Origin of the sequence: Buchananella hordeovulneris (assembly GCF_001907235.1) — a bacterium.
Classification (GTDB): domain Bacteria; phylum Actinomycetota; class Actinomycetes; order Actinomycetales; family Actinomycetaceae; genus Buchananella; species Buchananella hordeovulneris.
Genome location: NZ_MQVS01000012.1, coordinates 1 through 56,822 on the forward strand (window position 1 = coordinate 1; position 56,822 = coordinate 56,822).

Annotated in this window: 48 protein-coding genes and 1 tRNA gene (1 of these 49 running past the window's edge); 38 read left to right on the forward strand and 11 right to left on the reverse strand. The window is 67.4% G+C overall.

Annotated elements, in window-relative coordinates; genetic code table 11:
• Window positions 1–336: 336 nt before the first annotated feature.
• The 4 genes from BSZ40_RS09795 (at window position 337) to obgE (ending at window position 5,295) form a co-directional block, all read left to right on the forward strand.
• On the forward strand, window positions 337–2,931 hold the full coding sequence (locus tag BSZ40_RS09795; RefSeq protein WP_245794014.1) for an Rne/Rng family ribonuclease: 2,595 nt from the start codon (window positions 337–339) through the stop codon (window positions 2,929–2,931).
• Window positions 2,932–3,084: 153 nt separating this feature from the next.
• Window positions 3,085–3,405 (forward strand): 50S ribosomal protein L21, encoded by a 321-nt coding sequence (rplU, locus tag BSZ40_RS09800; RefSeq protein WP_073825856.1) that lies wholly within the window; start codon window positions 3,085–3,087, stop codon window positions 3,403–3,405.
• 32 nt (window positions 3,406–3,437) lie between these two features.
• The gene (gene rpmA, locus BSZ40_RS09805) at window positions 3,438–3,695 is read left to right on the forward strand and encodes a 50S ribosomal protein L27 (protein WP_073825859.1); all 258 of its coding nucleotides are present in this window, start codon (window positions 3,438–3,440) and stop codon (window positions 3,693–3,695) included.
• A gap of 76 nt (window positions 3,696–3,771) precedes the next feature.
• The gene (gene obgE / locus BSZ40_RS09810; protein WP_073825862.1) at window positions 3,772–5,295 is read left to right on the forward strand and encodes a GTPase ObgE; all 1,524 of its coding nucleotides are present in this window, start codon (window positions 3,772–3,774) and stop codon (window positions 5,293–5,295) included.
• A gap of 64 nt (window positions 5,296–5,359) precedes the next feature.
• Here obgE and BSZ40_RS09815 read toward each other — a convergent pair whose 3' ends face one another.
• Window positions 5,360–6,178, reverse strand: a complete 819-nt coding sequence (locus tag BSZ40_RS09815) for a hypothetical protein (RefSeq protein WP_073825865.1) — start codon at window positions 6,176–6,178, stop codon at window positions 5,360–5,362.
• A 447-nt stretch (window positions 6,179–6,625) separates the two neighbouring features.
• Here BSZ40_RS09815 and BSZ40_RS09820 point away from each other — a divergent pair, with 447 nt between their 5' ends.
• Entirely contained in the window at window positions 6,626–6,964 is a 339-nt protein-coding gene (locus BSZ40_RS09820) for a VOC family protein (RefSeq protein WP_073825868.1), read from the forward strand.
• Window positions 6,965–7,077: 113 nt separating this feature from the next.
• Here the strand turns inward: BSZ40_RS09820 and BSZ40_RS09825 are convergent, their stop codons facing one another.
• On the reverse strand, window positions 7,078–8,364 hold the full coding sequence (locus BSZ40_RS09825; RefSeq protein ID WP_073825871.1) for a D-tagatose-bisphosphate aldolase, class II, non-catalytic subunit: 1,287 nt from the start codon (window positions 8,362–8,364) through the stop codon (window positions 7,078–7,080).
• 138 nt (window positions 8,365–8,502) lie between these two features.
• Between BSZ40_RS09825 and proB the strand changes: the two genes are divergently transcribed.
• Genes proB through BSZ40_RS09840 form a run of 3 tightly spaced genes read left to right on the forward strand, consistent with a single transcriptional unit; the run spans window position 8,503 to window position 11,907 of the window.
• On the forward strand, window positions 8,503–9,597 hold the full coding sequence (proB, locus tag BSZ40_RS09830; protein WP_245794007.1) for a glutamate 5-kinase: 1,095 nt from the start codon (window positions 8,503–8,505) through the stop codon (window positions 9,595–9,597).
• A 60-nt stretch (window positions 9,598–9,657) separates the two neighbouring features.
• Window positions 9,658–10,932: a glutamate-5-semialdehyde dehydrogenase gene (locus BSZ40_RS09835; RefSeq protein ID WP_073825874.1), complete on the forward strand. Its 1,275-nt coding sequence runs from the start codon at window positions 9,658–9,660 to the stop codon at window positions 10,930–10,932.
• 45 nt (window positions 10,933–10,977) lie between these two features.
• Window positions 10,978–11,907: an NAD(P)-dependent oxidoreductase gene (locus BSZ40_RS09840; RefSeq protein ID WP_073825877.1), complete on the forward strand. Its 930-nt coding sequence runs from the start codon at window positions 10,978–10,980 to the stop codon at window positions 11,905–11,907.
• Window positions 11,908–12,023: 116 nt separating this feature from the next.
• On the opposite strand, the gene pulA is transcribed toward BSZ40_RS09840, so the two are convergent.
• On the reverse strand, window positions 12,024–18,713 hold the full coding sequence (gene pulA / locus BSZ40_RS09845) for a pullulanase-type alpha-1,6-glucosidase (protein WP_073825879.1): 6,690 nt from the start codon (window positions 18,711–18,713) through the stop codon (window positions 12,024–12,026).
• Between the two features lie 279 nt (window positions 18,714–18,992).
• Between pulA and BSZ40_RS09850 the strand changes: the two genes are divergently transcribed.
• The 4 genes from BSZ40_RS09850 (at window position 18,993) to BSZ40_RS09865 (ending at window position 23,223) form a co-directional block, all read left to right on the forward strand.
• Window positions 18,993–20,273: an extracellular solute-binding protein gene (locus tag BSZ40_RS09850; RefSeq protein ID WP_073825881.1), complete on the forward strand. Its 1,281-nt coding sequence runs from the start codon at window positions 18,993–18,995 to the stop codon at window positions 20,271–20,273.
• 75 nt (window positions 20,274–20,348) lie between these two features.
• Window positions 20,349–21,338: a carbohydrate ABC transporter permease gene (locus BSZ40_RS09855; RefSeq protein ID WP_084542788.1), complete on the forward strand. Its 990-nt coding sequence runs from the start codon at window positions 20,349–20,351 to the stop codon at window positions 21,336–21,338.
• Window positions 21,338–22,192 carry a carbohydrate ABC transporter permease gene (locus BSZ40_RS09860; protein WP_073825884.1) on the forward strand — a complete coding sequence of 285 codons (855 nt, stop codon included), beginning with the start codon at window positions 21,338–21,340 and terminating at the stop codon, window positions 22,190–22,192. The genes BSZ40_RS09855 and BSZ40_RS09860 overlap by 1 nt, the downstream gene beginning before the upstream one ends.
• Window positions 22,193–22,302: 110 nt before the next feature.
• Window positions 22,303–23,223 (forward strand): aminoglycoside phosphotransferase family protein, encoded by a 921-nt coding sequence (locus tag BSZ40_RS09865; protein ID WP_158020895.1) that lies wholly within the window; start codon window positions 22,303–22,305, stop codon window positions 23,221–23,223.
• 74 nt (window positions 23,224–23,297) lie between these two features.
• Here BSZ40_RS09865 and gnpA read toward each other — a convergent pair whose 3' ends face one another.
• On the reverse strand, window positions 23,298–25,469 hold the full coding sequence (gene gnpA / locus BSZ40_RS09870; RefSeq protein WP_073825890.1) for a 1,3-beta-galactosyl-N-acetylhexosamine phosphorylase: 2,172 nt from the start codon (window positions 25,467–25,469) through the stop codon (window positions 23,298–23,300).
• A 38-nt stretch (window positions 25,470–25,507) separates the two neighbouring features.
• Window positions 25,508–26,293: a DeoR/GlpR family DNA-binding transcription regulator gene (locus BSZ40_RS09875; protein ID WP_073825892.1), complete on the reverse strand. Its 786-nt coding sequence runs from the start codon at window positions 26,291–26,293 to the stop codon at window positions 25,508–25,510.
• Window positions 26,294–26,499: 206 nt separating this feature from the next.
• Between BSZ40_RS09875 and BSZ40_RS09880 the strand changes: the two genes are divergently transcribed.
• From BSZ40_RS09880 to BSZ40_RS09930, 10 genes are all read left to right on the forward strand, one after another.
• Window positions 26,500–27,390 (forward strand): SIS domain-containing protein, encoded by an 891-nt coding sequence (locus BSZ40_RS09880; protein WP_073825894.1) that lies wholly within the window; start codon window positions 26,500–26,502, stop codon window positions 27,388–27,390.
• A gap of 28 nt (window positions 27,391–27,418) precedes the next feature.
• On the forward strand, window positions 27,419–28,405 hold the full coding sequence (locus BSZ40_RS09885; RefSeq protein ID WP_073825896.1) for an ROK family protein: 987 nt from the start codon (window positions 27,419–27,421) through the stop codon (window positions 28,403–28,405).
• 80 nt (window positions 28,406–28,485) lie between these two features.
• Entirely contained in the window at window positions 28,486–29,328 is an 843-nt protein-coding gene (locus BSZ40_RS09890; protein WP_073825898.1) for a class II fructose-bisphosphate aldolase, read from the forward strand.
• A gap of 95 nt (window positions 29,329–29,423) precedes the next feature.
• Window positions 29,424–30,056 (forward strand): nicotinate-nucleotide adenylyltransferase, encoded by a 633-nt coding sequence (gene nadD, locus BSZ40_RS09895; protein ID WP_073825901.1) that lies wholly within the window; start codon window positions 29,424–29,426, stop codon window positions 30,054–30,056.
• Window positions 30,057–30,068: 12 nt separating this feature from the next.
• Complete coding sequence (locus BSZ40_RS09900) at window positions 30,069–31,763, forward strand: hypothetical protein (RefSeq protein WP_073825903.1); 1,695 nt, start codon at window positions 30,069–30,071, stop codon at window positions 31,761–31,763.
• Window positions 31,753–32,175 (forward strand): ribosome silencing factor, encoded by a 423-nt coding sequence (gene rsfS / locus BSZ40_RS09905; RefSeq protein WP_073825991.1) that lies wholly within the window; start codon window positions 31,753–31,755, stop codon window positions 32,173–32,175. The genes BSZ40_RS09900 and rsfS overlap by 11 nt, the downstream gene beginning before the upstream one ends.
• A gap of 136 nt (window positions 32,176–32,311) precedes the next feature.
• Window positions 32,312–32,384: transfer RNA gene (locus BSZ40_RS09910), tRNA-Ala, on the forward strand.
• Window positions 32,385–33,352: 968 nt separating this feature from the next.
• A complete protein-coding gene (locus BSZ40_RS09915; protein WP_073825905.1) occupies window positions 33,353–34,258 on the forward strand; it encodes a GIY-YIG nuclease family protein in 906 nt (301 codons plus the stop codon).
• Between the two features lie 270 nt (window positions 34,259–34,528).
• Window positions 34,529–35,068: a GNAT family N-acetyltransferase gene (locus BSZ40_RS09920; RefSeq protein WP_073825907.1), complete on the forward strand. Its 540-nt coding sequence runs from the start codon at window positions 34,529–34,531 to the stop codon at window positions 35,066–35,068.
• A gap of 1,041 nt (window positions 35,069–36,109) precedes the next feature.
• Window positions 36,110–38,071 (forward strand): hypothetical protein, encoded by a 1,962-nt coding sequence (locus tag BSZ40_RS09930; RefSeq protein WP_143180943.1) that lies wholly within the window; start codon window positions 36,110–36,112, stop codon window positions 38,069–38,071.
• A gap of 6 nt (window positions 38,072–38,077) precedes the next feature.
• Here BSZ40_RS09930 and BSZ40_RS09935 read toward each other — a convergent pair whose 3' ends face one another.
• A complete protein-coding gene (locus BSZ40_RS09935) occupies window positions 38,078–39,517 on the reverse strand; it encodes a M81 family metallopeptidase (protein ID WP_073825914.1) in 1,440 nt (479 codons plus the stop codon).
• 103 nt (window positions 39,518–39,620) lie between these two features.
• On the opposite strand from BSZ40_RS09935, the gene BSZ40_RS09940 reads away from it, so the two are divergent.
• The 6 genes from BSZ40_RS09940 (at window position 39,621) to BSZ40_RS09965 (ending at window position 45,125) form a co-directional block, all read left to right on the forward strand.
• Window positions 39,621–40,919, forward strand: a complete 1,299-nt coding sequence (locus BSZ40_RS09940; RefSeq protein ID WP_073825917.1) for an NAD(P)/FAD-dependent oxidoreductase — start codon at window positions 39,621–39,623, stop codon at window positions 40,917–40,919.
• 84 nt (window positions 40,920–41,003) lie between these two features.
• Window positions 41,004–41,900 (forward strand): ABC transporter ATP-binding protein, encoded by an 897-nt coding sequence (locus tag BSZ40_RS09945; protein ID WP_073825919.1) that lies wholly within the window; start codon window positions 41,004–41,006, stop codon window positions 41,898–41,900.
• Complete coding sequence (locus BSZ40_RS09950; RefSeq protein ID WP_073825922.1) at window positions 41,897–42,676, forward strand: ABC transporter permease; 780 nt, start codon at window positions 41,897–41,899, stop codon at window positions 42,674–42,676. The genes BSZ40_RS09945 and BSZ40_RS09950 overlap by 4 nt, the downstream gene beginning before the upstream one ends.
• The gene (locus tag BSZ40_RS09955) at window positions 42,673–43,812 is read left to right on the forward strand and encodes a sensor histidine kinase (protein WP_073825923.1); all 1,140 of its coding nucleotides are present in this window, start codon (window positions 42,673–42,675) and stop codon (window positions 43,810–43,812) included. Before BSZ40_RS09950 ends, BSZ40_RS09955 begins: the two co-directional genes overlap by 4 nt.
• A complete protein-coding gene (locus tag BSZ40_RS09960; protein ID WP_073825926.1) occupies window positions 43,809–44,429 on the forward strand; it encodes a response regulator transcription factor in 621 nt (206 codons plus the stop codon). Before BSZ40_RS09955 ends, BSZ40_RS09960 begins: the two co-directional genes overlap by 4 nt.
• 51 nt (window positions 44,430–44,480) lie before the next feature.
• Complete coding sequence (locus BSZ40_RS09965; RefSeq protein WP_073825928.1) at window positions 44,481–45,125, forward strand: PQ-loop repeat-containing protein; 645 nt, start codon at window positions 44,481–44,483, stop codon at window positions 45,123–45,125.
• A 26-nt stretch (window positions 45,126–45,151) separates the two neighbouring features.
• Here BSZ40_RS09965 and deoD read toward each other — a convergent pair whose 3' ends face one another.
• Complete coding sequence (deoD, locus tag BSZ40_RS09970; protein ID WP_073825930.1) at window positions 45,152–45,877, reverse strand: purine-nucleoside phosphorylase; 726 nt, start codon at window positions 45,875–45,877, stop codon at window positions 45,152–45,154.
• A gap of 167 nt (window positions 45,878–46,044) precedes the next feature.
• On the opposite strand from deoD, the gene BSZ40_RS09975 reads away from it, so the two are divergent.
• The 3 genes from BSZ40_RS09975 to BSZ40_RS09980 all read left to right on the forward strand — a co-directional run bounded on the left by BSZ40_RS09975 (window position 46,045) and on the right by BSZ40_RS09980 (window position 48,619).
• Window positions 46,045–47,607, forward strand: coding sequence for a sodium-dependent transporter (locus tag BSZ40_RS09975; protein WP_073825933.1), 1,563 nt, complete (start codon window positions 46,045–46,047; stop codon window positions 47,605–47,607).
• A 1-nt stretch (window position 47,608) separates the two neighbouring features.
• Window positions 47,609–47,782, forward strand: a complete 174-nt coding sequence (locus tag BSZ40_RS11685; protein WP_124852680.1) for a MetS family NSS transporter small subunit — start codon at window positions 47,609–47,611, stop codon at window positions 47,780–47,782.
• Between the two features lie 84 nt (window positions 47,783–47,866).
• A complete protein-coding gene (locus BSZ40_RS09980; protein ID WP_073825934.1) occupies window positions 47,867–48,619 on the forward strand; it encodes an HAD-IIB family hydrolase in 753 nt (250 codons plus the stop codon).
• 22 nt (window positions 48,620–48,641) lie between these two features.
• On the opposite strand, the gene BSZ40_RS09985 is transcribed toward BSZ40_RS09980, so the two are convergent.
• Together BSZ40_RS09985 and BSZ40_RS09990 are read right to left on the reverse strand one after the other, a co-directional pair.
• Complete coding sequence (locus BSZ40_RS09985) at window positions 48,642–49,268, reverse strand: DM13 domain-containing protein (protein ID WP_245794010.1); 627 nt, start codon at window positions 49,266–49,268, stop codon at window positions 48,642–48,644.
• Between the two features lie 55 nt (window positions 49,269–49,323).
• The gene (locus tag BSZ40_RS09990) at window positions 49,324–49,665 is read right to left on the reverse strand and encodes a thioredoxin family protein (RefSeq protein ID WP_158020896.1); all 342 of its coding nucleotides are present in this window, start codon (window positions 49,663–49,665) and stop codon (window positions 49,324–49,326) included.
• Between the two features lie 54 nt (window positions 49,666–49,719).
• On the opposite strand from BSZ40_RS09990, the gene BSZ40_RS09995 reads away from it, so the two are divergent.
• The 3 genes from BSZ40_RS09995 to BSZ40_RS10005 all read left to right on the forward strand — a co-directional run bounded on the left by BSZ40_RS09995 (window position 49,720) and on the right by BSZ40_RS10005 (window position 52,382).
• A complete protein-coding gene (locus tag BSZ40_RS09995) occupies window positions 49,720–50,574 on the forward strand; it encodes a TrmH family RNA methyltransferase (protein WP_073825940.1) in 855 nt (284 codons plus the stop codon).
• A 114-nt stretch (window positions 50,575–50,688) separates the two neighbouring features.
• On the forward strand, window positions 50,689–51,279 hold the full coding sequence (locus BSZ40_RS10000) for a hypothetical protein (protein WP_073825942.1): 591 nt from the start codon (window positions 50,689–50,691) through the stop codon (window positions 51,277–51,279).
• A gap of 41 nt (window positions 51,280–51,320) precedes the next feature.
• Window positions 51,321–52,382, forward strand: a complete 1,062-nt coding sequence (locus BSZ40_RS10005) for a quinone-dependent dihydroorotate dehydrogenase (RefSeq protein ID WP_073825945.1) — start codon at window positions 51,321–51,323, stop codon at window positions 52,380–52,382.
• Window positions 52,383–52,417: 35 nt separating this feature from the next.
• Here BSZ40_RS10005 and BSZ40_RS10010 read toward each other — a convergent pair whose 3' ends face one another.
• Window positions 52,418–53,425, reverse strand: a complete 1,008-nt coding sequence (locus BSZ40_RS10010) for an aldo/keto reductase family protein (protein WP_073825947.1) — start codon at window positions 53,423–53,425, stop codon at window positions 52,418–52,420.
• 77 nt (window positions 53,426–53,502) lie between these two features.
• A complete protein-coding gene (locus tag BSZ40_RS10015; RefSeq protein WP_073825949.1) occupies window positions 53,503–54,108 on the reverse strand; it encodes a DUF3043 domain-containing protein in 606 nt (201 codons plus the stop codon).
• A gap of 77 nt (window positions 54,109–54,185) precedes the next feature.
• Here BSZ40_RS10015 and BSZ40_RS10020 point away from each other — a divergent pair, with 77 nt between their 5' ends.
• The 4 genes from BSZ40_RS10020 to BSZ40_RS10035 all read left to right on the forward strand — a co-directional run.
• Complete coding sequence (locus tag BSZ40_RS10020; RefSeq protein WP_073825951.1) at window positions 54,186–55,568, forward strand: dipeptidase; 1,383 nt, start codon at window positions 54,186–54,188, stop codon at window positions 55,566–55,568.
• Window positions 55,568–56,059 carry a hypothetical protein gene (locus tag BSZ40_RS10025; RefSeq protein WP_073825953.1) on the forward strand — a complete coding sequence of 164 codons (492 nt, stop codon included), beginning with the start codon at window positions 55,568–55,570 and terminating at the stop codon, window positions 56,057–56,059. The genes BSZ40_RS10020 and BSZ40_RS10025 overlap by 1 nt, the downstream gene beginning before the upstream one ends.
• 69 nt (window positions 56,060–56,128) lie before the next feature.
• Complete coding sequence (gene erpA, locus BSZ40_RS10030) at window positions 56,129–56,473, forward strand: iron-sulfur cluster insertion protein ErpA (protein ID WP_073825955.1); 345 nt, start codon at window positions 56,129–56,131, stop codon at window positions 56,471–56,473.
• Between the two features lie 46 nt (window positions 56,474–56,519).
• A protein-coding gene (locus tag BSZ40_RS10035) for an FKBP-type peptidyl-prolyl cis-trans isomerase (protein ID WP_084542792.1) crosses the window boundary here: on the forward strand, window positions 56,520–56,822 show its beginning. It continues 768 nt past the right edge of the window; the window shows 303 of its 1,071 coding nt (coding positions 1–303); it begins with the start codon at window positions 56,520–56,522; the stop codon falls past the right edge of the window.

Consider the following 56,822-nt stretch of genomic DNA (forward strand, 5'->3'; position numbering starts at 1 on the left):
AAGGCAGCTACCCCGGTGGCTGAGCCGGAAGCCCCGGTCGAGGCGCAGCCGGTGACGGCAGGCGAGGGGCAGGTCGAGGAGGCTGCGCCGGTTAAGGCCAAGCGCACCCGGCGCAAGGCCGCCACCCCGGTGGCTGAGCCGGAAGCCCCGGTCGAGGCGCAGCCGGTGACGGTAGGCGAGGGGCAGGTCGAGGAGGCTGCGCCGGTTAAGGCCAAGCGCACCCGACGCAAGGCCGCCACCCCGGTGGCCGAGCCGGAAGCCCCGGTCGAGGCGCAAGCGCAGACAGCTGCCGCGGAGGAGGGCAACGAGGAGACCCAGGACGGGCCCACTCTGGCTTTGCCTGCTGCCACGCTGCTGTTCCAAGCTCCTGACCTATCCGTCACCCGGCGGCGGGTTCCGCGCCCCGCTCCGGCAGCGGAACCCGCGGCCACGGAAGCAGACAGCCAGACGGAGACCGCGGGATCGACCCGCACTCGGCGTCGGCGGCGGGCAGTCAGCGATGAGGAACCGACCACCGCGCCGCAGGACGCGGCGAAAGAAGAAAACGAAGAAGCAGCCGCTGCGGGCGGCGAGGATGACGGTGACGAGGCAGCCACCAGCCGCACGCGGCGGCGGCGTGGTTCGCGCGGGCGGCGCGGACGGAATCGCGGCGAAGGGGAGGAGGAGGTCTTAGAGGAGACGAGCGAGCCCACCCCGGAGGAGGAACCCAGTGAAGCCGCGGAGGAGGCTGAGGGGTCGTCACGGCGTCGGCGGCGGCGTCGGTCCCGCGAGGAGGGCTCCCGCGACGAGGTCACCGCACTCAAAGGCTCCACCCGCCTAGAGGCGAAAAGGCAACGACGGCGGGAGGGCCGTGCCGCTGGTCGCCGTCGGCAACTGGTGACCGAGTCCGAGTTTTTGGCCCGGCGCGAGTCGGTTGAGCGACACATGATCGTGCGGGAGCGGGACGGCCTGGACCAGATTGCGGTCCTGGAAGACGGCCTGCTGGTCGAGCACTACGTCGCGCGCCGCACCCAGGAAACCTGGGTGGGTTCGGTGGTGCTGGGCCGGGTGCAAAACGTGCTGCCCTCCATGGAAGCGGCCTTCATCGACATTGGCCAGGGCCGCAACGCCGTGCTCTACGCCGGGGAGGTCAACTGGGACCTAGTGGACCAGTCAGGCAAGCCCCGCAAGATTGAAGAGGCGATGAAGTCCGGCGATCAGGTGCTGGTGCAGGTCACCAAGGACCCAATCGGCCACAAGGGTGCCCGCCTCACCTCCCAGATCTCCCTGGCGGGCCGCTTCCTCGTGCTGGTTCCCGGCGGCACCATGACCGGTATCTCCCGCAAACTGCCTGTCGGGGAACGGAACCGGTTGAAGAAGCTGCTAAAGGAGATCGTGCCGGCAGGAGCGGGGGTCATTGTGCGGACCGCCGCCGAGGGCGCTAGCGATGAGCAGCTGCGGCAGGATGTCGAACGGTTAAAGACCCAGTGGGCCGAGATTGAAGCCAAGCGCGCCAAGGCCAAGAGCGCCCCGGTGGTGCTGCGTGGCGAACCAGAGCTGGCCCTGCGGGTGGTGCGCGATATCTTCAACGAAGACTTCTCCCGCCTGACGATTGCGGGGGAGCAGGCCTGGCAGACCATCTCGGCCTACGTGGAGGAAATGTCGCCGGAGCTGGCCGATCGCCTCGTCCACTACACCGAGGACACCGACGTGTTCGCTGCCCACCGGGTCGACGAGCAGTTGGCCAAGGGCATGGACCGCAAGGTGTGGTTGCCGTCGGGCGGTTCCCTGGTTATCGACCGCACGGAAGCGATGACGGTGGTGGACGTCAACACCGGGCGGTACACCGGCACGGGCGGCACCCTGGAAGAGACGGTGACCCGTAACAACCTGGAGGCCGCGGAAGAGATCGTGCGCCAGCTGCGCCTACGGGACATCGGCGGCATCATCGTCATCGACTTTGTGGACATGGTGCTGTCCCAGAACCGTGACCTGGTGCTGCGGCGCCTAGTGGAGTGCCTGGGGCGGGACCGCACCCGCCATCAGGTGACCGAAATCACCGCCCTCGGGCTGGTGCAGATGACCCGCAAGCGGGTTGGCCAAGGCTTGGTGGAGGCCTTTTCCACCCAGTGCAGCTGCTGCCACGGGCGGGGCTTCATCGTGCACGACGCCCCGGTTGAGCAGAGCGGCGAGCCCAGCGAACGCGCGGCGCGGCGGCGCGGGAGCGACGAGCCGCGCCGCGCCAAGGCCAAGGCGGCTGCCAAGGACGCGGCCCCCACGGAGGTCTCGCCTCGAACCCGGCGGGCCCGGCAAGAAGAGATTCACGTCGTGCCTGCGGACCGGACCGACGCCCGCGAGAAGCTGGCGATGATCGCCCGGGCCGCGGCGGTTGCCCACGAGGAAGAAGAGGCCCAAGCTAACGCGGCGGCGGTCGACAGTGGCCGCCCGGAGCCTGCCGAGACGGCACAGACCCCGGCGCCTGTTAAGCGCCCCGGCCGCCCCCGCACGCGGCGCGTGGCTCGCGTGGACGTAGCTGCTCCCGCCCCCGGTGGTGCGCCTGAACCGGTGGCGCCGGAGGCGGCCGCGGCTCCCCAGGCGGGAGAAACCGTGGCCTCGGGCGAGCCGAGCGTTGGCAGCGAATTGAGTGTGGTGCCCCCGGTTAGTGGGGAACTGACTGCCCCCAAGCGGACTCGGCGTGCCCGCCGGGCCGCCACGGTCGGCCCTTCCGATCCGCTGGCGCTGTCGGCCCCGGCCCCCACCCCGCTGCTGGAGGCCCCGGCCCCCACCCCGCTGTTGGAGCTGCCGCCCAAGAAAGAGGCGGCGGCGCGGGCGAGCGAGCAACCGCCGCAGGTTGACATCGTGCTGCCGGAGCGGTCAGTGCCCGCTGCGCCGAAGCGGCGGCGCCGCCGGGTGGCGACGGCGGAGCCGACCAGTCCACCCAGCGAAAGCTAGCCGCCACCCCGCGGGGGCGACGGGACAAGAGTCACACTCGCCGTCCGCCCCCGCGACTTGGCCAAAGTGGCGCCATTGCCGTAATCTAGGACGTCGGCGCGCGCAGGCGCGCACTTAAGCAATTGCCCCACCTGGGGTACCCGTACTACAGGAATGAGCAGACAAGTGGTTTACGCGATCGTCAAGGCCGGCGGCCGTCAGGAGAAGGTTTCCGTCGGCGATGTCGTCGTCGTGGACAAGGTGGAAGGTGAGATCGGCGCGGCCGTCGAGCTCACCCCGCTGATGCTCGTGGACGGGGACAAGGTCACCACCGAAGCCGCCCAGCTGGGCAAGGTGAAGGTGACGGGCGAGATCGTTGGCGAGCGCCGCGGTCCGAAGATCACCATCCTGCGCTACAAGAACAAGACTGGCTACCGGCGTCGCCAGGGCCACCGCTCGAAGCTGACGGCCGTCAAGGTCACCGGCATCAAGTAAGCGCGATCTCGAGCTAGAAGGAGAGAACAGACATGGCACACAAGAAGGGCCTCGGCTCCTCCCGCAACGGTCGCGACTCGAACGCGCAGCGCCTGGGCGTGAAGCGTTTCGGCGGCCAGGTCGTGGCGGCCGGGGAGATTTTGGTGCGGCAGCGCGGCACCCACTTCCACCCGGGCGTGGCCGTGGGCCGCGGCAAGGACGACACCCTGTTCGCCCTGGCGGCGGGCACCGTGGAGTTTGGTGTCAAGCGTGGCCGCAAGGTTGTCAACGTCGTCGCGGCTGAGGCCTGAGACGCGTTAAACGAAGAGGGGCGGGTGACCGGTCGGGTCGCTCGCCCCTTTCGGCTTGGAGACGGTAAGGAGAGACATGGCCACGTTTGTGGATCGGGTGGTGGTGCACGCCACCGGGGGCAACGGCGGTAACGGGTGCGCCTCCATTCGGCGCGAGAAGTTCAAGCCGTTGGCTGGTCCGGACGGGGCCGACGGCGGTGACGGCGGGTCGGTCATCTTTGAGGTCGACCCGCAGACGACGACGCTGCTGGCCTTTCACCGTTCTCCGCACCGGCGCGCCGAGTCCGGCACCGCGGGCGCGGGCGACATGCGGCAGGGCAAGAACGGCGCGGATCTGGTGCTGCCGGTGCCGTCGGGCACGGTGATTAAGTCCAAGGATGGCGAGGTTTTGGCTGACCTGGTGGGCGCCGGGGCGCGTTTCGTGGCGGCGGCCGGGGGACAGGGCGGCCTGGGCAACGCGGCGCTCGCCTCCAAGACCCGCAAGGCGCCAGGTTTTGCCTTACTGGGCGAGCCCGGGGAGGAAATCTCCGTCGTGCTGGAGTTGAAGTCGGTGGCCGACGTCGCTTTGGTCGGCTTCCCGAGTGCGGGCAAGTCGTCGCTGATCGCGGCCGTCTCGGCGGCGCGCCCCAAGATTGCGGACTACCCGTTCACCACTTTGGTGCCGAACCTCGGGGTAGTCAGCGCCGGGGAGACGCGGTACACGATCGCCGACGTCCCGGGGCTCATTCCGGGCGCCGCCCAAGGCAAGGGTCTGGGCCTGGAGTTTTTGCGGCACATCGAGCGGTGCGCGGTCATCGTGCACGTGGTGGACTGCGCGACGTTGGACCCGCACCGGGATCCGCTGTCCGACCTGGAGATGCTGGAGGCGGAGCTGGCGCAATACGCGGCCGACCTGGACGCCACCCACGGGCATCGGCCCTTAATGGAGCGGCCCCGCTTAGTGGTGCTCAACAAGGTTGACGTGCCGGAGGCGGCCGAGTTGGCGGAGTTCGTGCGCGCCGACATTGAGGCGCGCGGCTTGCCGGTCTTCCCGGTCTCGGCTGTCAGCCACAGTGGCCTGAAGGAACTGACGTTCGCGCTGGCCCGCATGGTGCAGCGGGAGCGGGCGGCCGCCCCGGCGGTGGAGGAGAGGGCGGTGCTGCGGCCGACGCCGGTCGGGCGGCGGCCAGGTAGCGAGTTCACGGTTACTGCGGTGACCACGCCCGACGGCCCAGCTTTCCAGGTGCGGGGCCGCAAACCGGAGCGGTGGGTGACGCAAACCGATTTCACCAACGACGAGGCCGTGGGCTACCTCGCCGATCGACTCAACAAGCTCGGGGTCGAGGAGGGGTTGCTGCGGGCCGGAGCCAACGCGGGTGACACCGTCATCGTCGGCGACCTCGCCGACGGCGTCATCTTCGACTGGCAACCGACCCTGACCACGGGCGCCGAGCTGCTTGGGGCCCGCGGGAGCGACGCTCGCCTCGGCCAGAGTGAGCGTCGCACCAACGTTGAGCGACGGCGCGAATACAAGGACCGCATGGATGCCAAGGCCGCGGCCCGCGCCGAGCTGCGGGCCGACCGCGAGCATGGGGTGTGGACTGACCCGGAGCGCGACTAGGGGCCGGGCCGCGCCAGGTTGACCGCGCTGCCCGCCCGGACTCGGGGCGGGCAGCGCGGCGTGGTTAGGGCGTGGAGTGGTCGCGGATGAGGGCAAGCAGGCGTTGCTCTCGGGCTTCTATTTCGTCGAGCACGGCTCGCAGCTCCTCGGCGTGACTGGTCACGAAGTCCGCGTGCAGGGCCCACTGCTGGTCGTACAGTGTCTGCTGCCAACCCGAAGAAGTGCGACACTGGGCGTCATGCAGAGCCACCTCAATCTCTGCCGCTGACGCGGTGCTGGTGGTTTCCCAGTTCCACGCCGTGCGCAGCGAGGCCGGAATACGCGGCCAGGACATGGGCCAGGGCCGCTCCGGCAGATCCGCAATACCCAGCGGGGCCATGCATTCCCGCCAGGCGGCGGCCGCGGCCTGCAAGTCGGCAGCGGTCAGGTCTACGGCGAGTTTGTCTAACTCGGAGATGGTCTTTTGGGTGGGGGTGGTCGGGGCATCCTCCCACTGGTCGATATCGGGATGAATAATGCGAGTGGCTTCGTCCTCGCAGACTAACAACTGGTCGGCGTAAATCTGCCCGTATTGCGCGTCCGGATCTTCGCCCTGGCTACGGGCCTGCCGTTCGGCCCACACCAAGTCCCCTGGTTCTTCCCCCAGCCGGTAACCGTATTGGGCGGCGGTGCGCTCATTAAAGAGCTGTTGCCCGCTGGGGGAGAGGAAATCAGCGCGCGGGGCGAAGGCATCCCACCCTCGCTGGTATTGCGGGAAATTGTGCCGCTCCATGCACTGATCGACCAAGAGTCCGTAGGCATGAGTCTCCAGGATTCCCTCCCGCCAGCCGATATATGGGTCGGTCGGCAGCGCCCAGATATCCAGGTTCTTTTCCGTTATCATCTCCGTCGGCGGCAAACCAACCGGGACCTGTGAAGCGGTTGTTTTCGCGCTCGGCGGGGCGGAAGTGCTGGCTATGCTCGACGCTGCCGATCCGTCCTCGGTTTGCGCTCCCGCGATCGCACTGCACCCCGCGGCAGGGATCATTAGCGCTACCGCTAAGGCCCCTTCCCCCAGGCGTCGAATAAGTGTTTGTTGCACCAGAAGCATCCAATCTTTCCCGTTACATCCCTTTACTTAGCCTCCCGGGCGGGGTGAGCTCCAGACACGTCGTCTACCTTGATGCCGTGTTGCTGGGGGACACTAGCCCCGATCCTAGCCTCTAGGTGGTGGCCTGTTTCGAGAGTGCTGGGTAGAAGGGAGGGCAGGAAGCCGCAAAATCTCCCGGGCACTTGCCTCGAGAAGCCGCTGTCCTGTTACGCTGCGAGTCAGGCAAGAGAGAGGAAAACCATGCGCCTGCTTGCGTTGCGATACACCGATTCCCCGGCCACCCGCGCCTTTTACGAGGCCCTCGGTCTGCAGTTCGATGCGCAGGCATCGGCACCGGATTGGCAGGTGCTGACGGCCGGGCAGGGCGCGGTGGCCCTGCACCCGGCCCCGGCGGACCAGCCCGAAAAGGGCCCGGTGGAGTTCTGCTTCGAGGCCGACGAGCCGCTGAGCGCGGTGCAGGAGCGCCTCGTGGCGGCGGGGCTGCCCGGTGGGGAGATCACCGAGGAGGACTTCGGCTTCGCGCTGCGCTTGGTCGACCCCGACGGTTTCGCCTTCCAGGTCAACGGTTACGCCCGCTGAGTCTGCATCCAGTCGCGGTCTCGCCCGCGGAAGGGCCGCGGCCACGCTGCCGGGAAGTAGACAGTTGGGGCCCGGCCTGCACGGCCGGGCCCCAACACTATGCAGGCGGGGACCTACTGGGCGGGGAAGCAGGCCGCGGCGTAGGGGCGCATGGCGTCGCGCACCTTGTCCAGCAGCAGCGCCTTGGCGGTCAGCTCCAACTGCCCGGCCCGCACGCGGGCGTACTGCAGGGGCAGGAACTGGCTGACCAGCGGCTCGGGGATACCCACCTGGTCCAGGTTGGCCAGCAGCGTTTCGACGGCGGCGGAGATCTGCTCGTTGGGCCAGTAGTAGCGCATCCGGTCCGAGTAGGAGAAGCGGCGCGCGAGCCGCAGCGCGGCCGCATCGCCCTCGTAGTACTTCTGCCAGTAACCCGGCTCGGCCACCATCACCTCTTCGATCACGTCGATCAGGCGCGAGCGCTGGTCCGGCGCGACCAGCTCGTCCTCGATCTTGGCCAGCGCGAACAGGCCCTCGCGTAGGTTGAAGGTCAGGCCCGGGCCGACCTTCAGGATCGCCCAATGATCCCGCACCAGCTGGGCGAGGTTCTCCGGCGTCTGGTAGTCGGTGGAGTGGGCCTCGAAGACGAGGGTGGGCTCGTCGTCCAGTACCGTGCGCAGCTGCGCGGTGCCCGCCGAGACGTAGTCGATGACCTTCAGGTGGTCGAACTCGACGGCCGGCTGGACGACGAGCGCGGCGATGCGCGGCCAAATGTCGGTCAGGCCCACCCGTTCGAAGGCCGCCCGGTGGGCGGCCAGGGTGGCGGCCGCCGCCTCCTTCGAGGTGGGCGTGATGACCCCCAGTTCCTCGGCGTGCCCGCCGGGCACGGGCACCTCGGTCCCAATGACGTAGCGGACCTGCCCGGCCGTGCCCGCCCGCGCCGCGGCCTCCTCGGCGACCTTTAGCAGGCGGGCGGCCCGCTCGGCGGCGATCTCGTCGGTGATCGGGAACGGGTCCCCGGCGCAGGAGAAGGAGCAATCCAGGTGGATCTTCGTGTAGCCGGCCTCCACGTAGGCGGCCACGAGATCGTCGGCCTTGGCCATCGCGGACTCCGGCTCCTCGCCCTGCCAGCGGTTGGGGCCGAGGTGGTCGCCGCCCAGCACGATACGGTCGCGGGCCAGCCCGGCCTCGTCGGCGATGGAGTGCACCAGGTCGCGGAAGTCGGCTGGCTGCATCCCGGTGTAGCCGCCGAACTGGTCCACCTGGTTGGAGGTGGCCTCGATGAGGACGTAGGCGTCGTCGGCCAAAGCCTGGTCGATGGCCGCGCGCAGCACCAGCGGGTGGGCCGAGCACACGGAGTAGATGCCGACGGGCGCACCGGCCTTGTGGGCCGCGATCGTCTCGCCGAATGGGTTGGTCATTGAGTCCTCCTCGTTGAAGCCATTTGCTCGTTACCTATCTTATACGAGCAGAAAGTGGCAAAGCCAGGCGGGCGTGGGCACCGTTGACCCCCACCGCCGCCACCTCGCTAGCATGGGAGCAAAACCAGGGAGGACACCGTGGAGACCATCAGCCGCCCGGCCGTGCCCAACGCGGCCCGCATCGTCGTCAAGATCGGCTCCTCCTCCCTCACGCGCCCCGACGGCCGCCTCGACCTCAACCGGCTAGATGACATCGCCACGGCCGTCAGCCGCGCCCGCCGGGCCGGGCAGGCCCCGGTCATCATCTCCTCCGGGGCGATGGCCGCCGGGCGCGGCCGCCTGGCCCTGCCGACCCGCCCCAAAGACCTCGCCACGGCCCAAGCGGTGGCCTCCGTCGGGCAGAGTGTGCTCATGGCCCACTGGCGCGACGCCTTCGCCTCCCACGGCCTACAGGTCGCCCAGGTGTTGCTGACCGCCCACGACCTGCACGTGCGCAGCCACTACACCAACGCCACCCAGGCCCTAGAAAAGCTCCTGGCCCTCGGCGTGGTGCCGATCGTCAACGAGAACGACGCCGTGGCCACCGAGGAAATCCGCTTCGGTGACAACGACCGCCTGTCCATGCTGGTGGCCCAGCTGCTGCACGCCGACGTGCTGCTCCTGCTGACCGACGTCGACGGGCTCTACGATCGGCCCCCCTCCCGCCCCGGGGCCCGCCGCATTGAGGTAGTGCGCGGCCCAGCCGACCTTGCGGAGCTAGACGTCACCGGCCGCGGCTCGGACCTGGGCACGGGCGGCATGGTCTCCAAGACGGCGGCCGCCAGCGCCGCCGCGGCCGCCGGCATCGCCGTGGTGCTCACCAGCGCCGATCAGCTGGCTGCCGCCCTGGCGGGGCACAGCGTCGGCACTTGGTTCGAGCCGACCGGGCGGCACGGCGGCAACCGGCGAGCCTGGGTGGCCCACGCCGCCCCGTCGGCGGGCACCGTGTGGCTCGATGCCGGGGCCACCCGCGCCGTGGTGGGCGACCACCGGTCCCTCCTGGCCCCCGGCATCACCCAGGTCGATGGCCGGTTTGCCGCCGGGGACGTCGTCGAGCTCGCGGCGCCCGACGGCACCGTCGTGGGGCGCGGCATCAGCGCCTACGGCGCCGACGACGTGCGGGCCCTGCTGTCCACGGGCCCCGGGGAGGCGGCGCGTCCCGTGGTCCACCGCGACGACCTGGCCCTGTTCTGAGGCCGGTCGCTAACTGGACGGCGCTGTCTGCCCGCGGCGGCCGTGCCCTAAGTTAGGGCTATGGCTGAACAGAGACCCGTCCACCCTGGTGTCACCGCGCTGGCGCGCGCGGCGCGCACCGCGGCCCGCACCCTGGCTACCGCCACCTCCGCGGAGAAGAACGCCGCCCTGGAGGCGATCGCCGCCCAGCTGGCGGCCCACACCCCGCAAATCCTGGCCGCCAACGCTACCGACCTGGCGGCGGCTGAAGCCGCAGGCATGGCCCCTAGCCTGCGCGACCGCCTGGCCCTGACCGACGAGCGCCTGACGGCAATCGCGCAGGCGGTGCGGGAGGTGGCCGCCCTGCCCGACCCGGTGGGGCAGGTGGTGGCCGGGCAGCGCCTGCCGAACGGCCTGCGGGTGCGCCAGCTGCGCGTGCCGCTGGGGGTGGTCGGCATGATCTACGAGGCCCGCCCCAACGTGACCGTTGACGCCGCCGCCCTGGCTTTGAAGGCCGGCAACGCGGCGCTCCTGCGCGGCGGTAGCGCGGCCGCCCATTCCAATCAGGCCCTCGTCGCCGCCATCGGGGCGGGGCTGGAAGCGGTGGGCCTGCCGGGCGCCCTGGTGGCCAGCGTCGACCAATGGGGGCGGGCGGGGGCGGCGGCCCTCATGCAGGCCCGGGGCCTGATCGACGTGCTCATTCCCCGCGGCGGTGCTGGGCTCATCCAGGCCGTCATCGCGGAGGCCACGGTGCCGGTCATTGAGACGGGGGTGGGCAACTGCCACCTCTACGTCGACGCGGCGGCCGACCTCACCTGGGCCCACGCGATCACCCTGAACGCCAAGACGCAGCGGGTCGGGGTGTGCAACGCGGCGGAGACGCTGCTGGTGCACGCAGCGGTGGCCGAGCGCTTCCTGCCGGGCGCGCTGGCGGACCTGGCGGCCGCCGGGGTGCGGCTGCACGGCTGCCCGCGCACCGTCGCCCTGGCCGGAGCCGTGCCGGTGGAACCCGCCACCGAGGCCGACTGGGCCACCGAATACCTCGACTACGAACTGGCTGTGGCCGTGGTAGACGACCTGGCGGCGGCCCTGGAGCACATCCGCACCTACTCCTCGGGCCACACCGAGGCCATCGTCAGCACCGACATCCGTGCGGTGGAGCGCTTCACCACCGAGGTCGACGCGGCGGCCGTGGCGGTCAACGCCTCCACCCGCTTCACTGACGGCGGTCAGCTCGGCCTGGGGGCGGAGATTGGCATCTCCACCCAGAAGCTGCACGCCCGCGGCCCGATGGGACTTGCGGCCCTGACCACCACCAAGTGGCTGATTGAGGGCGACGGGCACGTGCGGGCCTGAGACCGCCCGCGGGGTGGGCAGGTGGGGCCGCCGTAGAGTGGGGTAATGCTTATCACCCTGCCTGACCCTGACCTGGTGGCGGCACTGCACGCCCGCCTTGAGGCGGCCGCGCTCGGCCTGACCCTGGCCGTGTGGGACTGGAACGAACCGGTCCGCACGGTGCTGGGTGCGGCCGCGGACGACGTCGTGTGCACCGTGCTGCCCTACTTCCGGCCCGCCCCGCAGTGGCGCACCCTGACGGACCTGCCCAACCTGCGGCTGGTGCAGGCCCAATCCGCGGGCTACGACAACCTGCTGCACATCCTGCCCGCCGGAGTGGCGTTGGCCAACGCCCGCGGCGTGCACGATGCCTCGACCGCCGAGCTGGCCCTGGCCCTCATCCTGGCCGCCCAACGTGATCTGCCGCGCCTGGCGCGCGCCCGGAGCTGGCAGCCCGCGCCCACCAGAGCACTCGCCGACAGCCGGGTGCTGCTGGTCGGGGTGGGGGCGATCGGGGAAGCCATCCGGCGGCGCCTGGCCCCCTTCGAGGTGAATCTCACCCGGGTGGGGCGCCGGGCCCGCAGCGACGAACACGGCCCCATCCACGCCGTCAGCGAGCTGCCCCAACTATTGCCGCACGCAGACATTGTGGTGCTGATCGTGCCGCTCACCACCCAGACCCGCGGTCTGCTCGGTGCTGCGGAGTTGGCGCTGCTGCCCGACGATGCGCTCGTGGTCAACGTTGCCCGCGGCCCCGTGGTTGACACTGCGGCTCTGACCGCCCAGGTGCTGGCGGGCCGCCTGCGCCTGGCCGCCGACGTCTTCGACCCCGAGCCGCTGCCCGCCGACCACCCGCTGTGGCAGGCGGATGGCGCCCTGCTCACTCCCCACATCGGTGGCCACTCGGCGGCCATGCGGCCCCGGATCGTGGCGCTGCTGGCCGCTCAACTCCAGCGGTTGGCCGCCGGGGCCAGGCCGCTAAACATCGTCGCTTAAGCGGTCCGGGCCGCGCCCCCGCTGCCACGCGGCGGCCGAAGCGCGTGGGGCAGGGGAGAAGCACGCATACGCCGAGCGGCGGCAACCTGTCGGTCACCGCCGCTCGGGTGGGCTTGCTAGCGCAGCAGTTGGTTGATCTGCGGCACCAGGTCAGGCGATAGGGAAGCCTGCCCGCCCACCAGGGTCACCAGCCGCGGGTTGCGGCGCTGCAGCTCGGCGCGCACCGCCTGCGGCAGGCTGGCGGGCGGGTTGAACAGCAACACCCCGCCGCGTCCGGCCGCAAACGCCCCCGCGCTGAGGGCATCCGGGCCGTTGGCCAGCATCACCTCGGTGGCCGCCGGGGCCAGGCGCTCGGCCAGCAGGGCGGCGGTGGCGTACCGGTTGGGTCCCTGCACGAGCTGTACCCGCTCACCGGTGATACCGGCGCGGTCCAGGGCGCGGGCGGCGTTGCCACCGACCGCGGTGATGGGCGCCGTCGGGTCAGCCTGCAACTGCTTGACCACCTCGGGCGGCAGTGCTCCGCCGTTCGACGGGAGCAGGACCGCCTGCGCGCGCGGCGCCAGCGCCCCCGCCGGCAGCGCATCGACCAGCTGTGCCCCGTCGGCCACCAGGTAGCCGCGCAGCTGCGGGTCAAGCTGGCGCATGTGCTGCGCCACTGCCAGGGCCGTGGTGTAGCGGTTGGTACCCGCCAGGCGCGTCACTGCCAGCCCTTGCTGTTGTAGCTCGGCGGCGATGGCCTCCGAGACGGTGGCCTGCCCGCCAACGATGAACACCCGGCGCTTGCCGCTGTCGGCCAGGGCCGCCCGGACGGCGGGCTCTAGCTGCTTGCCGCCCGTGAGCAGCACCGGTGCGTCCAGCAGGTCGGCCAGCGGCGTGGCGCCGAAGGCGTCGGCCGGGTTAGTGCCGGAGATCAGCACCACGGCGTCGCCGGACCAGTTGCCCGCCTGGAAGGCCGCCAGTGCCGTGGAAATCCGCGACGGGCCTGCCACCCGGGTCACCCGGTCGCCCGGGGTGGGCGTCGGGGTCGGGGTGGGAGTGGGCGAAGCTGTCGGCGTGGCAGATTGCGTCGGCGTCGGCGTGGGCGTCGGTTCCGCCGTGCGCGGCGCGAGCAGCACCGCCGCCGTGCGGGCCGGAATGGTCAGCTGACCGTCGGCGAACTTGGTGCCCTTGACGACCTCGTCCGCCCCGCCCGCCAGAGCCGGGTGCAGTTGCAACGCCTTGCCCGCCAGCGAATCCACCTTGAGCGACTGCGCCTGCGGCGAGGCGTTGATCGCCACCAGCACCGTGTCGGTGCGCGGGTCGAGGTCGGTGGCGAACTGACCGGGCGCGTCGTCGATCTGCATCAGCAGCACCCCGGCGGGGGCTTGCGGGCCCGACAACGGGAACGTCACGCGCTCGCGGATGAGGTCGGCCGTGCCGAGCGACAGTAGCGGCGTCGTCGAACGCACCCGCAGCAGGTCCAGGGCGGCAGCGCGCGCGGCCTGCAGGTCCTGCGGGGTTGGCACGAGGGCCTTGTTGGCCAGCAGCGGGCCTTGAATCGGCCACTTCTCCTGGTTCTTGCCCGCCACCGGCAGACCCACCCCGAAGTTGGAGCGTTGGGCCGTCCAGTCGATGGCGTTGAAGTGGTCACCGGAGTTGAAGGAGTCGCGATCCAGGGACTTGGAGCGCAGCAGCTCGGTCCCGGCGTGCCAGAACGACGGCGACTGCCCCCAGGTGACGGTGGCCAGCGACACGGTGTTCATGCGCACCCGGTCGGCCATCGACGTGGCCACGGGCAGTTTGTAGACCCCGAGGTCGAACAGGGTCTCGTTGTCGTGGGCGTCGACATAGTTGACCGACTCCTGCGGTTGGCTGGCATACCCACCGGGGGCGCCGTTGTAATCCAGTTCCCGCCCGGCCTTGCGCTTGCCGTCGAAGGCCACGAACTCGTAGTCCTTCAGGTTCCCGGCCATGCCGAGCCGCACCAGGTCGGTCAGGTGTCCCAGACGGGTGCGTTGCTCGGCCGCGGACAGACCTGACAGACCATTGGGGTCGGTGGCCAGCCCGGTGCCAAATCCCTGGTGGGTGCGTTTGTCCTCGTCGAAGGGACCGCCGCCGTGCACGGCGTCGCGCAGCCGGTCGTTGAAGGAGCCAATGCCGGTGCCGTCCAGCTGGCCTTGGGTGGCCTGCACGAAGCGCTTGTTGTTGGCAACTTCACCGAAGTTCCAGCCCTCGCCGTACAGGTAGATGGCCTTGCCGTCCACGCCGTCGCGCTCGACGGTCAGCTCGTCCAGGGCGGCGCGTACGGCCTCCATGTTGGGCCGTGAGTGGTGCCCCATCAGGTCGAAACGGAAGCCGTCGACCTTGTAGTGCTTGGCCCAGGTGACCACTGAGTCCACCATGAGCTTTTGGCCCATGACGTTTTCGGTGGCGATGTTTTGGCAGCAGGTGGAGGTTTCGATACTGCCGGTGGGGGAGAGCCGGTGGTAGTAGCCGGGCACGACTTGATCGAGCACCGACTTGGCGTCCTGTCCGGCGGCGGCGGTGTGGTTGAAGACCTGGTCGAGCACCACCTGCACCCCGGCGGCGTGCAGGGCACCGACCATCTCCCGGAACTCGTAGGTGCGCATGCCGCCGGACTGGTTGGCGTCGGTGGCGTAGGAGCCTTCGGGCACCGAGTAGTGGAACGGGTCATAGCCCCAGTTGAAACCGTCCTGGTCCGCCACCGCGCTCACCGCGGCCTGCTGCGCCTGGCTGTCGGGGCCGGCGTCGCCGGGGATCTGCGGGTGGACCTGCTTGCTGCGCTCCTCCTCAATGGTGGCAATATCAAACGTGGGCAGCAGGTGCACCGTGTTGATGCCCGCATCGGCCAGCTGGCGCAGGTGGCGCATCCCGTGGGACTGACTGCGCGTGAAGGCCTTGTAGGTTCCCCGTTCGGCCTCGGGCACCGAGGTGTCGGTGATCGAGAAGTCCCGGACGTGCAGCTCCCAGATGGAGCGGGCGGCGTCGTTGCGGACCGTTGGGGCAGCGGCCTGTTGCCATTGGGCGGGGGCTAGCTCCGGGTCGGCTAGGTCGACGACGACCGAGCGCTGCGAGTTCACCGTCAGGGCCAGCGACGCCGGGTCGGTGACCTCGTTGACGGTGACCTTATCGAGGCTGGGGACGTAGACCTCGACCAGCCAGCGGTACTGGCGGCCCAGCCAGCTGCGATCCCCGGACACGGTCCACGAACCGTCGGCCGCTCGCGTGGCGGGCAGGGTTTCCTCGCCGCTGCCGTCGGCCTGCCAGGTCTTTAGCTGCACCGAGCGTGCGGTGGGTGCCCACAGGCGCAGGGTCAGGGCATCTTCCTGCCAGCTCGGACCGTAGGTCTGCTGGGCGGCAGCCCCGTAGAGCGAGTCGATGACGCCGGCCAGTTGCAACCCGGTGGCCGCCACCGGCTGGTCGCCTTGGCGGGCACGCACCGCGAGCTCGCCCTGCAGGAGGTTGGAGACGTCGGCCTCCGGCACCTGCAGTACCCGATAGCCCGCCAGGTGGGGGTAGGCGGCGAGTAGCTCGCCGTCGAGGGTCCCGCCGAGGGTCAGCTCCAGGGTAGTGGCTGCCCCCTGCCCGTTGGCTTGCATGGCCCCGTCGGGGGAGGCCACCAGCTCGAACTGGGTGCCGTCGGCCACGCCCAGCTGGGCGGGCCAGGCCACGGTGGTGGGGGTCAACCAGTACGCCTGGGCCTGCCCGGCGCCGGGCAGCGGCGGGTTGGCCACATCGAAGGTAAGCTTGTGGGTCTTTTCGTCGTAGCGCACCTGCAGCCTTTCGCCCGCGTTGGTGGACAGGGTGTAGTTGGGGCCGCCCGGTGCACCATCCACTCCGTAGTTTTCCTCCCAGCTGCCGCCGACGGCCACCTTCAACTCCCAGTTGCCTGCCGGGAGCTTGTCCGTCTCGAAGAGCCACGTTCCGTCTCCCTGCGGCACCATGGCGGTGGCCAGGCAGTCGGGTTGCCAGTTACCACCGTTGGCGCCCCCGGTGCAGCCGAGGGCAGCCTGCCACGATCCGGGCAAGGTCACGACCTGGCGGGTGGGGACCGCGAAGGGTACGTGGGTGGTCGGGTTGTAGATGAAGGTGAACTCTTGCTCGGTGGAGGTCAGTTGCAGGTTGCTGCCGTTTGGGGTGCCGCCTGCGCCGTAGTTTTCATCCCAGCTGCCGCCGACGGCCACCTTCCACTCGAACGTGCCCGCGGGCAGCTGGAAGCGGCCGACGTACAGGCCGGAGGCCGCGTCCTTGGTCAGCGCGATGTTTGCGCACTCGGGCATCCAGTCCTTGGCGCAGCCGAGCGCGGCGTTAAAGGAGCCGGGCACCGTGATCAGATCACCGGCGGGCGGCGGGGTGGTGTCGGCGGCCAGGGACAGATCCTGGCCGACGACGAGGAGGGCCGAGTCGCCGCTGACCTGCCCGGCCGCGTCGGTGGTTACTGCCCGGGCCTCCAGCACGGTCCCGGGCTGCCAGGCGCGGGTGTCGGCGAAGACGCGCGGGGTGTCGTCTTCGGCCACGCCGACCACCTGCCAGTCGCTGGTGCCCAGGGGGCGCAGCGCGAACGTTGTCTCGGCCCAGCGGTGGGCGCCGGTGGTGGCCGGGAGGGCCGCGGTGGCCCCACTCAGGTTTGCACCGTCGGCGAGCGCCACTTGCACGGGCCCGGCCCCGCCCGCCACTTGGCGATCGGCCCGGTAGACCACCGCCGACAGCGCCGGTACCTCCAGGGTGACTTCCCCGGTCTGCGAGGCCTGCACGCCCTGCTCGGTGCCGTAGAGCGGCGCGTAGGCGGCGCCGGGGGTCAGGGTGGTTACCGTGAGCGAGGAGGGCGTGGGGGCGTTGTTGAGCGCCACCAGGTATTCGGTTTTCTGCTCCCGGTCCACGCGAGCCAGGGCGTAGATGCCCGCCCCGTCGGCGCGTCCGAGCTCCAGCTGCGCGCCGCTGGCCAGTGCCGGGTGTGCGGCCCGCAGCGCCGCCAGTTCCTTGATCGTGGTGTAGAGGCGGGTGTCGGTGGCGTAGCGGTCGGTCGCCCCCAGCTGTTGGCCGTTGGCGAGCGGCTGGTCGACGTACTCGGCTACCTGGGAGGCAAAGAGGGACTGGCGGGCGTGCTTGTCCTTGCCGTCGCCTATCCCCACAAACCCTTGTTCATCGCCGTAGTAGACGACCGGTTGGCCGCGCGTGAGATACAGCAGTTGGTGGGCCAGAACGCTGCGGTCTTCGCGCTGATTTTCCCCCACCAGGAAAGCCACCCGGCCCATGTCGTGGTTGCCGAGGAATGTCGGCAGGGTAGCGGCCGAGGTGGTTGCCGTGGCGTACAGGTCGTCCGCGGCGAAGGTGGACGACAGTCCCGCCGTGGGGTAGCCCTTGGCGAAGTTAACTGCGGCGGCCTGGAAAGCGAAGTCCAGGGTGGCGTCCATGTCGGTATCCCGCACGTAGGGAGCTAGCAAGGCCGGATCAGCGTCGTAGACCTCCCCGAAGGTGAAAAAGTCGGGGTTGTGTTTCGCGGCGTGGGCCTTGATGGCGGCACTCCACCGCTGCCAGAACTCGAAGTTGACGTGCTTGACGGTGTCGATGCGGTAGCCGTCGATCCCCATGTCGATCCAGCTTTGGTACACGTCGATAAAGCCGTTCACCACCTGCGGGTGCTCGGTCATGAGGTCGTCCAGACCCACGAAGTCGCCCAGGGTGACGCTCTCACCACTCCAGGTGGAGTCGCCGCGGTTGTGGTACAAGGTCACGTCGTTAAGCCATTCGGGATGCTTGACGACATCGGGACGGGCGACCGGGCGGTAGGGGAAGGACGACTCAGCTGACAGTTTGGGGGCGGCGGCGGTCTCGGTCAGCTGGGCGAGAGACGACAGGTTCAGCACGGTCCCTTCGGCGTCAGTGTAGGGACGCTGGTCGGTGGGCACGTAGTCAGTGGACTGCTCCTGATAGGCAATGCCATCCGCCGTGTGATTGGTGATGATGTCGAAGTAGACCTTGATACCGCGCGCGTGAGCCGCCTGGGTGAGCCGTTTGAGGGCCTCATTACCACCCAGGTGCGGGTCGATTTGCGTGAAGTCGGTGACCCAGTAGCCGTGGTAGCCGGCGGAGGCGTGCTCACCGGTGCCCTGCACCGGCAAATTGACGAATGACGGGGTCAGCCAAATGGCCGTGGTGCCGAGGGACTCGATGTAGTCCAGCTTGGCGATGAGGCCGTCTATGTCGCCGCCGTGGAAGAAGCCTGAGTTGCTGGGGTCAAAGCCGGTGGTCAACCGATCGCCCTCCAGCAGCCCCTGGTCATTGGTCGTATCGCCGTTGTGGAAGCGGTCGGTGAGGACGAAGTAGAAGTTCTCCACTTTGCCCTGCCGCACGGCGGGACGCGCCAGTTCAGCGTCCCCGGGGACCGCGGTGCCGGAGGCCGTGAGGGCGGGGGAGGTAAGGCCCACGCGGTTGGCCTTGGTGTCGAAGGCGAAGGTCAAGCGGGTGGGGGCGGCCAGGGACAGTTTGGCGTTCTCGCCGGGGTTGTCATTGGCGCCGAAGGCCTGTGACCAGTCACCTTTCGTCGCGACCTTAAACTCCCATTGCCCGGCCGGTACGGTGAAATCACCGGTGAAGACCCCATCCTGGTCGGGGTCAGCCAGGGCGGTGTGGGGGCAGGCGGGTTGCCAGTCCTCGGGGCAACCTAGTTCGCTTTGGAAGCTGCCCGCCACGGTTGGTACCGGGTCTTGGGCGGCCGCCGGCGGGGCCAGCAGGGGGGTTAATGCCCCAGCGGCAAGCGTGGCGGTGAGGGCCACCGCTAGGGGGCGGCACCGTCGTCTAGCCATGGGAACTCCTTCGTTCGAGAGTGGTTCCCCTGACTGTAATTCACCGCCTGCAATAAAATCATGTCTTGCTGCAAACGTTACACCTCATTGCAGGATTTTGTTTGTTTTCGGGGAAAAAGAGCTGAAAAGTGCAGTCCAGCACCAGGGTGGGATATGGGATATCTCACATCCTTCGCCGCAAGAAGCGCGCGGCGACCACAAAACCGGTTCTGCGAATGTGTCTACGATCACTCATACCGGCCACCCGGCCCCGTCCCCTCCATCGGAAGGACTCACGTAATGAAGCGTGGAAAACAGCTCACCGCCCTCGCGGCGGGCCTCGCCCTGACCCTGACGGCCTGCGGCACCGACACCGAAAGCAAAGATGCCCAACCCACCGGAGGCGAGGCCCCCGCCGCCTCCGCGGACCTGAACACCACCATCAAGATCCTCGCCCCGTCCTACTCCGAATCCTCGAAGTCCGACTGGGAGACCATCATCAAGAAGTTCAACGAGACCTACCCCAACGTCAAGGTCGAACTACAGATCGAAGGCTGGGAAGACTTCGCCGCCAAAGTCCAAGCCCGCATCCAGTCCGGTGACCTGCCCGACATCCTTAACGACAACACCTTCGCGCTCGCGGCCTCCGAGGGTCTGCTCTACCCAATCACCGAGGTCATGAGCCCCGAGACCCTGGCCGCCATCGAACCCGCGCTGCTGGAGAACGGCAAGGGCACCGACGGCACCCAGTGGGCCGCCCCCGACGTCGCCTCCTCCCGCCTATTGGCCTACAACACCAAGCTCTTCGAGCAGGCCGGTATCACCGAGGCCCCCAAGACGTGGGCCGAGCTGGAGGCCGCTGCGCAAAAGATCAAGGGCCTGGGTGGGGACGTCTCGGCATACGGCATGCCGCTGGGCAAGGAAGAGGCCCAAAACGAGACCTCGCTCTGGTTGTGGGGTAACGGCGCCAACTGGCCACAGGGCGACAAGCTGGTGGCCGACCAGCCCGCCGCCGCCGAGGCGCTAACGCAGATGAAATCCTTCATCGACGCAGGGCTGACCCAGCCAAACCCCGGCACCTCTAACCGGCAGGACGCTGTCAACCTGTTCAATAACGGCAAGCTCGCCATGCTGCTGATGCACACCGGGTTGTTGAAGGAAGTCGACGAGAAGTACCCGGACATCAAGTACGGGATCGGGCCGGTGCCGACCAAGGACGGTCAGCCCATCGCCTTCGGGGTGACCGACTTTGTGGTGGCCTTCGACAACGGCGATGCGGACCGCAAGGCTGCCACCAAGGCCTTCCTCGACCTCATGTACTCCGACGAGATGTACGAGTCCTGGTACCAGGGCACCGGTCTGATGCCGGTGACCAAGACCATGATCGAAAAGGCCACCGCGGAGGCCGGGCACTTCGCCCCGTTCTATGCGGCCCTGAAGGACGTGAAGTTCCTCCCGGTTGGCGACCCCAAGTGGGACGCGCTGCAGGGCGCCCTGCAAGGCACCATGGGCAAGCTGGAAAAGGAGACGCCGGACACGGTCCTAAAGGAAATCCAGGCGCAGCTTGACGCCCAAGGCTAGGCCAGCCGCTTAACACTCGGGCGCGGGGCCACCACGGCGCTTGCGGCCCCGCGCCCCCGGTTAGGGAGACTTCTCATGTCGCAAACTCATCCGGGTTCGCTGCTCGCTCCCGCGGGCTTGACCGAGTCCGAACACGCAGAAATCACCCGTGTCGCTGCTGCCAAGCGCAAAGCGCAGGCGCGGCGGGAATCCCTGCGGGCCATCCCCTGGCTGGCCCCCGCCGGGTTACTCATCGCCGCGGTCGTGCTGTACCCGGCCGGGTTGCTCATCTACAACTCCTTCTTCACTTTCAATCGCATCGGGCGGGTGAAGGGATTTGCCGGGCTAGACAACTACGTGGGCAAGGCCGGGGCGCTTACCTACCCCTCCGTGCCCATCGGGCGCATCTTCCTCAACACCGCCCTGTGGGTTGTGGTCGTGGTGGTCGTCACCCTGCTGCTGTCGCTGGCACTCGCCTCGTTCCTAAACCTGAAGTTCCGGTTCCGCAAAGTGGTGCGCCTGTTCATCATCCTGCCGTGGGCCTGCTCGGTGGTCATGACCACCACCGTCTTCAACTTCGGCCTACAGCCCGACGTCGGGCTTTTCAACCGGCTCCTGGTGGACACCGGCATCCTGCAGACCGCCTACGGCTTCACCAAGAATCCCACCGCCGCGTTTTGGACGGCCGTCTTCGTAGCCGTCTACGTCTCCCTGCCGTTCACCACCTACACGATCTTGGCCGGTCTGCAGGCCGTGCCCGTGGACGTGCGCGAGGCGGCCCACATGGACGGGGCCTCCGCGTGGCAGCGCTACACCAAAATCGTGCTGCCGATCCTGCGGCCCGCCATCGCCGTGGCCACCCTGATCAACATCATCAACGTCTTCAACTCCCTGCCGATCTTGAAAATCCTCAACGACACCGCCGGCTACCACACCGGACACACCACCACCACGCTGATCTTCCAGTACAAAGAACAGCTCGGCCCCGGGGTGGCCAGCGCCCTGTCCGTGCTGAACTTCGTGTTCTGCTGCGTCGTCATTGCGATCTACCTGGCGGTAGCCAAGCCCACCAAGGAGGTCGACTGATGTCCCACCGTCGTTACCGGGGCGGCATCGACACCCCACCCAACCGTGTTCTAACCGTGCTCGGCGCGCTGGCCGTCATGCTGTTCTTCTCCTTCCCCTACCTGCTGATGCTCACCAGCTCGCTGAAATCGCAGGCCGACGTGCGCAGCATTCCCCCTCGGTATCTGCCGTCCCGCCCCCAGTGGTCCAACTACCTGGAGGTGTGGAACTCCAACGTCGATCCCGGCAGCTCACTGCTGGCCACCACCGTCATCGCGGTCGGGGCCACCATCATGGTGCTGCTGGTGGCCACCCCGGCGGCCTACTACATCGCCCGCTTCCGCTTCCGCGGCCGCCTGGCGTTCCTGCTGCTCGTGCTCATCACTCAGATGCTGCAACCCACCGTGCTGGCCATCGGTCTGTACCAGGAGTTCAAAGGGTGGACCGGCTACGCCGTGTGGGGGGCGCTGATCCTCATCAACGCCGCCTTCAACATGAGCTTCGCCATCTGGATCATGCAGGCATTCTTCGCGGCCGTGCCCAAGGAAGTCGACGAGGCGGCGCTCATCGACGGGCTCGGACGCATGCAGACCATGTTCCGCATCTCGCTGCCGCTGGTGTGGCCGGGCATCGTTACCGCTATCATCTTCGTCTTCGTCAACACCTGGAACGAGTACGCGGCCGCGTTCGTGCTGGTCCAGCAGCCCGAGTTGCAGCCCATCACGGTCTCCATGCCGCGCTTCCTGGGGCTGTACATTGAGGACTGGCAGTACCTCTTCACCACCGCCATCGTGGCCATCGTGCCCGTGGTCATCCTCTTCAGCTTTATCGAAAAGCGCCTCATCGGGGGACTGACCGCCGGGTCGGTGAAGTAACGCTCGCGAGTTAGGAGGGGGGAAGCGACAGCGTCGCTCGCCCCTCCTCCTGCTGCCCGAGATTTCCGCCTGCCGGGGCCACCGCCCTCACCGTCCCCATCTGCCCGAATGTGAGAACCGAATTGCTGCCGATCCCAGCCGACTTCGCCGCCCTAATCCGCGCCCGAGAGGGGGAGGTGGCCTGCGGCTGGCTGGTGGAGTTGCCTCGCACTATCGCGGATTTGCTCAGCAGATGGAACCTGCGGCAGGACGGATCGTTGTTGCACGGGGTCTGTGCTGTGGTGCTACCTGTCCGGTGCCAGGATGGGCAAGCCGCGGCATTGAAAATAAGTTGGCTCGACGACGAGACTCGGTTCGAGCCCGCGGCCTTACGCGCGTGGGGCGGCCACGGGGCAGTTAAGGTACTGCGCACTGCTGAGACGGTCGGCGCTATGTTGCTGGAGCGACTAGATGAGCGGCGGGTTTTGCAGGAGGTCCCGATTCAGGAGGCGCTCGACACAGCCGCCTACCTCCTGCGCGAGCTGCGTGTGCCCGCGCCCGCCGGGCTGCGCGAGGTCGGGGGACTGGCCGCACGGTGGGCAGCCGAGTTCCGCGCAGAATGGCGACGGCTAGGTGAGCCTTGTGCGGAAGGGCTCATTGACACCGCGACAGAGGTGTGTGCCGAGTTAGCCGTCCAGCCCGCGGATCCTTGGCTACTGCACGGCGATTTCCATTACGGCAATATCCTCGGGCGTGGCTCGCAGGGGTGGGCCGCCATCGACCCGAAGCCACTGGCGGGCGATCCCGCCTTCGAGGTGGTTCCGTTACTGCGTAATCGGTGGGGCGAAGTCAGAGGTGGCGACGAGAAGAGTGACACCCTCCAGCGGCGCCTGGCCCGGTTCGCGGAAATGGCTGAGCTGGTGCCGACCACCATGCGCCGGTGGTGCCTGGTGCGCAGCGTGGACGATGCGCTGTGGTTCCAGGCACAGGCAGACACGCTGCGGGCGGAGATATCCTGGGATATTGCCCGGGAGATGACTGTGGATTTGTGAGCCGAAGACGAACGGACACGACAGTGGGGGAGGGGGGCCGCGCCACCCTCCCCCAAACCTGGAACGCTAGAAACCTAGATGTCCAGCCACTGGTAACCCATCGGGGCCAGCTCCACCTGCCAGGTGCGGCCGAGCCCACGCACGGTGGTGGACACGGCGTCGGCCGAGTTGTTGAGCACCACGATGCGGGAGGTGTTGGGGTAGTACGCCACCTCGGTGCGCACGTCGTCCGTCAACCAGGCGGTGCCGTTTTCCAGCTCCTCCTCGCGCCCCGCCGCCCAGTAGATGGCCCGGTAGAGCAGGCGGGCGTTCTCGAACGAGTACGGCAGTCCGCCCAGGTAGATGCCGCGGCCCTTGCCGTACTGGTTGAGCGAGGCCCGCACCGAGTCGTCCACGTACGCCAACACCTCGACGTTGCGGTCCAGGTTGACGATGTCGCCGCCGCCCTCGCCGATGTCGAAGGTGCCCGCCACGTCGGCCAGCAGCGGGTGGTTGTCCACGATGCGCGGGTAGCGGTCGGTCGACAGGGACAGGCTCTGCTCGCGATCCACTCCCAGCACATCGGACAGCTGGATGAAAGACCCGCCGTGGGACACGGCCGCCGGTTCGCCCACCCCGATGAAGCCGCCGCCGCGGGCCACGAAGGCGCGCACGGCAGTAGTTAGCTCAGCATCCAGCCAGGCCTGGCCTCCGGAGAAGGCCGTGCCCGCCACACCGCCATTAATGAGGACGTCCACCTCGGCCAGCGCCCCGGCCTTGACGTCGTCGAAGCTGAGGAACTGCACCGCAAACGGCAGCCCGGACAGGGCCTCGACGATGCCGAGGTAGGTGTAGATCTGCTTGTACCACAGGGCATGCGCCACCATATAGGTCTGCCAGGTGCGCAGCTTGCCCCAGGCGTTGACAATGGCCACCCGGATCGGGGCGTTTTGCGGATGCTGCCCGCCGCCCAGCTCGTGGATCTCCCGAAACTCGTTGCAGATCTCCTCCATGCGGTCCACGAACGCCGGATACTTCAATGCCAGCGACGGGTAGCCGCCGTAGCCCATCCGATCCAGCGGGAAACGCACGATGGCCCGCCGGGCCTGCAGCCACGAGCTATTGGCCTCGCCCACCGGGTCGCCCTCGTCGTTGAAGACGTCCGGGAAGAAGTAGGGCAGGAAGCGGCCCTCGGTGTACTTCACCCCCGGAATGTCAGAGATCATGCGGCAGGTCGCGCCGGAACCCACCGAGCCGACCACCGCGTCCATCCCGATGCGCGGGAAGTACTTGCCGTAGGGCTCCATCCCCATCCAGTTGTCGCCGAGGAACATCATGGCCTCGCGGCCCTCGGCGTGGGCGATGTCCACCAGCCCCTTGGCCCGCTCGGCCACGAAACGCGACTGGAAATCGATCCACTGCAGGTAGCGCTCGCTGGGGGAGCGGAAAGCGTTGTTGTAGTAGCCCTCGTCAACGAAGTCCTCGGCGGTCAGGGCGACGCCGTACTCCGCCTCGAAGGCCTCCATCGCCTCGATAGACACCGAGGCCGAGTAGCCGAACCAATCAACGTACTTTTCTTTGGCCTCGTCGTTAAACACCAGGGTGAAGTGGTAGAAGAACGTGGTGAAGCGCACCACGTCCACCTCGGGGTTTTCCCGCAGCCACTTCTTCAGGGCGTCCTGGGCGTACTCCCACACCCCGGCCTTGCGCACGTCGTAGGGGCGCTCCTTGACCCGCCACGGCTCCAGGTGCCAGTCGTTGGTGATGTAGTTGTACATCTGCGTGGAGTCCCACAGCTGGTCGGCCAGGAAGCCGACCGTGTAGACGTGGAACGGCTGCGGGTTGCGGATGGTAACCACACCCTCCGGGGTGGTGTCCCACTGGTCCGCGGCGACCTCCTGGCCGGTGGTGCGGTCGATTACCTGCCACCAGCGCTTAACGTCACAGTCGGTCTTGGGGGCGAACTGGGTGCGGAAGTAGCCCTCCATGACGTCGATGACCAGGTCCCCGGTGGCGGGCGCGGTGCTGCGGGGCGAACACAGGTATTGGTTGACCAACGTGTGGGGGTTGGCGAGGGCAAAGTCTTGGTCGCCGCGGGCAGGGAAGTAGGTCGAGTAAACCTTGTCCACAAGTTGGTGCGCGATTTCGGGCAGCTCGGTGCCATCGGAGTTGCGCACTGCGTCTGCGCCAAGTCGACGAGCAAGCTCAGTGATCTCGTCGTCGATGCCCACCTGGATGGGGAGGGTGACGCGGCCGGTATTTGCCATCGGTGTCCTTGTCTAGTTGAAGTGGGTTGAGGGAGAGGCTAGGCCAAAGTGACCTCGACTCCGTTGCGTTGCAACTGAGCCACAATTTCGGGGTCGGCACCGGAGTCGGTGACGACCTCGTGAATCTCGGTGAGTTCACAGATGCGAGTGAAGTCGGTGCGGCCGAGCTTGGAGGAGTCAACCACAACGACGACCCGCTCCGCCGCCCGCACCAGGGCAGCGTTCACGGTGGCCTCGCCGTCGTGGTCGGCGAAGGCTCCCCGCTCCGGGTGCAGGCCGTTGACGCCGAGGAACAGGGTGCCGGCGGAGATGGCGGGCAGGATGCGTTCGGCCAGCGGGCCGACCAGCTCGTAGGAGCGGGCCCGCACGACGCCGCCGGTGACGACCACGCGCACGTTTTGCCGCACCGTCAATTCGTTGGCGATGTTGATGGCATTTGTCACTACGGTGACGGGGGCGCGCTCGAAGTCGGGCTCGCGTGCCGAGAGGGTGCCGATCTCGCGGGCAACTTCGGTGGTGGTGGTACCGCCGTTGAGGGCGACGACGTCGCCAGGCTGGATGCGGGCCACGGCGGCAATGGCAATGCGGGCCTTTTCGTCGGCCATGCGGGTGGCGCGGTAGCGCAGCGGCAGGTCGGCCGAGGTGGGGTTGATGGAGGCCCCGCCGCGGGTGCGGGTGATGAGCTGTTGGGCCGCTAGCGTGTCGAGGTCGCGGCGGGCGGTAGCGGCCGAGATATCGAGACGAGCGATGATCTCTTCGATGCGGACGGAGCCGTTTTCCACGATCAGGTCGAGTAAGCGGCTGAGGCGTTCGTGGCGGTTCATCTTCTCACTCTCTGTTGGGGGACGGCGTTGTCTCGGTGAGCTGGGCACCCTCGCTACAGCATAGATTGGATTTGCGCGGAGCGTGACAGAACTTTGCACGTTGGGAGGGGAAATCGTCGCTTTCGATCGCCAGCCGTGGCATACTAGTGCGCAATGGCGATTGTCACACCGTTCAATGAAGCACAAACAAACAACAGGGAGTTGCAGTGAGCAAGACTGTCGACGAAATCATCACCCAGCCGGCACTGTGGCGCCGGGCGGCGGAACTGGCCGAGGCCATCACGGGCATGCCCGCCGATGGGGAGCGGGTCGCCGTCATCGGTTGCGGCACCTCCTGGTTTATGGCCCAGTCTTACTGCGCGCTCCGGGAAAGCCTGGGCAAGGGCGAGTCTGACGCCTTCACCGCCACCGAGTTCCCGCTCACCCGCTCCTACGACCGCGTCGTGTTGCTGTCCCGGTCCGGCACCACCACCGAGATCATCGACGTGGCCAAGGAACTGCAGGCTCGCGGGGTGCCCAACGTGCTCATCACCGCCGTGGCCAACGGCCCGGCCACCCCATTTGTCGACGCCGAAATCGTGCTGGACTTCGCCGACGAGGAATCCGTGGTCCAGACGCGGTTTGCCACCACCGCCTTCGCCCTCATGCGGGCCACCCTCGGCCAGAGTCTGGAACAGGCTGCCACCGACTGCGAGAAGGCCCTCGCGGAGGACATCTGCGAGCAGTGCGTCAACGCCCCCCAGATCACCTTCCTCGGCACCGGCTGGACCATCGGGCTGGCCAACGAGGCCGCCCTGAAGTGCCGGGAGGCCTCCCAGTCTTGGACTGAGTCCTACCCGGCGATGGAATACCGGCATGGCCCCATCTCGATCGCCGAGCCGGGACGGATCGTGTGGGTCTTCGGCCCGGTTCCCCCCGGCCTGGACAAGCAGATCGCCGACACTGGCGCCCGCCTCGTCACTTCCGCACTGGATCCGTTGGCTCACCTCGTGCTCGCCCAGCGGGTCTCGGTGGCCCGGGCCGAGGCGCGGGGTCTGAACCCAGACACGCCGCGGCACCTGACCCGGTCTATCATTCTGGCCGACGACGAGCACTGAGGCCCGTCTCCCAACGAAAGGTAGTGGCATGACACACGCCATTGGCATCGACGTCGGTGGCACGACGATCAAAGCAGGCGTGGCCTCGATGGGGGGCATGCTGCTGGCCAAGCGCCAGGTGCCCACGCCCAAGGAGGTGCCAGCTCTCGTGGAGACCATCGCCCAGATCGCGCGCGAGCTGCGCGAGGATGTGCGGGCGGGCAAAGTGCGCGACGGCAATCGTGTCTTGTCTCCCGCCGAGCTGGTCACACCCATCGGGGTGGCCGTGCCCGGCATCGTGGAGGAGGAACAAGGCCTCGCGCTGCTGTCTGCCAACCTCGGTTGGAAGAACGTGCCCATGCGCGACATGTTGGCCGAGGCCTGCGGAGTGCCGGTAGCTTTCGGGCACGACGTCCGCTCCGGGGCCGTGGCCGAGGCCCGGTGGGGAGACGGCAGCCGCAACATGCTGTTCGTGGCGCTCGGCACCGGCATCGGTGCGGGCCTCGTGCTGCACGGAGAACCGGTCATCGGCGGCGGATTCGCGGGCGAGATCGGCCAAATCCTGGTACGTGACCCAGACAATCCGAGCGGCTGGATCGAACTGGAAAAGATCGCGGCGGCTTCTGCCGTGTGTGCCCGGTTCGCCGCCACCCTGCCGCCTGCTGAACGGGAAGCCTCCATCGCGCAGGGAGCGTACGGCGTCGAAATGGCGGCGAAGGCAGGCAATGTCGACGCCCAGCGGGTGATGCGGGAGGCGGTTGAGGCTCTCAGTGAGATTCTGGCCACCATCGTCGGCACGCTCGGCTCGATTCGTATCGTGATCGGTGGGGGCCTGGCCAACGCGGGAGAGTTCCTGCTCACCCCCCTGCGGCAGGCGCTGGCCGAGCGATTGACCATCGCCCCCGTCCCGGAGGTGGTGCGCGCCCAGCTTGGGTCGTGGGCCCAATGCCTCGGGCGAGCCCGCATCGCCCTAGACATGGCGGGCTACGGCGAGCCGGTGTACGGACCGGACGGCAAGATCATCGAACGGAACTGAGACATATCGGACGGGCCGGCACTGGGGTGCCGGCCCGTCGCCTTTGGCAGACTAGAGCAACACAACGAAGTGGAGGAAACATGTTCGCATCGACCGCGCAACTGGCCGCCCAAGCTGCGAGCGAGGGCCACGGACTGGGGGCATTCAACGTCGTGCTGCTGGACCACGCCGAAGCGTTCGTGGCCGCCGCCGAAGAGGTGGGGGCCCCCGTCGTGCTCCAGATCAGCGAGAATGCGGTGAAATACCACGGGGCCTTGGAGCCACTGGCGCAGGCCGTCCTGGCCCTGGCGCGGCGGGCCGCAGTGCCGGTCGCCGTGCACCTGGACCACGCCGAGAGCGTGGAATTGTGTCGCCAAGCGGTAGCGCTCGGCTTTTCCTCCGTGATGTACGACGGTTCGAAGCTTTCGTGGGAAGACAACGTCGCCACCACCGCTGAGGTGGTCCGCCTGTGCCACAGCGGCCCGCAGGGACGCGTTGACGTGGAGGCCGAACTGGGCGAGGTTGGCGGCAAAAACGGGGTCCACGATCCCTCTGCCCGTACCGATCCGCAAGACGCCGCCCGCTTCGTGGCTGCCACTGGGGTGGATCTGCTGGCGGTGGCGGTCGGCTCGTCCCACGCCATGACCACCCGCGGTGCGCAACTGGACAACGCTCTCATCGGCCAGATCGCGGCCGCCGTGCCGGTGCCGTTGGTGCTGCACGGTTCCTCCGGAGTAAGCGACGACGGCATGGTGGCGGCCATAAAAGCCGGTATGACAAAAATCAATGTCTCCACCCATCTGAACAAACTCTTCACGGCCGCCGTGCGTGAGTTCCTGGCGGCGGAGCCAAATGTTGTTGATCCCCGTAAGTATTTTCGGGTCGGCAACGCGGTTATCCAGGCCGAGGTGGCGCGCCTGCTGCGGTTGTACCGCCCCAGCTAAAGCCAGGAAAACCTCAGGTTGCTCATGCCAGACTGGACGCAGAGCCCGGCCCGTGCAGGCACGGATTGGGGGAAGAAGACGCGGAAAGGACCACGATGACGGCAAAACAACGCCCGCATCGCATCGGGGTTATGGGCGGAACTTTCGACCCAATCCATCACGGACACTTGGTTGCCGCCAGTGAGGTTGCCCACGAATTTGCGCTCGACGAGGTCATTTTTGTGCCGACGGCCTCCCAACCGTTTAAACGCGGCAAGCGGGTGGCGCCAGCCGAGCACCGTTACCTGATGTGCGTAATCGCCACGGCCGCCAATCCCCGGTTCTCGGTCTCCCGGGTCGACATTGAGCGGGGTGGCACCACCTACACCATCGACACGCTCCGTGACCTACGGGAGGCACACCCGCAGGCCGAGCTGTTCTTCATCACGGGGGCCGACGCCCTGGAACGCATCATGGACTGGAAAGAGGTGGACGAACTCTTCCAACTCGCCCACTTCGTGGGGGTGACACGGCCAGGACACCACATGGACACCCGCAAACTGTCGGAGTTGGGCGTGTGGCTGGTCGACATCCCGGCGATGGCGATTTCTTCAACAGACTGCCGCGCCCGAGTGACGCGGGGGGCGCCCGTCTGGTACTTAGTTCCAGATGGAGTGGTCCAATACATCGGCAAGCACAGCTTGTACCTCGACGCTGCCCAGCCGCCGCGCGCGACGGGCGGGAACTAGGAGGAGGACGACATGACTGACGAGCTGCACGACGAGCCGCGCCGCACGCGGCGGGAGCTGCGGGAAGCGGAGCGGGAGGCCGGACGCCGGGTACGGCAGGAGTCCGACGCCGCGGCGGCCGCGGCGGGCATCGCGGCCCGGGAACGGTTGCGCACCAGCGTGGAGCCCGCCCGCCCGGTATTTGCCAGCCCCGCCTCACCGCGCGTGCCCACCCGCCGCTCAGTGACGCAGGGCCCGGTGGCGCCGCCCCGCCAGGTTTCGGGGAGCGAATCGACGGCAGTGTTGCCGCTGCAACACAAGCCTACGGGCGGCAATCCGCCCGCGGTGCGGCGCGCCACCCCACCTGCGGGATTCTCTAGCCGCGAGTTGTATGCGCGCCCGGCCACCCCGCCCGCTTCCCCCCGCCCGAGTCTGGACCAAACCGTCGTCAGCCCGCCCACACCAGGTAGGGGACTGTCGCAGCCTGCCGCTCGCGCCATCGAAACCTCCGCAGTGCGGCCGTTTACACCACCGGCGGGCGCCCGGGTGCGGCCCAGCGTCGCTGCGGCTGTCGCCGCGCCACCTGTCTCTCCGCCGAGTCCGACCCCGGCGGCGGGCGCCCCGAGTGCCGCCCGCGTCAAACCGGTGACGATGCCGTCACCTGTGCCGTCGGCCCCCGGGCAGCCTGCCGCCACTGCGCCAGAGACCCCAGCAGACGACGCCAATGTTCCTTCGCGTCGCTCCATGCGGGATAGGTCCGGCAAACGTGAAGTGGACGAGCCGACCGAAGTCTCGCGGCAGCGCCGCAAGGTCGTGTCGATGCCGCGGGCGTCGGCCATCCGCACCGTGGACGAGTCGGGGCAGCTGACGGGCATCCTGCCGGTGACAGCCGCGGTGACCCAAGAGTCGGACGTTGTCGGGGGCGTGGGACTGGCTGAGGAAGCGGGCCAGGCGCCAGTGCCGCCGTCGGGGGCTTTGCAAAAGCTGGCAGGGAGCGCGGTCGGGTCGGTGGCTAGTGACATCAACGACGCCGCCGCCGCGTTGGCTGCCGAGGTGGCCGCCGATGTGGAGGAACCGTCGTTCGAGGCGCTGATATCCGGGGCAGAAACCGTCATTTCGGCCTCGCCGCTGTTTGAGACCGCGGGGCCAAGTGCCGGCCCCGGGACATCCTTGCCGATGGCGCCCAACGTGCCCGCAACCCCGGCAGCCGTCACCCCGGCAGCTTCCGGTTCCCAGGCCGCTGTCCCTCCGCCGCCCGCCGCGGCCGCAGAGGGGGGAGTCACCCGCGTCTCGGCCTGGAAGCGGCAGGCGGGAGCCGGGCAGGCAGACAGCCCCGTCGACGCGGTCGATGCCCTCATCTCCAAGACCGATCCGCCCAAGTCGCTCACGGGGGATGTCCCGTCCTGGACGTCGGCCACCGGAGTGCCGGTGACAGCGGCCAAGACGGCGGACCCCGAAACCCAGTCCTTCGCCGACATTATTGCCGCGCCGGTGGAGAAATCCACCGAGGCTCCGGCGATGCAGGAGGCCATGCGGGCCAGCGCCGGGCAACTGGGTAACGCCCCCGCCCCGCCCGCCCGCCGCTCGCGCTCCTGGCTGCTGTGGTTGGTGCTGCTGACCTTGTCCATCGCGATTGGTTTTGGTATCTGGTACGCGTGGGCGAACTTCTTTAATGAGTCGTCTGCGGCAGTGCACAGTGTTATGGATTGGAGCAGTGGTGGTAGCTGATAGTGCAGCGATAGCCGCGACCCGGGCAGCGGCCCGGGCAGCGGCGGAAAAGAAGGCCGAGGCGATCATCGCGTTGGACGTCTCGGAACGCATCGTGCTGACCGATGTCTTCCTGGTCGCCTCCGGGGCCTCGGAACGGCAGGTACGGGCCATCGTCGACGCCGTGGACGAGGAGATGCTCAAGGCCGGGTTGCGGCCCGCCCGCAAGGAGGGCATCGCCGAGGGGCGCTGGGCGTTGCTGGACTACGGGTCGGTGATCGTGCACGTGCAGCATGAAGAAGACCGGGAGTTCTATGCCCTGGAGCGGCTGTGGAGTGATTGCCCCCGCATCGAACTGGACCTCAGCGATGTGGTGGTGCAGGACGGTCCGCCGGACCTGGATGATTACCTCTACGGCGGCGCCAACGCCTAGGGGAAGAGCGGCGGGGGAGCAGGGACTCCGCCGCCGCTTTTCGTTGCAAATCCGGGCCATACGTCGGTGTGACCGGGCTAACGGCCACTCGATTTGCGCCCGGGCCGTGGGCCTGGCTAATATACATCTTGCTCGAGGGGCTATGGCGCAGTTGGTAGCGCGCTTCCATGGCATGGAAGAGGTCGGGGGTTCGAATCCCCCTAGCTCCACTCCTCAACAGGTTGCCTCGCCGGATGGCGGGGCGATTTTGTTTTTCTGGCCGTGGGGTGACAGGTGCCGCTGGGTGTGGGCGCTTCGTTCGCTGCCAGTTGGCGTTGTCCCGCCGTTGTTCCAGGCGCTGCTGGGCGATGGGGGGGGGCTGTGGCGGACGGTGGTTGTTGTGGCACTAGCCGACGTCGATGCGCTGTGTGGAGTTGGGGCCGGGGTGGGCTGTTGGGTGGGCAGTGTTTGGCGTACCGGTCAGGGGCATGCGGCCATCGGAGGCTGTCTCGGTCGACGCTAGTGGCTCCCGTGTTGGCCGTCGTCAACATCGACACCTCCCGGCGCCCCACCATCATGCCTTTAGCGCACCATCATGCCCTTGTGTCACCATCATGCCCTTATTTCAGTGATTTAAGGACATGGCGGTGCACTTAGAGCATGATGGTGCGGCAAGGGCATGGTGGTGCAGCGATCTGCTGGCCGTCGCCGGGCGTGGTGGTGTGCTAAGGGCGTGGTGGTGCAGCGATCTGCTGGCCATCTTCGGGTGTCGCGGTGGCACAAGAGCATGATGGTGCGGCAAGGGCATGGTGGTGCACCTCCAGCGGTGGGTGCTGGCGGCGGTATGACCGGGCTTCTTCCTCGGGCATCGGCGGCTTGGGCACCGTCTTGCCCGCAAGGACCGTGTTGTCACGCCCGGCAGCTTGCTTGCGAGTGTCAAGCCCCCTCCGGGATTATCCCCCAGGCCATAAGCCCCCAATTTCCGCGCCGCACCAGGCAAAACCCCGATCATAAGCACCATGCTTGTGCCTATAACTCCCGGGGGGCAGGCTTTTGCGCAGTGGCCAGCTTCAGGGCAGCGCCGGAGGGGAGTTTCGACCTTCGTGGTCAGTTGACGACCGCAGCAGCAACTTCACCACGTCAGCGCCCGCTGCAGACTCGCGCCATTGACCACCGATGCGGTCGATAGCATAGAGGCATGAGGGGCAAGCATATTGATCTGTTTCTCGTCGATGGCGAGTTCGGGGGGATCGTAACGGCGGATGTGTCTGGCTGGACGGGCCACGTCGTCACTGGCCCCCGGTTAGCGCTGAGGCGAATGCTTGCGCGGTGGGACGCCCAAACAAACGGCGTCTACCTTTTACTCGGGAGCGACGATTCTGCCGTCGAGTCGCTAAGGTGTTACATCGGTCGCACCGAGAGTTTTGCTGACAGGCTCAAAGTGCATGCCGCAAGGAAGACCTGGTGGGACCGAGTGGTGCTGATTTCCTCGCGCGAAGAGGCATTCAATGAAGGCTATTGGGCACATCTGGAGTACCGGATGCTCGATATCGCGATCCAGGCGCGGCGATCCACGTTGGATGACAATAAGCAAACCCCGCAGCCGCGCAAACTCTCGGAAGCGCAACAGTCTGACGCGGAGGCCTTCCTTGAGCAGGTCCTCTCCATCCTGCCGGTTCTCGGTATTAATGTCTTGCGAGCGTCGAAACCTCGCCGCCTCGAACTGTCTGACATGCCGAGACTAGAGGCTTCACCAACCTTTCGGATTCAAGTTCCGTCCAAGGGAGTCGATGCTGCCGCAAGGATCGTGCAAGGGGAGTTCTTCCTCCTGGAGGGATCCCGCCTGGTCAGCACCTGGGGTGGGAAGGGCAAGAGCGAAGCAACCAAACGTTCATACGCGAATCTGCATGCCCGTCGAGACAAGTTCATCGCCGACGGCACCTTCAGGCGTGAGGGCGACTTGCTGCTCGTCACCCGCGACGTCGCGATGTCTCCATCGACAGCTTCCTCACTGGCGCTGGGGAACTCGACTTCGGGTCCCGGTACCTGGCGCTGGGAAGGGGGAACATACCGCGACTGGGAGGACAGCGGGCCGCGCGCGTAGCGAGAAGCGGTGCTCACGGCCGACCCCATGCCACGAGGCCACAGTGGACTGCGCGCGTAGCGAGAAGCGGGCGCCGCTTCGAGCGAAGGCTGAAGGTAGTATCGGAGGCGCGGCGATGTGCCGGACGACCAGGCGCAGCAACCCCATCAGCAAGGCGCCTAGAGCCCCGTCCAGGCGTCGGCAAGCCAACGTCTCTCAAGCCACAATTGCCTCCTGAATTGTAGACAGGCCCATGCTGGCCGCGAAGACTAAATGTGAAAGCGTGAACCAATGATCTCATTTACCCGAATTGACCCCCAGGTAGAGTGCGAAGCACTGGTAGACTTCATGACGGGGAATGAGTGGCCCTTCCACGTCATGTCCGCCCCCTCCGCCGCCGCTGTTCGCAAGGCGGTGGAACGCGGGGTGTATTGTGATAGCGAAAACGAATCCTACTGGATAGAGCACGCAGAGCTTGGAAGGGTCGGGCTCTTTCGGCTGGAGGATTTAGAGGACGAGACGCCAATGTTCGACCTCAGGCTCGCCGAGGAGTTCCGTGGACGTGGGTTAGCTGCGCAGATTCTTGCGCATGCCACCAGGTGGGTCTTTGAGAAGCTGCCGAAAATTAGGCGCTTTGAAGGGCAGACCCGCGACGACAACATTGCTATGCGCAAAGCCTTTGTGCGCGCAGGGTGGGTGAAAGAGGCTTATTATCGTCAAGGCTGGCCGACGGAAGGGCAGGAGGCGCGCGCGTCGGTCGCATATGCGGTGTTGCGGTCCGACTTCGAGAACGGAACCGTTACGCCTGTGCCCTGGGACGAAGAATACTGAACCACGTTCGGCACTTAAGTCCCAGATTGGGGCCGTCGCCCACTCCCTTAGGGCCTCGCCCGGTGCGGAGGCGACGTAATAGTTGTCCTTCGTGCCCGGGGGAGTGAGGCAGAGCGCAGCTAACGGGCAGGCAAAAGGGGCAATTTCTTCTCACCGGGAGTAGGGCCGTGGGTTTGTTGCTAGCGGTTTGGCCGTGGCAGCAGTCAACAACTCCACGGCAATATTGCGATCCCGGCCCGCAAAGGCATCTGCCCGCGGGGCGGCTGCGGCCCGGGCTCACCTTTTGGCGACAGCGTGTGGTAGGTGGCGCACGCAGAGCGGCGCCCAGGGCAGACAGGAAGGAGCGCCGGTGGTGCATTCCATGGTGGTACACCCTCGACTGCCAATCCTGACGCGCGACTTTATTGACTTTCTGTCCGCCCAGCAGCAAAACGAAGAGGCCAGCTGGGGCGTAAGCGGATCGTCTCGGATCTGGTCGAGTCTGAGCGTGACTCTCCCCGTTAGGCTCGCGTGGCGGTGGTTGCAATAGGCGACCTGGAGGCTCTGCGCGAGCTGCATGGCACCGAGTTTCCCGGCTGGCACACGCACAGGTCGCGCTCTCGCGACTCCTACCCGGGCACCGGCTGGCACGGACGCAAGGCGCTACAGCGCGGAGGCAAGTGCCGGCCGGAGCGCGCAAGCTGACCGCATGTTTGAGTGCGCACCTTGCCCCTAGCTGGTCATGGGCGGAGCCTGGGGTCTCGCAGCCCCCGAAAGGCACCAGTGTCCGCCCCAGAAGGCCACGAGCAGAGCGCATCCGGCGTATATTGCGGATGGTGCGGGCAGGAAGCCAGCTAGGGCGGTCCGGTTAGCGCTAGTTGTTGCTGATTCACGCAGGCGACGGCAAATTGTTGCGCAAATTCTTTAGCTAAGCCGCTTCAGCATCGCGCAAATGGTCAGCACCCGCTTCCAGTTTTCGCTAAAATGCTGTGTTGTCGTAAAGGTAACGCCCCGATAAAGCGGGGCGGGAAACGCATTTTTAGCAAAAGGTGAGCGGGAAAGATGGGTAAGCGGAAGAAAGGCAGGCAGTCACGGGCGGTCCTGGAGACGGACCGGATCGGACAACTCCTGGCAGCGGACGAGGCCAGGCGGGCGCAAGCGGAGCAGGTTCCTCCCGCCCCGGCTGTCAGGACCGCGGCAACGCCGCCCCCTGCCGCGCAGGTGGGGGTGGGGGAGTGCCGAGAGCTGGAGGGCGGGCAGCGACTGGGGGCCGCCCTGAGTGACCCCAAGCGGCAGCAGGTGATTGTGGTCTGCCGGGAACACGACAACGGGCAGAGCCCGTGCGATCTCGCCCAGTTGCGGCAAGCCGTGGCCCCCGAGGTCCGCATCGTGCGCATAGATCGGTTGGCGCACAGAGGGTTGCAACAGGCCCTTTCTGCCTGGCGGCCCGACAGCGAACTGTGGCTGGCGGCCGGGGTGACGCGGGTCTACCCGGCGCATGCAGGCTGGTCGGAGGAGCCCAACACTTTCTTCGACGCGAAAAAGCTCACCGCAGCCGAGATACTGGCGCAGGTAGTCCAGGCCGCGGACGACGCCGTCGGGCGCCTGCGGCTGGCGCAAGGCCCCTTCCGCACCCCGGCCCGTGGCAAATCCACCGTCACCGGCAAGGTGGTGGGCGGCGACAGCCCGTACGAGACCTGGGTGTTCGGGGACGGCAAGGGTTGGCAATTGAACCTGCACGAGCTGCCCGAGGCGGCCGATCGCCTCCTGGCCGAGTTGGTGACTGCCGGGATGCCGGTGACGGTGGAGGTGGACGAGGCTACGCGCCACGTCGTGCGCCTGCCCGGGCTGCGCCCCGCGGCGGCCCTGGCCGCCCAGGTGCGGCCCGGCCAGGTACTGCTAGCGCAGGTGGCAGGCGGGCAGGCGCAGGTGGCGCCCACCTTGACGCTGCCTCCCAGTCGCCCATTGACCGCCTTCAGCGAGGGGGACGTGCTCGCGGTGGAGGTGCTGGAGGGGGACGGAAACTGGCAGGCCCGTCTCAGCGCCCCGGGCGAAGTCAACGCCCAGGTGACTTACCTGCCCGGCGGGCCGTCCTGGTTGGCCCACCGGCTGGCGGCCCAGCAGCGGCAAGACGCCGAGCTGGCAGCCACTGGGCTGCCGGAGCCCGTCCCCGAGCTCGCCGAGGATCCCCACTTCGTCATCGACGATATAGAGGCCAAACTGACGGAACTGCGGGTCCTGATTGACCGACGGTTTGACGATTGGGAGAAGGCCGCTGACCAGCTGTCCGGCTGGGAATCGTCCGCCGAGCGGGAGGCTGCCCTGCGGCGCGCTCTGCAGGCGGTGCGGGAGCGACTGTCCTACACCGAGCAACGTCTAACCAAAACGGAGGCGGAGCGTGACCGCCGGGCCGGCGAAGTGGCCCAGTTAAAGCGGCGGGAGGCGTTTTGGGAGCAGCAATTTGCGGTGCAGGAGGCCACCATCGACAAGCTGTCTCGCCCCTACACCCCGCAGCAGCTGGCCGCCCTGACCAGCCCGGCGACCGCCCCCGGAAAAGAGGCGCTCCGGCTCGACGACGGGGATGACACTTTCTACCTGCGGGTCGGGGTGCGGGGCACCGAGTTTTCCGATCCCGAACAGCAGCTGCGCTTCGAGATTCAACTGGCCTGGTCCCTCACCTTTGACGCACCGGACAAGACCACCTGGCCGATCCGCCCCTACGCCTTCGGCCGGGACTTCCTGGCCAGTCTGGAGGTGGTGCGGCAGATGCCTCGGCGCAAACTTTTGCAGGCGCTGGCCGAGATCGTCACCCATCGCTCCCGGCAGGGCAAGCACACACACGTGCTGGACAAGCCCTACCGGGAGAACGCCGGGGCAGGCGCCAGGCAGGTCAGCCGGGCGGACGGGGCGACAATGTGGCGCTTCCGCCTGGAACACAAGACGGCCGCCGCCCGCCGCATCCACTATTGGCTGCTGCCCGACGGCACCATCGAGTTCGATTCCTGTCGCACGCACGACGACTGATTCGCCCTAGCTCTGTCGCAGCTGGACGGAGAGGGCGGGGGAGAACGTGGGGGGCGAAAACGGGACCAAGGGTGCCGACAGCCGGGTGAACGGCAGGCGCGGGAGGTCCTGGTCGACGACGCCGGGGCTGAGTGCCATCACCCAGTCACCTGCCGCCTGGGCCAGCTCCGGCTCCAGGTAGCCGATCTTGACCACCACCACGGCGTTCTGCGCCAGCTCGCAGCCCGCTGCCGCGAACTGGGCGCGGGTGGTGTATTGCGTGCGCTGCGAGGTGACGATGATCGCCACGTCGCCGACCGCGAGGACGGCGCTGGCCCCGCCCGTGTCGTGGAAAAGACGGCGTACCGCGGCCCGCACCGGCACCGGCGTGCTGGTCGGATCCAGGTGCCCGCCCAGGCGGAAGTCGCCCACCCCTCCCACTCCCGCCGCCGCGGCCGCCGCCACCGCGGCGGGGTCGTAGAGCGAGGCGAAAACTATCCGCCGCCCGGCGGGCGCGCGCGCCAGCAGCGGGGCCAGCAGGTGCGTGGAGTCACCCACGCCGCCCGCGCCCGGGTTGTCGCCGGTGTCCGAGATAAAAAATGGTGCGGCCGGGCTGGCAAACGCCGCGGCTAGGGCAGCATCGATTGAGGCCACCGGCCCCACAAACGCGAAGTCGTCGGCGGCCTGCCAGTAGGCGGTGGCCAGCGTGCGGGCAGCGTCCGCCACCGCGGCCCGGTCCGGCCCGGAGGTGACCACCGCGCCGTGGCAACGCGGCTCGTCCGCCCAAGGAAACCCCATCCACAGGGCCGCGTCGGTCAGACCCGGGCGTTGCGCCGCCCGCGCGACCTGCTGGTACAGGCCCCGGCCCGGTTCCACCTGCGTCGAGGTCTTCTCGCCCGGCAGCAGGATCGGCACCGCCACCCGCGCCCGGTAGTGCGGGCTGGTCGCCCCCAGCCGCGCCACCAGGTTATGGGCGGCGCGCTGGCGAGTCTGCGGCGCATCGATGTGGGGTGCGGTGCGGTAGCAGGTGAGCAGATCGCAGGCGGCAAACAGTTGCGGTGAGACGTTGCCGTGCAGGTCCAGAGCGGCGGAGATGACCGCGGTGGGGCCGACGATCTCGCGCACGCGGGCAGCTATCCGTCCCTCCGCGTCGAGCAGGCCCTGCACGTGGGCCGCCCCGTGCAAATCCAGCAACACCCCAGCCAGGGGCCTGGCCGCCTGGGCGGCCGCCAAGGCCCGATAGAACTCTTCCTCCCATTGCGCAAAGAACTCCGCGGCTACTGGTCCGCCCGGCAGGGCGCGGGCATGCACCAGCGGCAGCCACTGCACGGTTGGAAACTGCGAAAACCAGGGGTAGCGCGCGGCCAGCTCGGCGCCCCGCCGCACTGTGAAGTCCGCCGCCCCCGAGACGTAGGGCGAGAACGTGCAGGATTCGATATGAAAGCCACCGATTGCCACCCGCCACATGGCTGTGCCTCCTTGCCACGCCGCCTGCCACCGTGCAGGCCTCGCTGCGAGCATACTGGCCGCCCCTGTACGCCTACCCGCCAGCGAGTTAGGCTCTCCTAATATGTTCAAGTTGCATCGGGCCCGCGGTAATGCGCCGCACCTCGTAATCGTTGGCGGCGGTTTCGCCGGGCTGGCCGCCCTGGACCAAGCCCAGCGGCAAGGGCTGCGCGTCACGCTTATTGACCGGCGGCCCTACACCACATTCCAGCCGTTGCTCTACCAGGTGGCCACCGGCGGGCTGAACCCCGGCGACGTCACCTACGCCCTGCGGCGCCTAGCCACCCGGAAGGAGGCCTCCTTCCGGCAGGGCGCCGTCACCGCCATCGACCCGGTGGCGCGCACCGTGGAACTCGACCACGGCTACCAGGTGCACTACGACAAACTTCTCCTCACCCCCGGCGTGGGTCCCAACTATTTCGGGGTGCCCGGCGCGGCCGAGCACACCTGGTCCATCTACACCCGCGCTGACGCCATCAAGACTCGCGACGCTGTCTTCTCCGGGCTGGAGCGCCTGACCCGCGCCGCCGACCGGGAGCGCCGCTTCACCGTGGTCGTGGTTGGGGGAGGGGCCACCGGGGTGGAGACCGCAGGCTCGCTGGCGGAGCTGAAGTCTGAGGCCCTGCCCACCATCTATCCAGAGTTGGCCACCGACAACTTCCGGGTGATTTTGGTCGAGATGTCGGATCGGCTGCTGGCCCCCTTCGCCGAACGGCAACGCATCTATACCCTGCGCCAGCTACGTAAACGCGGCGTGGATGTGCGGTTGCGCACCTCCGTGGCCAAGGTCAGTGAGCACGCCATCGAGTTCGGTGACGGCACCAGGCTGGAGACCGACGTGGTCATCTGGGCCTCCGGGGTCGGGGCCCACCCTGAGGTGGCCGACTGGGGGCTGCCGCTCGGGCGCGGCGGCCGCATCCTGGTCGAGCCGACCCTGCAGGTGGTTGGGCAGGAGCACATTTACGCGGCGGGCGACGCCTGCCTGGTCGAGAAGCAGCCCAGCCCACAGCTGGCCTCCCCGGCCCTGCAAATGGGCCGCCATGCCGTGCAAAACATCGTGGCCGCCCTGCGGCGGCAAGACCGACGGGACTTTAGCTACCACGACAAGGGCATCATGGCGACGATCGGCCGCAATGCCGCCGTGGTGGAGCTGTCCAACGGCGTGCATTTCCGGGGCTTTGGGGCGTGGGCCACCTGGGTGGCCCTGCACCTGGCCACCCTGCTCGGTGGGCGCAACAGGTTGCAGACCATGGTCAACATGACGTTCCGCTACTGGGAGTGGCCCGCCTCCGCCGCCACCATCGTCGGCGACATGGTGGCCCCGACCCAGCGCTTGGACTACACGCGCCCGCATGACAAGTAGGAAGCTGTTGGCTTGACAATCGTCATCCCCATTTGGTGACGGGGCCGGCTCGTCGGCGCGAGTGGATTGCGTCACCATTGGGCTATGCACACACAGACCGGAATTACCGTCACCGGCGTGACAAAGTCCTTCGGGACATTGCGGGCCGTGGATAATCTCGATCTGCGCGTTCCTGCCGGGCAGGTTTTGGCCCTGCTTGGCCCCAACGGGGCGGGCAAATCGACGCTCACAGAAATGATTCTTGCCTTGCGTAGTCCCGACGCAGGCAGCATCCAAGTATTTGGGGAAGAGCCCCGCGCGGCAGTGCGGGCGGGCAAGATCGGGGCGATGCTGCAAAATGGGGCGCTACTCGCCGACGTGTCCGTGCACAATCTGCTGCGCACTGTTTATGACATCAGCGCCCACCCGTTGCCGCTAAATCGGGTGATCGAATTGGCGGACGTGGGCGACATCTTGAAGACCTCGACCTCGAAGCTCTCCGGTGGGCAGGCCCAGCGGGTGCGTTTCGCGCTGGCGATCATGCCCAACCCCGACTTAATTATGTTGGACGAACCCACCGTCGGTCTCGACGTGGATGCGCGGCGGAGCTTTTGGTCCACCATGCGCCAGTTCGCGGCCGCAGGCCACACCATTGTCTACGCCACCCACTACCTGGCGGAGGCTGACGAGTTCTCCGACCGCATCGTCGTGCTCAGCCACGGTCGCGTCATCGCCGACGGCACCGGGGAGACGATCAAGAACCTGGTGGGCGGCAAACAGGTCTCCTTCTACGCAAGGGGAGGCGACTTCGCCTCCTTGCCCGGCGTCGTGCGGGTCACCCAGGAGCACGGCCGGACGGTGCTGACTACCTCCGACTCCGACGCCCTGCTGCGGCAGCTGCTGTGCGGCCCCCAAGCTCACCAAATATCAGACATCGCCGTTAGCGCCCCCAGCCTGGAGGATGCCTTCGTAAACCTGGTGGCCGAAGGAGAAAGCAAATGAACACCGTCGCCGCCCCCCGCCCGACCAGCTCCCTGGGCCGCTTCTGGCGCTACTACTTCCGCAGCCTGCAGCAGGTGATGCGGGACTGGGCTTTCCTGGTCTTCATCATCGGCCTGCCCACCACCATCTACCTGTTCTTCGCCGCCATCTACGGCAATCAGCAGATCCAGCCGGGCCTGGGGGTCGATGCCATGATGATGATCACCATGGGCACTTACGGCGGGATGGGGGCGGCTATTAGCGCCGGAGCCATCATCCAGACCGAGCGGTCCTCGGGCTGGTTCCGGCAGCTCATGCTCACCCCGCTGACCGGCACCCAGTACCTGCTGGCCAAGCTTTTGGTAGCGGTGACGACGGTGGTGCCCGCGGTGGCCATCGTCTTCCTGGCCGGGCGGTTGCGCGGGGTTCACCTGGAGCTGTCCCAATGGCTGGCATCCTTCGTGTTGTTGGTGCTGGTGCTCATTCCATTCGTGCTGCTCGGCCTCGACATTGCCCTGGCCCTGCGCCCCCAGGCCGCCCAAGGGGCCTCCACCTTTGCGATGCTGCTGCTGGCCATGGTCGGCGGACTGTGGTTCCCCCTGAGCATGATGCCGCCGGCCATGCGCACCATCGGGGAACTGACACCGTCCTACTGGGCGTCAGAGATCGGCAAATTACCGATCATCAACCACGGATTCCCGTGGCGAGGTGCCATAGTTATCGCTGTGTGGACCGCTGTGCTGCTGGTTTTGGGAGTGGTCGGCTATCGCCGGGCCTCCAAGAACGCCCGCCGATGATTGGCCTGACGCAGGCGCGTGACGGCAAGGCCCCCGGCTTCGTGCCGGGGGCCCTCGGCCTGCCCTGGTGGCGGCGCTGCTTCGCCCAAGGGGGCGCCTACGTGGTGCCCAGCCTGCTGTTTCTCATCATTCCGGTGGTGCAGGTGCAAGACCGCCCCTGGAGCGAAGTCCTCGTGGCCTACGCCGTGCTGTTTACGGTGGCGGTCAGCTACGTCGGCGTCACCCTGGTGCTGCACTGGCCCACCTGGGCCCGGGTCGCCTGGTTTTGCTTCCTGCTGTTCAGCTTGACCCTGCCCAGCCTGGTCACCGGCAAACCACACGTCTCGGTCTACTACAGCGTCTATGCCACCACTGCCGCGGCGATGCTCTTCGCCGTCCAGTGGGCGGTCCCCGTCATCATGAGCATCTCCTGCCTCGGGTTCTGCATCGCGACCTTCTGCGCTGGGCAAGACATGCTGGCCACCTCCATGTCCCTCATGTCAGCGATGGCCGGGCTGATGGCCGCCTTCGGAATCAGGTCCGACCTGGCCAACGAGGCCCTCAAGGACGCCGAAGGGCGCACCGCGGTGCTGGCGGTGGCCGCCGAACGCGAGCGCATCGGCCGCGACCTGCACGACATCCTCGGCCACTCCCTGACCGCCATCGCCGTGCAGGCCGACCTCGCCTCCCGGCTGCTAGAGAGAAAACCCGCCGCCGCCCGCACAGAGATCGAGAGCCTAGGCCGCACCGCCCGCCAGGCCCTGGCCGACGTCCGCTCCACCGTCTCCGGCATGAAAACCGTCCGCCTGGCTTCCGAGATAGCCGCCGTCAAAGCCCTCCTGCTGGCGGCTGGTATCGAGGCCCATACCCCTAGCGTGACCACCGAACTGACCGACAGCGAGTCTGAGCTGCTGGGCTACGTGGTACGCGAAGCCGTCACCAACGTCGTGCGCCACTCCCGCGCCCGCACCTGCACCATCACCGTCACCCCCCGGGGCGTGACGATCGCCGACGACGGCACCGGCGGCAAGATCACCCCCGGCAACGGCCTGCGGGGCCTGAAAAAGCGCTTGGACGCCATGGGGGGCAGCCTTACTATTCAGACTGACGGCGCGGGCACCACCATCTGCGCCGACCTAGGGGAGACAGCATCATGACCACCCTCGTTGTCGCCGACGATCAGGCCCTCATCCGCACCGCCCTGGCCACCATGCTCGACCTGGAAGACGACATCACCGTCATCGGGCAGGCCGGAACGTGCGCCCAAACCGTCGAGGTAGTGCGGCAGACCCGGCCCGACGTCGTCCTGCTGGATGTGCAGATGCCCGCCGGGCCTGGGGGACCGAGCGACGGTATCGACGCCATCGGCCCGCTCAAGGCCGCCAGCCCGCGTAGTCACCTCCTCGTGGTCACCACGTTCGCTCGCCCCGGCTACCTGCGCCGGGCCCTGGAAAACGGAGCGGTCGGCTTCATTCTCAAGGACACACCCGTCGACGAACTCGTGGCCGCCATCCGCAAGATAGCTGCCGGGCAGCGAGTGGTCGACCCGGAGCTGGCGGCCGCCAGCCTGTGCGTCGGTGCCAGCCCCCTGACTGAGAAGGAGGCCCTCGTGCTGGCCGCCTCCGCCGGGGGCGTGGGCTCGGAAGACATCGCCGCCACCGTCCACCTCAGTGTCGGCACCGTCCGTAACTACTTGTCCTCCGCCATCGGCAAGCTTGGGGCCCGCAACCGAGCTGAGGCGTTGCGCACGGCCATCGACTACGGCTGGGTGTAGCGCGAGTCAAGACCTAGAATTGCCCGACCGCAGGAAAACGGAGGGCCTGAGTTGAGCTATGTCGAGATCTGGGGCTGGGTGTGTGCCATCGTTGGCTCCCTCACCCTCGTTCCCCAAATCGCCCGCATCGTGCGGACCAGCACCTCGGCGGGGGTGTCCCTGAAGTCCTGGCAGCTGTCGGCCGGATCCTTCTTGGCGTGGACCGGCCACGGGGTGCTGGGGGCCTACTGGAACATCATCATCGCCAACGCACTCTTGGCGGCCTGCGCGCTGGCCATCTTGCTCCTCATCCAACGCGATCGGCACCTGGCCACGGGGCGGGTCTATTGGCTGGCCCTGGCGCTGGCCGGGGCCTTGGTGGCTGTCCGCATCCAGTTCGGTCCCCTGGTCTATGGGCTGGTGGCGGTCGGGCCGCAGGCGGTAGCCATGCTCGCCCAGCTGCGCAGCCTCCTGCGAGAACACGACATCACCGGGGTCTCCGGTGGGTTCTTGGCCGTCAACGCTGCCGTGCAGGCCTGCTGGAATGCCTGGGCCTGGCTGGCGTGGGATCTGGGCGTGGCCGGAGCCTCGACAGTCATGCTGGCCGTGTGCCTGCCGGTGCTCGTGGTCTACCTGGCCCGCCGCCGCGGCTGGCGCCCTGCCACCCTGGTGCCCACCTCCCCGCGCCCCTGGCAAGAGAAAGGCGCGGGGAGCTAGCCCCCGCGCCCCTCCCGGTCGCCTGGCTAGCTGAGCGCAGCGGCCACCGCCAACTGCAAGGCGTCGGTGAAGCGGGTCTCCCGCTCCTGCGCGGTCATGTCACCCGAGTGGTCCAGCAGGTGGTCGGACACCGTCAGGATCGTCAGCGCCTCCTTGCCGAACTGGGCCGCCGTGGCATACAGGCTGGCGGCCTCCATCTCGACCCCGAGCACCCCGTAGCTGGCCAGGAGCTCGGTCTGTCCGGCGGGCGTGAAATAGAAATGGTCCCGCGAGATGATCGTGCCCACGTGCACCTGCGCGGCAGCGGCCAGCTCCGGGGTGGACTCAAATGCGGTGACCGCTGCCCGGGCCAGTTCGAAACTAGCGACAGCGGAATAGTGCACCCCGGGAATGCGCAGCGAGTTCATGGCCGAGTCCGTGTGGGCCCCGATCGCCACCACCACATCACCAACCTTGACGCTGGGCGCGATGCCGCCACAGGTGCCAACGCGAATGATGCGCTCAACCCCAAACTGCTCGAACAACTCCGTGGCGTAGATGGTGGCCGAGGGCTGCCCCATTCCTGAGCCCATCACCGACAGCGGTTTGCCGTTGACAGTTCCAGTAAAGCCCAGCATGCCGCGCACGTCGTTAACCTGGCGGGCATCCTCCAAGATCAACTCGGCGATGCGTTGGGCGCGCCGCGGATCCCCGGGCAGCAGGACAGCGGGGGCAAAGTCACCGGGCTCGGCAGCAATGTGGGGGGTAGCCATGGGCTCTCCTTACTCCATAGGTGTTTAACTGCCATGACACCACAAAAACGGTCCGAAAGCACGACGCGATCTTCTGGAACACCTGTCCAACATGCGAACAGGGGTCGAAGTAGTCGCCCACCCAGACTTACCGTCCCGCGGTAAGTGTCTTTCGGGCAAGGTGGAACATGACGCAAAAAACCGCTCCCGCGCGCGAACAATGGTCCGGGCAGTACGGCTTTCTTCTCGCAGCTATCGGCTCAGCCGTCGGCCTGGGCAACATCTGGCGCTTCCCCGGAGTGGCGTACTCCAACGGGGGAGGAGCATTCCTCCTGCCCTACCTTGTGGCTCTCCTCTTCGTCGGCATTCCCGTTCTGCTCTTCGACTACTCCATCGGGCACCGCTTCCGCGGTAGCGCCCCCACCATCTTTCACCGCATATCCCGGCGCGCCGAATGGATGGGCTGGTTCCAGGTCCTAATCTGCTTCGTCATCATGTGCTACTACGCCGTCATCATCGCCTGGGCCGCCGCCTACGCCTGGTTCTCGGTGACCAAAGCCTGGGGCAGCGACGCAGGCACCTTCTTCTTCTCCGAATTCCTCTCCCTGCCCGCCAGCCACCGCCTCACCATCACCCCCGATTGGAGCGTCCTCGCCCCCCTGGCAGGCGTATGGGCAATCTGTCTCTTCATCATCGCCCGCGGCGTGGCCAAAGGACTGGAAAAGGCAAACCGGGTGTTCATGCCGCTCCTCGTCGTCCTCTTCACCGCCCTCGTGCTGCGCGCCGTCTTCCTCCCCGGCGCCCTAGACGGCCTGACCGCCTTCTTCACCCCAAACTGGGCCGCCCTCACCCAAACCTCCGTCTGGATGGCAGCCTTCGCCCAAGTCTTCTACTCGCTGTCCGTGGGCTTCGGCATCATGATGACCTACTCCTCCTACCTCAAACGCCGCGCCAACCTGGGAGGTACCGGGCTCGTGGCGGCGTTTGCCAACTCATCCTTCGAAATTCTCGCTGGCGTCGGGGTCTTCGCGGCCCTCGGCTTCATGGCATTTCAACAACAAGTATCAGTGGGTGAATTAGAGAACATCTCGGGCGTCTCGCTGTCCTTCATCAGCTTCCCCACCATTGTCACCATGATGCCGGGCGGCCCGATCTTCGGCCTGCTGTTCTTCACCTCCCTGGTGCTGGCCGGACTAACCTCCCTCACCTCCCTGCTGCAGGTCGTCACCGCCGCCGTGCAAGAAAAGTTCCGCCTCACCGCCGCCACCGCGGCGCTCGCGGTCGGGATACCCGCGGCCCTGGTCTCCATCCTCCTCTTTGGCACGACCTCCGGGTTGTATTCGCTGGACATCGTCGATAAACACATCAACGAGATAGGCATCGTCTTCATCGCCTCGACCTACCTGCTCTACGCCAGCGTCGGCAAAAAGCTCCTGGGGGAGTTGCGGCACTCCTTGAACATCGTCTCCTCGGTTCACGTGGGGCGCTGGTGGGCCATCGCTGTTGGCTATCTGATTCCGGCGGTCTTGCTGTACATGTTGCTCACCACGGCCTGGAGCTTGCTCACTAACCGATACGAGGGCTACCCGGTGTGGATGCTCGTGACCCTCGGGGGCGGCTGCCTCCTGTTTGCCGCTGTCGTCACCGGATTGCTTTCCCTTCTGCGGTGGCGGCGCGTCGACAACTTCACTCCGCTCACCTTGCCCGCCCAACTCCCGCCCCGCCCGGTAAAGAACGGGAAGGAAAACTGACATGCCTATCGACGCGATCCTGCTGATGTTGGCCGCCTTTGCGGTGGTTTGGGGCGGGCTGGTGGCCAGCATCGTCATGCTTGTCTTCAAGCCCCAACCTCTCGACGTCTACGACAGTGAGGCGGACGACGCCCTGCTGCTGCCAGGCTACGAAGCCCTTGGGAAGGACACGTAGCGCCCGCACATGTTAGCCGGGGCGCGCGTACCTGCCCGCCCCGGCTAACATGTGCCTGGCCCATACCCACCTTCTAGGAGAGCCATGCATCGCCTCGTTGCTTTCGATCTGGACGACACCCTGGCCCCGTCGAAGTCCCCCCTGCCGACCGAAATGGCCCAGGCCCTGTCGGATCTGCTGGATGCCGTCGAAGTCTGCATCATCTCCGGCGGGCAGATGGGGCAATTCACTGCGCAGGTGCTCTCCCACCTGCCCCTGGCCGATCAGCAGGCCCGCCGCCTGCACCTGATGCCGACTTGCGGGACCCGCTACTACACCTGGGACGGGAGCCAATATGCCCTGCGCTACGCGCACGATCTGACGGACTGCCAGCGTGCCGATGCCATGGCGGCGTTGGAAAAGCAAGCCAAACGGCTCGGTCTGTGGGAGGCCGAGCCGTGGGGGGACATCCTGGAAGACCGGGGCTCCCAGATAACTTTTTCCGCCCTAGGGCAGCAGGCGCCGCTCGCGGCCAAGAAAGCCTGGGACCCGACCGGGGAGAAGAAGGAAGCGCTACGGGCCGCCGTTGCCCCGCTATTGCCGGAACTGGAGGTGCGTTCCGGCGGCTCCACCTCGGTGGACATTACCCTCAAGGGCGTGGATAAGGCCTACGGTATTAGGCGACTGGCCGAAGAAACCGGTCTGGCCTTGGCCGACATGTTGTTCGTTGGTGACCGCCTCGACGAGGGGGGAAACGACTACCCTGTCAAAGCGCTCGGCGTGCAGTGCGTGGCGGTACGCGGTTGGCAGGATACCGTCCAAGTGGTGCGACAGTTTTTGGCGGCCCGGGCGGCTTAGCCGCCCGAGCCGCCGCGGGTCGTTAGGCGACCGGCTCCAGAGCAGCGGCCCCGAAGGAGACCGAGAAGTCCTCACACCACAGGTCCACCGTTGGCCACTGGGCCGGGTCAAAGTCCGCGGGCAGGTCATAGACCTGGTTACCGAGGTTGCCCTTGAGCGGGGCCACATCCAGATGCGGGTGGTCAGCGGCCGTGAACCAACCATCGCGCCCCTCCACTACCGGGCCAGCCGACAACCACACCCGCACATCGGGGCCCAGGGAGGTAGACAAGTTCTCGAACACCAGCTGGTGGCTGCCGTCCGGCAAGCGCACGATGCTGGCCCGCCCGGAGGTGTCGTGCTCGTGCGAGATGAAGGTGCCTGCCGCAACCTCGCGCGCCACCTCTTCACTCGGCGCGGGCTCCGAATCCTGCGGGGCGGGGGTGGACGGGGCGGGTGTCGCGGCGTCCGTCGGCACGGGGGAGGAGCTGGCAGTCGCCGCTCCCGGAGCGCTTGGGCTCACCGCGGCCGACGGGCGGGTGGCCACCGTGGGCAGGGCGTCGTCTACTCGCTTGTCGATGAACAGCAGCCACGGCTGAAAGAGGACTAAAGCAACTATCAGCGCCACGGACCCGATAGCCCCAATGATCATCCACTTCTTTTTGCGCACAGGAACTCACCTCACGTTTCGGCAATTGCAGTCATTTAGCACTTGCCCCAACGCCTCAAGCCCTCACACTTGTTCCCAACCCCTTTAGTGCGATACGCCACCCTGCCTGGCCGGGCACCTGGCCGTCCCAGCGTGCAGTGACGCGGCCGTCTGCTCGCACAAACAACACCGTAGGGGTCGCGCGCACCTGGAAACGTGCGGCGATATCAAAGTGCTCCGCCACATTTATCTCCACGAGGTTCACCTGCGGGTAGTCCCGCAAAGCCAGGTGGGCGCGGGTGCGGGCCGCTTGACAGGGGCGGCACAGGGGGGTGGCCAGCAGCACGACGCTGCCGCCTGTTCCCCAGTGGTCGCCCACCTCTCGGGGATCCACCCAGTCGCCAACTGCACCTATCACGCGCCTACCGTAGCTGGATTGGTGCCGTGGTTGCCCAACCGGCACACTGGGGGCATGCTCATCGAACTGTCGCAAGCTGACGACCCCCGCCTGGTGGATTACACGGGGCTGACCGATGTTGCCCTCCGCACCCAGGTGGAAGAGCCCGCAGGCCTCTACATGGCGGAGTCAACCAATGTGATAGCTCGGGCGGTGGCGGCCGGCCACCGGCCCCGCTCGGTGCTGGTGGCTCCCAAGTGGCTCGCCGCCCTGGCCCCAGTGCTGCGTGCGGCAGGTGGGCAGGCTGATGGGGGAGACATTCCCGTCTTCGTGGCCCCCGAGCCGCTCCTCCAGCAGATCACGGGCTTCCACCTGCACCGCGGGGCCTTGGCGGCCATGGTGCGCCCCCAGTTGGCGACGGTGGAAGACGTTTTGTCCCGCGCCCGGCAAGGACGGGGGGCCCGTCGGGTGGCGATCTTGGAGGGATTGGTGGATCACACCAACGTGGGGGCCGCGTTTCGGTCCGCCGCCGCCTTGGGTATCGACGCGGTGCTGGTGACCCCCACCTGTGCCGATCCGCTCTACCGCCGTAGCGTACGCGTGTCGATGGGGGGAGTATTCCAGGTGCCGTGGACCCGCATCGGGCCCTGGCCCAACCTGGAGGTGCTGCACGCGGCGGGCTTTACCGTGGCGGCGCTGGCGCTCAGCCCCACCGCGGTGACTTTGGACGAATTCGTGGCCAGCGGGGTGCTGGAGAAAAAGGTGGCATTCGTCTTCGGGGCGGAAGGCGACGGCCTGGCCCGGCACACCATCGCGACGTGCGACCAAGTAGTGCGCATCCCGATGGCCGGGGAGGTGGATTCCCTGAACGTGGCGGCCGCAGCCGCGGTGACGTTCTGGGCAACACGACCGGCGGGAGGTACAGATTAGGGGTTTCCGCAGGCGTGGCAACTCGGCGTGTCCTCCACAGGCAGGCAGCTAGCTATTGCCTCCTGCCGGTACCAGCCGGACAGTGAAGCCTCTACCAACTGTCTGGAGGTTGTCATGGCCCACTCATCAACCCTGCCGCCCACTGCCGTTGTCGACGCATCTGCCAGCTGCCCACCAAGCGGCATGTACGGCCCGCGCGGCTGGAGCGTACAGGGAGGCATCTGGGAGATACTCACCCCCCACCTAGAACTAGACAACTGGGATCTGCTCAGTGCCCCCGCGGCGCGGGTGGTTGGCGGTGCGCCAGTCGCCGACTATCTCGCTTTCAGCGGGGTGGGAGCCAAGACCGCCCGGTTGCTGCTGGACGCTCTGCCCGCCGCCGCCTTGGCGGATCGACAGAACTACGGTCCCAGCTTGGGCGCCTGTCCGCGTGCCAGTCTGGCACACCCGGAGCTGCGGCTGGCCGGCTACGGCATCGGCCCGCAGCGCGGCGACGAACGGGTCACCGTCACCACGCTGGTAGTGCGCGACTTTCCCTGCCGTGCCGTGCCGACGCACCACAGCTGCCAATGTGAGTGCGGTGCCCTGTGGCAAGCGGTAGCACACCGCTATCAGCTTGACGCCGTACACCCACCCGACGAGATCACGCAGGTGTGGGTAGGGGCCGGACAATTGGAGGCCGCCTGGCGTCTGTGGTGGGACTGAAGGCGGTCGGGACGTCGGGCAAGTCCCACTAGGCTGAAGGCATGCTTTACCGTGCCCTTTTCCGCGCTGTGTTTGCCAAAATGGATCCCGAAGTGGCCCACGAACGGACCATCTGGGCCCTCGGGAAAGTCGGCAAGTGCCAGGCCACTGAACGGGCACTACAGCTGCTGTTTGCCCGGCGTCCGCGCCGCCTGGCCCCAGCTCGCCACGGCGAAAGACGCTCACCGTTTGCCCGGCCCATGCGTGCCATCGTCGGGCTCGCGGCAGGGATGGACAAACAGGCCACCGCCGTAGAAGGGCTGGCGGCCCTCGGCTTCGGTTTCATCGAGATAGGTACCGTTACTGCTCACCCGCAACCCGGCAACGACAAGCCGCGACTCTTTCGGGTCCTTAAGCAGCGGGCGATAGTAAACCGAATGGGGTTTAACAACGAGGGCGCCGAGGTGGTGGCCCGGCGGTTGGCGGCTCTGCGCGCCACCAAACGCGGGCGCAGCATCATCGTCGGGGCCAACATCGGCAAATCCAAGGTCACCCCGCTGAGCGAGGCAGTGGGGGACTACACCTACTCCGCGCGGCTCTTGGCCCGCTGGGTCGACTACCTGGTGGTCAACGTTTCTTCCCCCAATACCCCCGGGCTGCGTGACCTGCAGGCAGTGGAGTCGCTGCGCCCCATCCTCACGGCGGTGACGCAAGCCGCCGACGCGGCTGCCGGGCGGCGGGTGCCGCTGTTCGTCAAGATTGCCCCTGACCTAGACGGCACCGACATCGACGCGGTGGCAAGCCTCGTCCGCGAACTGGACCTGGCCGGCGTGGTGGCCACCAACACCACCATCGACCACCACCACGAAACGGGCGGTGGGGGCCTGTCGGGGCTGCCGTTGCGGGAGAAGTCTCTGGGGGTAGTACGGCGCCTGCGGACGAGCCTGGGACCGGACAAGGCCATCATCGGGGTCGGCGGTATATCCTCCATCGCCGATGCCGAGGCCATGCTGGCGGCCGGGGCCGACCTCCTGCAGGCGTACACGGCCTTCATCTACCAGGGCCCGGCTTGGCCGGGGCGCCTCAATCGGGCCTTGGCCGAGCGGGGATATCTGCCTTTGTAGCTGGTGGGGGCACCGGGCCCCCACCAGCCCGCCGACTACCGGCGCGACGGTGTGCCCGTGCCGATGAGGGCTGGGTCGCGTTCAATTACCCCAGCCAACGCAACATCAATGCGTTCGAGCACCTCGGCGGGCAACACCACCCCTGCGGCCTTGACGTTTTCTCGCAGCTGCTCGGGGCGCGAGGCCCCGACGATAGCGGCACTAACGTTGTCGTTTTGCAACACCCAAGCCACCGCCAGTTGGGCCATCGTCAAGCCCAGCTCCGCCGCAATTGGCTCCAAACCCGCCACCGCTGTCAGGACATCGTCCCGCAGGAAACGAGAGATCATCTGCGCCCCGCCCTTGTCGTCGGTGGCGCGCGAACCAGCTGGGGCTGGGGCGCCCGGTCGATACTTGCCGGTCAACACGCCCTGCGCCACCGGAGACCACACGATCTGCCCGATTCCCAGCTCTCGGCTGGCGGGAACTACTTCCTCCTCAATTACCCGCCACAACATCGAATACTGAGGCTGCGAGGAGATCAACGGCACGCCCATTTCCCGCGCCAGCGCCTGCCCGGCCCGCAACTGTTCCGCGCTCCATTCCGAAACCCCGATGTACAGCGCCTTGCCTGCCCGTACCACGTCAGCGAACGCTTGCATGGTTTCCTCTAGGGGCGTGTGGTCGTCCCAGCGGTGAGCCTGGTAGAGGTCGACATAGTCCATCTGCAAACGCCGCAAAGACCCATCAATAGACTCCATGATGTGTTTACGTGACAGCCCCCAGTCGTTGGGGCCGCCGGGGCCGGTGGGCCAAAACACCTTGGTAAACACCTCAAGGCTTTCGCGGCGCAGTCCCGCCAGGGCCCGCCCTAGCACTTCCTCCGCCGCGGTGTTGGCGTACACGTCTGCCGTGTCGAACGAGGTGATGCCCACATCCAGCGCGGCCTGCACGCAAGCGGTGGCCACCTCGGCTTCCACCTGGGAGCCGTGCGTTAACCAGTTGCCGTAAGTGATCTCAGAAATCTTCAGGCCCGAACGGCCCAAGTAGCGGTAATTGACCATACTTCACCCTACGTCGCCGCCCAGCCGCTCGGGACGAAAAAGAGGTGGGAAGCGGTTTCGCTTCCCACCTTCGCCCCTCAGGAGGGGAACTGCCCCCGGCCTACCTGCGGACGGGGCGCGCGCAGGCGTCGTGGCATGAACGAACGTGAGAACGCGTAGAAACGGGTAAACCGCGGGATCTGCTCGGCAGCAAACTTGGCCTCCAGGGCTTGGCCTACCTTTCGCGCCGCGAGCAGCGAGTCAGCAAAGGCCAGGATGAACAGCGCGTAGATCGCCACCAAAGACCACACGGCCAGCCGCGGGAGAAACGACGCCAACACGAAGGTCGCCACCATCATCAAAAGCATCAGCGGCAACGTGAACTGCCCGATGCAGAAACGAGCATCGATCCAATCGCGTGCAAAACGTCTGGCTGGGCCCTTGTCGCGGGCCGGCAGGTAGCGCTCGTCGCCAGTGCGCAGGGCCTCCTGCTGGCGGCGGAACGCCTCATCCCGCGCCTGCCGCTGCGCGGCCCGCGCCGTTTTCCGGGCGGCCTCGCGGTCTGGCGGTACTAACGGATGGAGACGTTTGGCTTCCTGCTCCCGCCGCTTAGGAGTAGGCCTGCCCTTACCACCCACCTTGCCGGAGGGCGACTCGGCCGCCGGGGTGGGCGCGTCGGCGGCAGATTTCTTCCGAAAGCTCATTGGCACAGGTTAGACGAAACGGTTCGGGCGCGCCCAGTTGCCGCTAGGGTCCGCGGCGGCAGCGGTAGGGTGGCGCCATGACTGAATCGCCCACCGTTGCCGCGTTACTAGCTGCCGTCGATGCCCGCTTCGAGCAAGCCCTGCAGGACCTAGAGGACTTCATCCGCATCCCGTCGGTCTCGTCGGCCAGCTTCGACCAATCCACCCTCGAAGACTCCGCCCGCTTCGTGGCCGAGCGGCTAACAGAAATTGGGCTGCAAGCCCACATCACCCGCGGCAGCAACCCGGATGGCACCCCCGGCCGTCCCGCCGTGATCGCCACTAGTCCGACGGTGGCGGGCACCCCCACGGTTTTGCTCTACGCCCATCACGACGTGCAACCCGGGGGCGAGGCGGAGGCCTGGTCCACCCCCGGGCCGTTCGTGCCAGTCCGCCGCGACGGCCGCCTGTATGGGCGCGGTAGCGCCGACGACGGAGCGGGCATCATCGCGCACCTGGGGGCGCTGCGCGCCCTCCGGGACGTCTTTGGCCCCGAGCTGCCCCTGGGGGTGGCCGTCTTTATCGAGGGGGAGGAGGAGTCCGGTTCGCCATCTTTCGCCAACTTCTTGACCGCACACCAGGCGGAGCTGGCTGCCGACGTCATCGTCGTCGCCGACTCGGCAAACTGGACCACCACCACCCCAGCACTGACGACCTCCTTGCGGGGGGTAGTCGATTGCCAGGTGGAACTGCGGGTCACCGACGGTGCGTTGCACTCGGGCATGTTCGGGGGGCCCATCCTGGATGCCGTCACCCTCATGGCGCGCCTGATTGCCACTTTGCACGACGAAAACGGGGACGTGGCCATCGCCGGTTTGGTGGCCCGCGACGACGCCGAGGTCGACTACGCCGAAGAGACCTTCCGTGCCGACGCTGGGCTACGGGACGGGGTACAGCTGGCCGGCACCGGCGACCTGGCGGCCCGCCTGTGGACCAAGCCAGCAGTCAGCGTCATCGGACTGGATGCCACCAGCGTCGCCAATGCCTCCAACACCATAGCCCCGGCGTGCCGGGCCGCCATCTCACTGCGAGTGGCGCCCGGCCAGGACACCGCGACCGCGATGGACGCCCTGGTTAGCCACCTGCAAAACCACGCCCCCTTCGGCGCCGAGGTGACGGTCACCCCCGGGGACCTGGGACCGGCGTTCGCGGCCGACGTCAGCGGCGCCGCAGCGAGCGCCAAGCGTTGGGCCCTAGAGCGGGCCTACGGCGAGGCCCCTGTCGGCATTGGCATGGGCGGTTCGATCCCGTTTATCTCCACCTTCCGCGACACCTACCCCCAGGCGGAGATCCTCGTCACGGGCGTAGAGGACCCCCATTCCAAGGCACATTCGGAGGACGAGAGTCTGGACATCGAGTCGCTGCGCAAGATCGTGGGGGCGCAGGCGCTGTTCCTGGCCCGGTTGGCGGGGCAAATCTGATGCAGATCCGGCTGCACGCCTGCGCGGCGGAGGCGCAGGCGGCGACACGGCTAGCCCGGGCCGTGCAGGCCGGTTGGGACTCGGTGGCCCCCGCCACGTGGGAGATCTCCTCCTCCGTGGTGGCTCCCCAAGTACGGGACAAACAATTCACCGGCATCACGCTGCAGGCCCCGCCGCTGCCTGCCGAGTTGGCGACCACCACCGATCTGGTGCTGGTGGTGGTCGCCAACCTCGACCACCGGGCTGGCGGGGCCGCCGACCCCACCCCCGTCACCCAATTTGCCGCCGCCGCGGCGGAACTGGCTGTGCCCTGCCTCGTGTTGGCGGGACGCAGCGAGGTGGTGCGCCGGGAATACGCCGACATTCCGCTCACGCACGTGGTGGCGCTGGCCTCCGACGCGGAGACGGGGAACAACGGGGTAGTGCCGGACGTTGAGCCAGCGCAGGCTCACCGTGCCGCCGCCCGCCTGGCGCGCACGTGGGCAACTTGATAACCCAAGGTTCGTTCTGGGCCGACAAAAAGCGTAGAATCGCGACGGCCTAACCGAAAGCAGGAAGACATGACTGAAGCTGTTGCCACGCATGATGTGACTCTGACCGACGCCGCCGCCACCAAGGTGCGCTCGCTGCTCGAACAGGAAGGCCGCGACGACTTGCGTTTGCGGGTAGCGGTGCAGCCCGGAGGGTGCTCTGGCTTGATCTACCAGCTCTACTTCGACGAACGAGTGCAGGACGGCGACGCCATCCGGGACTTCTCTGGCGTCGAGGTCGTTGTGGACCGCATGAGCGTGCCGTACCTGGCCGGGGCGACCATTGACTTTGCTGACACGATCGAGAAGCAGGGTTTCACGATCGACAACCCGAACGCCAAGGGCTCGTGCGCCTGCGGCGACTCCTTCAACTAATCTTCCCTGCCCCCGTGGCGTCGGCCTGGCGCCCCAAGTATTGACGATGGAGAGACCATTGCGCCGTAGTTATTTGGCCGTTTTGGCCGCCAGCACCCTGGCACTTACTGCCTGTTCCACTGCAGGTGGGCAGGCAGGCCAGTCAACCAGCCCGTCGGCGGTGGCATCCGCCTCCGCCTCGACTTCGGCCGCGCAGGAACAGCGGACCTGCGCGACCGCAGAGGGTGTTTTCGACCTGAAAACTGGGCAGGACGCCAAGCCGTCCCTGGAAAAAGAGATCGCTGGGGGAGCGGCCAAGGTACAGGGCGGGCGCGGCCAATGCCCGGTCATAACTTTCGCGGGTGCGGCA

Excerpts from the sequence above, each read along its gene's own strand:
- rplU (WP_073825856.1), top strand. The coding sequence starts at position 3,085 with ATGAGCAGACAAGTGGTTTACGCGATCGTCAAGGCCGGCGGCCGTCAG.
- rpmA (WP_073825859.1), top strand. The coding sequence starts at position 3,438 with ATGGCACACAAGAAGGGCCTCGGCTCCTCCCGCAACGGTCGCGACTCG.
- obgE (WP_073825862.1), top strand. The coding sequence starts at position 3,772 with ATGGCCACGTTTGTGGATCGGGTGGTGGTGCACGCCACCGGGGGCAAC.
- BSZ40_RS09815 (WP_073825865.1), bottom strand. The coding sequence starts at position 6,178 with ATGATAACGGAAAAGAACCTGGATATCTGGGCGCTGCCGACCGACCCA.
- BSZ40_RS09820 (WP_073825868.1), top strand. The coding sequence starts at position 6,626 with ATGCGCCTGCTTGCGTTGCGATACACCGATTCCCCGGCCACCCGCGCC.
- BSZ40_RS09825 (WP_073825871.1), bottom strand. The coding sequence starts at position 8,364 with ATGACCAACCCATTCGGCGAGACGATCGCGGCCCACAAGGCCGGTGCG.
- BSZ40_RS09835 (WP_073825874.1), top strand. The coding sequence starts at position 9,658 with ATGGCTGAACAGAGACCCGTCCACCCTGGTGTCACCGCGCTGGCGCGC.
- BSZ40_RS09840 (WP_073825877.1), top strand. The coding sequence starts at position 10,978 with ATGCTTATCACCCTGCCTGACCCTGACCTGGTGGCGGCACTGCACGCC.
- pulA (WP_073825879.1), bottom strand. The coding sequence starts at position 18,713 with ATGGCTAGACGACGGTGCCGCCCCCTAGCGGTGGCCCTCACCGCCACG.
- BSZ40_RS09850 (WP_073825881.1), top strand. The coding sequence starts at position 18,993 with ATGAAGCGTGGAAAACAGCTCACCGCCCTCGCGGCGGGCCTCGCCCTG.
- BSZ40_RS09855 (WP_084542788.1), top strand. The coding sequence starts at position 20,349 with ATGTCGCAAACTCATCCGGGTTCGCTGCTCGCTCCCGCGGGCTTGACC.
- BSZ40_RS09860 (WP_073825884.1), top strand. The coding sequence starts at position 21,338 with ATGTCCCACCGTCGTTACCGGGGCGGCATCGACACCCCACCCAACCGT.
- gnpA (WP_073825890.1), bottom strand. The coding sequence starts at position 25,469 with ATGGCAAATACCGGCCGCGTCACCCTCCCCATCCAGGTGGGCATCGAC.
- BSZ40_RS09875 (WP_073825892.1), bottom strand. The coding sequence starts at position 26,293 with ATGAACCGCCACGAACGCCTCAGCCGCTTACTCGACCTGATCGTGGAA.
- BSZ40_RS09885 (WP_073825896.1), top strand. The coding sequence starts at position 27,419 with ATGACACACGCCATTGGCATCGACGTCGGTGGCACGACGATCAAAGCA.
- BSZ40_RS09890 (WP_073825898.1), top strand. The coding sequence starts at position 28,486 with ATGTTCGCATCGACCGCGCAACTGGCCGCCCAAGCTGCGAGCGAGGGC.
- nadD (WP_073825901.1), top strand. The coding sequence starts at position 29,424 with ATGACGGCAAAACAACGCCCGCATCGCATCGGGGTTATGGGCGGAACT.
- BSZ40_RS09900 (WP_073825903.1), top strand. The coding sequence starts at position 30,069 with ATGACTGACGAGCTGCACGACGAGCCGCGCCGCACGCGGCGGGAGCTG.
- BSZ40_RS09915 (WP_073825905.1), top strand. The coding sequence starts at position 33,353 with ATGAGGGGCAAGCATATTGATCTGTTTCTCGTCGATGGCGAGTTCGGG.
- BSZ40_RS09920 (WP_073825907.1), top strand. The coding sequence starts at position 34,529 with ATGATCTCATTTACCCGAATTGACCCCCAGGTAGAGTGCGAAGCACTG.
- BSZ40_RS09930 (WP_143180943.1), top strand. The coding sequence starts at position 36,110 with ATGGGTAAGCGGAAGAAAGGCAGGCAGTCACGGGCGGTCCTGGAGACG.
- BSZ40_RS09935 (WP_073825914.1), bottom strand. The coding sequence starts at position 39,517 with ATGTGGCGGGTGGCAATCGGTGGCTTTCATATCGAATCCTGCACGTTC.
- BSZ40_RS09940 (WP_073825917.1), top strand. The coding sequence starts at position 39,621 with ATGTTCAAGTTGCATCGGGCCCGCGGTAATGCGCCGCACCTCGTAATC.
- BSZ40_RS09945 (WP_073825919.1), top strand. The coding sequence starts at position 41,004 with ATGCACACACAGACCGGAATTACCGTCACCGGCGTGACAAAGTCCTTC.
- BSZ40_RS09950 (WP_073825922.1), top strand. The coding sequence starts at position 41,897 with ATGAACACCGTCGCCGCCCCCCGCCCGACCAGCTCCCTGGGCCGCTTC.
- BSZ40_RS09955 (WP_073825923.1), top strand. The coding sequence starts at position 42,673 with ATGATTGGCCTGACGCAGGCGCGTGACGGCAAGGCCCCCGGCTTCGTG.
- BSZ40_RS09960 (WP_073825926.1), top strand. The coding sequence starts at position 43,809 with ATGACCACCCTCGTTGTCGCCGACGATCAGGCCCTCATCCGCACCGCC.
- deoD (WP_073825930.1), bottom strand. The coding sequence starts at position 45,877 with ATGGCTACCCCCCACATTGCTGCCGAGCCCGGTGACTTTGCCCCCGCT.
- BSZ40_RS09975 (WP_073825933.1), top strand. The coding sequence starts at position 46,045 with ATGACGCAAAAAACCGCTCCCGCGCGCGAACAATGGTCCGGGCAGTAC.
- BSZ40_RS11685 (WP_124852680.1), top strand. The coding sequence starts at position 47,609 with ATGCCTATCGACGCGATCCTGCTGATGTTGGCCGCCTTTGCGGTGGTT.
- BSZ40_RS09980 (WP_073825934.1), top strand. The coding sequence starts at position 47,867 with ATGCATCGCCTCGTTGCTTTCGATCTGGACGACACCCTGGCCCCGTCG.
- BSZ40_RS09995 (WP_073825940.1), top strand. The coding sequence starts at position 49,720 with ATGCTCATCGAACTGTCGCAAGCTGACGACCCCCGCCTGGTGGATTAC.
- BSZ40_RS10000 (WP_073825942.1), top strand. The coding sequence starts at position 50,689 with ATGGCCCACTCATCAACCCTGCCGCCCACTGCCGTTGTCGACGCATCT.
- BSZ40_RS10005 (WP_073825945.1), top strand. The coding sequence starts at position 51,321 with ATGCTTTACCGTGCCCTTTTCCGCGCTGTGTTTGCCAAAATGGATCCC.
- BSZ40_RS10010 (WP_073825947.1), bottom strand. The coding sequence starts at position 53,425 with ATGGTCAATTACCGCTACTTGGGCCGTTCGGGCCTGAAGATTTCTGAG.
- BSZ40_RS10015 (WP_073825949.1), bottom strand. The coding sequence starts at position 54,108 with ATGAGCTTTCGGAAGAAATCTGCCGCCGACGCGCCCACCCCGGCGGCC.
- BSZ40_RS10020 (WP_073825951.1), top strand. The coding sequence starts at position 54,186 with ATGACTGAATCGCCCACCGTTGCCGCGTTACTAGCTGCCGTCGATGCC.
- BSZ40_RS10025 (WP_073825953.1), top strand. The coding sequence starts at position 55,568 with ATGCAGATCCGGCTGCACGCCTGCGCGGCGGAGGCGCAGGCGGCGACA.
- erpA (WP_073825955.1), top strand. The coding sequence starts at position 56,129 with ATGACTGAAGCTGTTGCCACGCATGATGTGACTCTGACCGACGCCGCC.